The sequence below is a fragment of the Rhodococcus sp. IEGM 1406 genome (assembly GCF_030056745.1).
In the GTDB taxonomy this organism is placed as follows: domain Bacteria; phylum Actinomycetota; class Actinomycetes; order Mycobacteriales; family Mycobacteriaceae; genus Rhodococcus_F; species Rhodococcus_F erythropolis.
On sequence record NZ_JASHKO010000007.1, the window covers coordinates 1 to 56615 of the forward strand.

The 56615-nt window shown below is 62.8% G+C and carries 59 protein-coding genes (1 of these 59 running past the window's edge); 30 read left to right on the forward strand and 29 right to left on the reverse strand.

Annotated elements, in window-relative coordinates:
- The 3 genes from QM596_RS26680 to QM596_RS26690 form a co-directional block, all read right to left on the reverse strand.
- Positions 1-1120, reverse strand: a 1120-nt coding sequence (locus QM596_RS26680) for an Ig-like domain-containing protein (RefSeq protein WP_283310312.1), incomplete at its 3' end; no start/stop codon positions are given.
- Positions 1121-1484: 364 nt separating this feature from the next.
- The gene (gene serS, locus QM596_RS26685) at positions 1485-2738 is read right to left on the reverse strand and encodes a serine--tRNA ligase (protein WP_007736032.1); all 1254 of its coding nucleotides are present in this window, start codon (positions 2736-2738) and stop codon (positions 1485-1487) included.
- Positions 2739-2803: 65 nt separating this feature from the next.
- Complete coding sequence (locus QM596_RS26690; RefSeq protein WP_003945404.1) at positions 2804-3199, reverse strand: ankyrin repeat domain-containing protein; 396 nt, start codon at positions 3197-3199, stop codon at positions 2804-2806.
- A gap of 70 nt (positions 3200-3269) precedes the next feature.
- Between QM596_RS26690 and QM596_RS26695 the strand changes: the two genes are divergently transcribed.
- From QM596_RS26695 to QM596_RS26720, 6 genes are all read left to right on the forward strand, one after another.
- Entirely contained in the window at positions 3270-4376 is a 1107-nt protein-coding gene (locus QM596_RS26695; RefSeq protein WP_019746391.1) for a septum formation family protein, read from the forward strand.
- A gap of 3 nt (positions 4377-4379) precedes the next feature.
- Positions 4380-4730 (forward strand): metallopeptidase family protein, encoded by a 351-nt coding sequence (locus QM596_RS26700; protein ID WP_007736028.1) that lies wholly within the window; start codon positions 4380-4382, stop codon positions 4728-4730.
- A gap of 133 nt (positions 4731-4863) precedes the next feature.
- The gene (locus tag QM596_RS26705) at positions 4864-5163 is read left to right on the forward strand and encodes a PE family protein (RefSeq protein ID WP_029254193.1); all 300 of its coding nucleotides are present in this window, start codon (positions 4864-4866) and stop codon (positions 5161-5163) included.
- 100 nt (positions 5164-5263) lie between these two features.
- A complete protein-coding gene (locus tag QM596_RS26710) occupies positions 5264-6532 on the forward strand; it encodes a PPE domain-containing protein (RefSeq protein WP_283310313.1) in 1269 nt (422 codons plus the stop codon).
- A 65-nt stretch (positions 6533-6597) separates the two neighbouring features.
- Positions 6598-7350 carry an ESX secretion-associated protein EspG gene (locus tag QM596_RS26715; protein WP_283310314.1) on the forward strand — a complete coding sequence of 251 codons (753 nt, stop codon included), beginning with the start codon at positions 6598-6600 and terminating at the stop codon, positions 7348-7350.
- Between the two features lie 40 nt (positions 7351-7390).
- Positions 7391-9493 (forward strand): acyltransferase family protein, encoded by a 2103-nt coding sequence (locus QM596_RS26720; RefSeq protein ID WP_070384789.1) that lies wholly within the window; start codon positions 7391-7393, stop codon positions 9491-9493.
- A 9-nt stretch (positions 9494-9502) separates the two neighbouring features.
- Here QM596_RS26720 and QM596_RS26725 read toward each other — a convergent pair whose 3' ends face one another.
- Genes QM596_RS26725 through QM596_RS26735 form a run of 3 tightly spaced genes read right to left on the reverse strand, consistent with a single transcriptional unit; the run spans position 9503 to position 11752 of the window.
- Entirely contained in the window at positions 9503-10171 is a 669-nt protein-coding gene (locus QM596_RS26725; protein WP_019746386.1) for a histidine phosphatase family protein, read from the reverse strand.
- The gene (pheA, locus tag QM596_RS26730; RefSeq protein WP_020905747.1) at positions 10168-11100 is read right to left on the reverse strand and encodes a prephenate dehydratase; all 933 of its coding nucleotides are present in this window, start codon (positions 11098-11100) and stop codon (positions 10168-10170) included. The genes QM596_RS26725 and pheA overlap by 4 nt, the downstream gene beginning before the upstream one ends.
- A 13-nt stretch (positions 11101-11113) precedes the next feature.
- Positions 11114-11752: a hypothetical protein gene (locus QM596_RS26735; protein WP_021334642.1), complete on the reverse strand. Its 639-nt coding sequence runs from the start codon at positions 11750-11752 to the stop codon at positions 11114-11116.
- Positions 11753-11891: 139 nt separating this feature from the next.
- Between QM596_RS26735 and QM596_RS26740 the strand changes: the two genes are divergently transcribed.
- The 5 genes from QM596_RS26740 (at position 11892) to QM596_RS26760 (ending at position 16040) form a co-directional block, all read left to right on the forward strand.
- Entirely contained in the window at positions 11892-12671 is a 780-nt protein-coding gene (locus tag QM596_RS26740; protein WP_003945406.1) for a DUF2470 domain-containing protein, read from the forward strand.
- 10 nt (positions 12672-12681) lie between these two features.
- Positions 12682-13503, forward strand: coding sequence for a CPBP family intramembrane glutamic endopeptidase (locus tag QM596_RS26745; protein ID WP_020905746.1), 822 nt, complete (start codon positions 12682-12684; stop codon positions 13501-13503).
- 148 nt (positions 13504-13651) lie between these two features.
- Positions 13652-14887 (forward strand): LCP family glycopolymer transferase, encoded by a 1236-nt coding sequence (locus QM596_RS26750; protein WP_020968096.1) that lies wholly within the window; start codon positions 13652-13654, stop codon positions 14885-14887.
- A 99-nt stretch (positions 14888-14986) separates the two neighbouring features.
- Entirely contained in the window at positions 14987-15457 is a 471-nt protein-coding gene (locus tag QM596_RS26755) for a hypothetical protein (RefSeq protein WP_029254187.1), read from the forward strand.
- Positions 15458-15494: 37 nt separating this feature from the next.
- Positions 15495-16040, forward strand: a complete 546-nt coding sequence (locus QM596_RS26760) for a ferritin (RefSeq protein WP_020905744.1) — start codon at positions 15495-15497, stop codon at positions 16038-16040.
- Positions 16041-16051: 11 nt separating this feature from the next.
- Here QM596_RS26760 and QM596_RS26765 read toward each other — a convergent pair whose 3' ends face one another.
- Entirely contained in the window at positions 16052-16993 is a 942-nt protein-coding gene (locus QM596_RS26765; RefSeq protein WP_283310317.1) for a cytochrome c oxidase assembly protein, read from the reverse strand.
- A gap of 126 nt (positions 16994-17119) precedes the next feature.
- On the opposite strand from QM596_RS26765, the gene QM596_RS26770 reads away from it, so the two are divergent.
- Positions 17120-17764 carry a DsbA family protein gene (locus QM596_RS26770; protein WP_021342427.1) on the forward strand — a complete coding sequence of 215 codons (645 nt, stop codon included), beginning with the start codon at positions 17120-17122 and terminating at the stop codon, positions 17762-17764.
- Here QM596_RS26770 and QM596_RS26775 read toward each other — a convergent pair whose 3' ends face one another.
- The 3 genes from QM596_RS26775 to QM596_RS26785 are packed head-to-tail and all read right to left on the reverse strand — an operon-like array spanning position 17765 to position 19726.
- On the reverse strand, positions 17765-18712 hold the full coding sequence (locus QM596_RS26775; protein ID WP_084325528.1) for a M56 family metallopeptidase: 948 nt from the start codon (positions 18710-18712) through the stop codon (positions 17765-17767). It lies immediately after the preceding gene.
- A complete protein-coding gene (locus QM596_RS26780; protein WP_019746375.1) occupies positions 18709-19068 on the reverse strand; it encodes a BlaI/MecI/CopY family transcriptional regulator in 360 nt (119 codons plus the stop codon). Before QM596_RS26780 ends, QM596_RS26775 begins: the two co-directional genes overlap by 4 nt.
- Before the next feature lie 28 nt (positions 19069-19096).
- A complete protein-coding gene (locus tag QM596_RS26785; protein WP_021342425.1) occupies positions 19097-19726 on the reverse strand; it encodes a M23 family metallopeptidase in 630 nt (209 codons plus the stop codon).
- 179 nt (positions 19727-19905) lie between these two features.
- Between QM596_RS26785 and QM596_RS26790 the strand changes: the two genes are divergently transcribed.
- Positions 19906-20832, forward strand: coding sequence for a cation diffusion facilitator family transporter (locus QM596_RS26790; protein ID WP_019746373.1), 927 nt, complete (start codon positions 19906-19908; stop codon positions 20830-20832).
- Positions 20833-20986: 154 nt separating this feature from the next.
- Complete coding sequence (locus QM596_RS26795; protein ID WP_024487904.1) at positions 20987-21532, forward strand: ferritin; 546 nt, start codon at positions 20987-20989, stop codon at positions 21530-21532.
- On the opposite strand, the gene QM596_RS26800 is transcribed toward QM596_RS26795, so the two are convergent.
- From QM596_RS26800 to QM596_RS26815, 4 genes are read right to left on the reverse strand one after another with little or no spacing between them, the layout of a single operon-like run.
- Entirely contained in the window at positions 21529-22347 is an 819-nt protein-coding gene (locus QM596_RS26800; RefSeq protein WP_003944129.1) for an alpha/beta fold hydrolase, read from the reverse strand. The genes QM596_RS26795 and QM596_RS26800 overlap by 4 nt on opposite strands.
- Positions 22348-22400: 53 nt before the next feature.
- Complete coding sequence (locus QM596_RS26805) at positions 22401-23315, reverse strand: DUF5926 family protein (protein ID WP_024487903.1); 915 nt, start codon at positions 23313-23315, stop codon at positions 22401-22403.
- Positions 23316-23326: 11 nt separating this feature from the next.
- The gene (locus QM596_RS26810) at positions 23327-24091 is read right to left on the reverse strand and encodes a glycerophosphodiester phosphodiesterase (protein ID WP_283310319.1); all 765 of its coding nucleotides are present in this window, start codon (positions 24089-24091) and stop codon (positions 23327-23329) included.
- Positions 24088-25047 (reverse strand): DUF4328 domain-containing protein, encoded by a 960-nt coding sequence (locus QM596_RS26815; RefSeq protein WP_283310321.1) that lies wholly within the window; start codon positions 25045-25047, stop codon positions 24088-24090. The genes QM596_RS26810 and QM596_RS26815 overlap by 4 nt, the downstream gene beginning before the upstream one ends.
- Positions 25048-25462: 415 nt before the next feature.
- Between QM596_RS26815 and QM596_RS26820 the strand changes: the two genes are divergently transcribed.
- A complete protein-coding gene (locus tag QM596_RS26820) occupies positions 25463-27244 on the forward strand; it encodes a hypothetical protein (RefSeq protein WP_283310322.1) in 1782 nt (593 codons plus the stop codon).
- Between the two features lie 16 nt (positions 27245-27260).
- Positions 27261-28190, forward strand: coding sequence for an LLM class F420-dependent oxidoreductase (locus tag QM596_RS26825; protein WP_020905735.1), 930 nt, complete (start codon positions 27261-27263; stop codon positions 28188-28190).
- Between the two features lie 15 nt (positions 28191-28205).
- On the opposite strand, the gene QM596_RS26830 is transcribed toward QM596_RS26825, so the two are convergent.
- The 3 genes from QM596_RS26830 to QM596_RS26840 all read right to left on the reverse strand — a co-directional run bounded on the left by QM596_RS26830 (position 28206) and on the right by QM596_RS26840 (position 30744).
- A complete protein-coding gene (locus QM596_RS26830; RefSeq protein ID WP_223304488.1) occupies positions 28206-28802 on the reverse strand; it encodes an Rv1733c family protein in 597 nt (198 codons plus the stop codon).
- 111 nt (positions 28803-28913) lie between these two features.
- Entirely contained in the window at positions 28914-29627 is a 714-nt protein-coding gene (gene msrA / locus QM596_RS26835; RefSeq protein ID WP_020905733.1) for a peptide-methionine (S)-S-oxide reductase MsrA, read from the reverse strand.
- A complete protein-coding gene (locus tag QM596_RS26840; protein ID WP_047272742.1) occupies positions 29566-30744 on the reverse strand; it encodes an acyltransferase family protein in 1179 nt (392 codons plus the stop codon). Before QM596_RS26840 ends, msrA begins: the two co-directional genes overlap by 62 nt.
- A gap of 260 nt (positions 30745-31004) precedes the next feature.
- Here QM596_RS26840 and QM596_RS26845 point away from each other — a divergent pair, with 260 nt between their 5' ends.
- Complete coding sequence (locus tag QM596_RS26845; protein WP_003944189.1) at positions 31005-31628, forward strand: superoxide dismutase; 624 nt, start codon at positions 31005-31007, stop codon at positions 31626-31628.
- Here QM596_RS26845 and QM596_RS26850 read toward each other — a convergent pair.
- The 4 genes from QM596_RS26850 to QM596_RS26865 form a co-directional block, all read right to left on the reverse strand.
- Positions 31625-32974: a YhgE/Pip domain-containing protein gene (locus QM596_RS26850; protein WP_007735988.1), complete on the reverse strand. Its 1350-nt coding sequence runs from the start codon at positions 32972-32974 to the stop codon at positions 31625-31627. The genes QM596_RS26845 and QM596_RS26850 overlap by 4 nt on opposite strands.
- A gap of 43 nt (positions 32975-33017) precedes the next feature.
- Entirely contained in the window at positions 33018-34166 is a 1149-nt protein-coding gene (locus QM596_RS26855; RefSeq protein WP_283310323.1) for an AI-2E family transporter, read from the reverse strand.
- Positions 34156-34728: an HdeD family acid-resistance protein gene (locus tag QM596_RS26860; protein ID WP_019746361.1), complete on the reverse strand. Its 573-nt coding sequence runs from the start codon at positions 34726-34728 to the stop codon at positions 34156-34158. Before QM596_RS26860 ends, QM596_RS26855 begins: the two co-directional genes overlap by 11 nt.
- 156 nt (positions 34729-34884) lie before the next feature.
- Positions 34885-36234, reverse strand: a complete 1350-nt coding sequence (locus QM596_RS26865) for a DUF1254 domain-containing protein (protein ID WP_269577425.1) — start codon at positions 36232-36234, stop codon at positions 34885-34887.
- 165 nt (positions 36235-36399) lie between these two features.
- On the opposite strand from QM596_RS26865, the gene QM596_RS26870 reads away from it, so the two are divergent.
- Complete coding sequence (locus tag QM596_RS26870) at positions 36400-36927, forward strand: hypothetical protein (protein ID WP_019746359.1); 528 nt, start codon at positions 36400-36402, stop codon at positions 36925-36927.
- A 292-nt stretch (positions 36928-37219) separates the two neighbouring features.
- The gene (locus QM596_RS26875) at positions 37220-37933 is read left to right on the forward strand and encodes a TMEM165/GDT1 family protein (RefSeq protein WP_019746358.1); all 714 of its coding nucleotides are present in this window, start codon (positions 37220-37222) and stop codon (positions 37931-37933) included.
- Positions 37934-37936: 3 nt separating this feature from the next.
- Here the strand turns inward: QM596_RS26875 and QM596_RS26880 are convergent, their stop codons facing one another.
- Entirely contained in the window at positions 37937-38956 is a 1020-nt protein-coding gene (locus QM596_RS26880) for an Lrp/AsnC family transcriptional regulator (protein WP_019746357.1), read from the reverse strand.
- A gap of 99 nt (positions 38957-39055) precedes the next feature.
- On the opposite strand from QM596_RS26880, the gene QM596_RS26885 reads away from it, so the two are divergent.
- The 3 genes from QM596_RS26885 to QM596_RS26895 are packed head-to-tail and all read left to right on the forward strand — an operon-like array spanning position 39056 to position 43039.
- Positions 39056-40264 (forward strand): MFS transporter, encoded by a 1209-nt coding sequence (locus QM596_RS26885; RefSeq protein WP_020968083.1) that lies wholly within the window; start codon positions 39056-39058, stop codon positions 40262-40264.
- Positions 40265-40291: 27 nt separating this feature from the next.
- Positions 40292-41554, forward strand: a complete 1263-nt coding sequence (locus QM596_RS26890; protein ID WP_283310324.1) for an amidohydrolase — start codon at positions 40292-40294, stop codon at positions 41552-41554.
- A gap of 33 nt (positions 41555-41587) precedes the next feature.
- Complete coding sequence (locus tag QM596_RS26895) at positions 41588-43039, forward strand: amidase (RefSeq protein WP_283310325.1); 1452 nt, start codon at positions 41588-41590, stop codon at positions 43037-43039.
- 12 nt (positions 43040-43051) lie between these two features.
- Here QM596_RS26895 and QM596_RS26900 read toward each other — a convergent pair whose 3' ends face one another.
- Positions 43052-44065, reverse strand: a complete 1014-nt coding sequence (locus tag QM596_RS26900; RefSeq protein WP_019746353.1) for an ABC transporter substrate-binding protein — start codon at positions 44063-44065, stop codon at positions 43052-43054.
- Positions 44066-44217: 152 nt separating this feature from the next.
- On the opposite strand from QM596_RS26900, the gene QM596_RS26905 reads away from it, so the two are divergent.
- From QM596_RS26905 to QM596_RS26930, 6 genes are all read left to right on the forward strand, one after another.
- Complete coding sequence (locus QM596_RS26905; RefSeq protein ID WP_198538398.1) at positions 44218-45108, forward strand: helix-turn-helix domain-containing protein; 891 nt, start codon at positions 44218-44220, stop codon at positions 45106-45108.
- A gap of 53 nt (positions 45109-45161) precedes the next feature.
- On the forward strand, positions 45162-46133 hold the full coding sequence (locus QM596_RS26910; RefSeq protein WP_283310326.1) for an ABC transporter substrate-binding protein: 972 nt from the start codon (positions 45162-45164) through the stop codon (positions 46131-46133).
- A gap of 54 nt (positions 46134-46187) precedes the next feature.
- Entirely contained in the window at positions 46188-46910 is a 723-nt protein-coding gene (locus QM596_RS26915) for a FadR/GntR family transcriptional regulator (protein ID WP_019746349.1), read from the forward strand.
- On the forward strand, positions 46907-47557 hold the full coding sequence (locus tag QM596_RS26920) for a sterol desaturase family protein (RefSeq protein WP_033235201.1): 651 nt from the start codon (positions 46907-46909) through the stop codon (positions 47555-47557). Before QM596_RS26915 ends, QM596_RS26920 begins: the two co-directional genes overlap by 4 nt.
- Positions 47558-47701: 144 nt before the next feature.
- Positions 47702-47875, forward strand: coding sequence for a hypothetical protein (locus QM596_RS26925; protein ID WP_179300798.1), 174 nt, complete (start codon positions 47702-47704; stop codon positions 47873-47875).
- Between the two features lie 90 nt (positions 47876-47965).
- The gene (locus QM596_RS26930; protein ID WP_283310327.1) at positions 47966-49378 is read left to right on the forward strand and encodes an amidase; all 1413 of its coding nucleotides are present in this window, start codon (positions 47966-47968) and stop codon (positions 49376-49378) included.
- 19 nt (positions 49379-49397) lie between these two features.
- Here the strand turns inward: QM596_RS26930 and QM596_RS26935 are convergent, their stop codons facing one another.
- From QM596_RS26935 to QM596_RS26955, 5 genes are read right to left on the reverse strand one after another with little or no spacing between them, the layout of a single operon-like run.
- Positions 49398-51596 carry an acyl-CoA dehydrogenase family protein gene (locus QM596_RS26935; RefSeq protein WP_283310328.1) on the reverse strand — a complete coding sequence of 733 codons (2199 nt, stop codon included), beginning with the start codon at positions 51594-51596 and terminating at the stop codon, positions 49398-49400.
- 4 nt (positions 51597-51600) lie between these two features.
- Complete coding sequence (locus QM596_RS26940; protein ID WP_007735961.1) at positions 51601-52467, reverse strand: SDR family oxidoreductase; 867 nt, start codon at positions 52465-52467, stop codon at positions 51601-51603.
- Positions 52468-52508: 41 nt separating this feature from the next.
- Positions 52509-53384, reverse strand: coding sequence for a MaoC/PaaZ C-terminal domain-containing protein (locus tag QM596_RS26945; RefSeq protein WP_021342394.1), 876 nt, complete (start codon positions 53382-53384; stop codon positions 52509-52511).
- A gap of 7 nt (positions 53385-53391) precedes the next feature.
- The gene (locus QM596_RS26950; protein ID WP_019746343.1) at positions 53392-53823 is read right to left on the reverse strand and encodes a type II toxin-antitoxin system Rv0910 family toxin; all 432 of its coding nucleotides are present in this window, start codon (positions 53821-53823) and stop codon (positions 53392-53394) included.
- A 42-nt stretch (positions 53824-53865) separates the two neighbouring features.
- Positions 53866-55056: a lipid-transfer protein gene (locus QM596_RS26955; protein ID WP_007735955.1), complete on the reverse strand. Its 1191-nt coding sequence runs from the start codon at positions 55054-55056 to the stop codon at positions 53866-53868.
- Positions 55057-55158: 102 nt separating this feature from the next.
- On the opposite strand from QM596_RS26955, the gene QM596_RS26960 reads away from it, so the two are divergent.
- Positions 55159-55842 (forward strand): TetR/AcrR family transcriptional regulator, encoded by a 684-nt coding sequence (locus tag QM596_RS26960; RefSeq protein ID WP_020905717.1) that lies wholly within the window; start codon positions 55159-55161, stop codon positions 55840-55842.
- Positions 55839-56405: a GNAT family N-acetyltransferase gene (locus tag QM596_RS26965; protein WP_283310329.1), complete on the forward strand. Its 567-nt coding sequence runs from the start codon at positions 55839-55841 to the stop codon at positions 56403-56405. The genes QM596_RS26960 and QM596_RS26965 overlap by 4 nt, the downstream gene beginning before the upstream one ends.
- Here QM596_RS26965 and QM596_RS26970 read toward each other — a convergent pair.
- Positions 56368-56615, reverse strand: partial view of an FAD-dependent monooxygenase gene (locus QM596_RS26970; protein WP_283310330.1) — the end only. Its footprint extends 856 nt past the window's final position; 248 of the gene's 1104 nt are visible here — the last part of the coding sequence; the start codon falls outside the window, past its right edge; the stop codon is at positions 56368-56370. The genes QM596_RS26965 and QM596_RS26970 overlap by 38 nt on opposite strands.

Here is a 56615-nt window from a genome sequence, read left to right on the forward strand (position 1 = left end):
CATCCACCGGAGCCGGATCCGAAACGGTCACCGTCTGAGCCGACGCCGACGAACTGACAAACCCTGCACCAGCGGTGTAGTCAGCCGTAACGCTCTGCGCGCCAGCAGCATCGAACGAATGTGACAGCGTCGCGGTTCCACCGGAAACCGTCACCGGCGAACCGATCGCAGTGCCGTTCGACTTGAACTGCACCGTACCGACAGCGTTGTTCGGAGCCACGGTAGCGGTCAGATCAACCGCGCTGCCCGTGATCGCCGTCGCCGGAACCGACAACGACGTCGTCGTCTCGACATCGACCGGAGCCGAAGCAATGCTGATTGTCGCGAGCGGACCCGCACCGGCATTGAGCGGTGTGGTGTCCTTGTTCTCGCGGGGCGAGCAACGGGTCGGCGCCCACTGTGTACCAAGGAAACTCGCCTTTGCGAGCTGAGTGCTGAAGTTTTCGCTGGCACCGAGGTTGCCGGCCGTACCCGCGGTCCTCACCTTCGGTTGGATCACTCCCGTCGCACCAGCGACCATTGTTACGTCGACTGCGGGAAGCCGGAACCAGGTGTCTCCGTTGCCGTTTGTCGAGCCATCGAGGTTCTTCTTGGACTTCGGTACTCGAATACCTCCCTCCGAGTTGGTACTCGTCGTCGGACTGTTGCCGATCACCTGGTTGTTTCCGGACAGCCGAAGGATCCCGCCGCTACCGTCGACGTTGCCAGAGTCGTTGACCCTGAGAACGTTCGGTGCGACGCTGTCGAGTCCGACCGAGGTGCCCGCGACGACGGCCGCGGAAACGAACGTCGCGTTGGCCGGGATTGCGTAGTCGACCTTGAGACGTGACAGGTTCGTAGTCGTCGCGCCGGAATCCTTGTCCGGATACGACGTTCCGCTCGGCTGAATTCGGTAGGTGAAAGTCTCGCCGGGTTGGACAGAAGCGGGTGCGTCGACCGTGATGAGGTTGTCGGTGACCTTGTGGACGTCTCCGATGATGGAGCCTGCGACACACGCTGTTTTGAAACCGGTGGTCGAGATCGCGGCGGATGCGGGCGTGCCGATCAGCAGCATCCCCGCGACCATGGCGGTTCCGGTTATGGGCACGGCGAATCGCCGCAACTGAGAGATTTGGGGCATGGGCACTTCCTTCGGAAGGGCAAACATGAGCAGTGGATTCGGACAAAACGTGTGCGCGCCGTCACAACATAACGAAAAAACTAGTACGTGTACTACTTTTGGCAAGACACTTGTCCAATTCACCCCGGACTCACCCTCACATCACCTGACGGGGGATGGAAAAGCAGGGTATGGAAGCCCGATTGAACGCAAAACTAACGCCAAAGCGGTCTATCGACAACACTTTTGGTGGTCAACTCGTCAATCGGCGGGAAAAATTTGATATTCCGCCAGTTCAGAAAAAGTTCCAAACCTACCAGTACGAAAGTACGAATCAGGGCCGCGACGGAGTCCGTCGCGGCCCTGATGGTGTTGGTTCAGCGTGTCAGCGAAGCACATCCGTGCCGACAAACGGCACCAATGCCTCGGGCACTCGCACCGAGCCGTCGGCCTGCTGATGGTTCTCGAGAATCGACACGATCCAGCGCGTCGTTGCCAAGGTGCCGTTGAGAGTGGCAGCCGTCTGCGGCTTGCCGTTCTCGTCGCGGTACCGAACTCCGAGGCGGCGGGCCTGGAAAGTCGTGCAGTTGGACGTCGATGTCAGCTCGCGGTAGGTGCCCTGCGTCGGAACCCATGCCTCGCAGTCGAACTTACGCGCAGCCGAAGAACCGAGATCTCCGCCGGCGACGTCGATCACGCGGTACGGAACGTCGATGGCCGCCAACATGTCTCGCTCCCAGCCGAGGAGACGCTGGTGTTCGGCGTCGGCATCCTCGGGACGGCAGTACGTGAACATCTCGACCTTGTCGAACTGATGGACACGGATGATGCCGCGGGTGTCCTTGCCGTAGCTTCCGGCCTCGCGGCGGAAGCACGACGACCAACCGGCGTAGCGCTTCGGGCCTTCGTTCAGTTCGAGGATCTCGCCCGAGTGGTAGCCGGCCATGGGTACCTCGGAAGTTCCGACGAGGTACAGGTCGTCATCCTGCAAGTGGTAGATCTCGTCCGAGTGAGCACCGAGGAAGCCGGTACCCGCCATGATTTCCGGGCGTACGAGCACCGGCGGAATCATCATCGTGAATCCGTTGGCGATCGCCTTCTGCGCCGCCAACTGCAGCAGTCCGAGCTGGAGCATGGCTCCGTAGCCGGTCATGAAGTAGAAGCGCGAACCCGAAACCTTGGCGCCGCGTTCCATGTCGATCAGGCCGAGCGACTCACCCAGCTCGAGGTGATCCTTCGGCTCGAAGTCGAACTTCGGAATCTCACCGACGTGTTCGAGCACGATGTAATCGTCCTCGCCGCCGGCCGGCGCACCTTCTTGTACGACGTTGGAAATCGCGCGGTGTGCGGCGTCGAGCGCGGCCTGCGCCTCGTGCTGCGCGGCCTCGGCTTCCTTGACCTTGGCCGCCAGTTCCTTGGAACCCTCGAGCAGCGCGGGACGCTCCTCCGGAGATGCCTGTCCGACCTTCTTGCCGAAGGCCTTCTGCTCTGCGCGGAGGTTGTCTCCGGTCAGAACGGCAGCGCGTCGGGACGCGTCGGCTTCGAGCAGAGCGTCGACCAGTCCTGGATCTTCTCCACGGGTGCGCTGCGACTCGCGGACGATTTCGGGGTTCTCACGGAGAAACTTGAGGTCAATCACGACTTCGAACTTTACCCACTCACCGCAGCTCGCCGACGGTCACGTCCACGTCGGAGAGGGAGAGATCACGATTCGAGCAGACTCAGGTAGTCCTCGCGTCCGAACATCCGAGCCGCGTCGACGGCCGTCGGGTGTCCGCCTTTCGGGTCGGCTCCCCCGCTCACCAGCGCTTTCACCACCGCATCCTCGCCCTTGAAGACGGCTCCGGCGAGGGGTGTCTGGTTCTTGTCGTTGGGCCGGTTGACGTCGGCGCCGCGCTCGATCAAGGCAACGACGGCGTCAGCGTGACCGTGATACGCCGCCAACATGACGAGCGTGTCGCCACTCTCGTTGGTCAGATTGACGGGAACTCCAGCATCGACATACGACGCCAGCCCGGCCGCGTCGCCGGTTCGTGCCATGTCGAAGAGCCGGCCCGCCAGCTCGACAGCCTCGGGATCGAGTGGGGTGTTTTCGCTCATGACTACAAAATACTCACAGACGCGTTTGTGAGTTTTGTAGTGAAGGTTCGATATCGCCACGGCAACAGGCATGATGGAATCGATGTCCGAAGACAAGATCGAGAAGTCGCCAGATCCGGCAGATCCCCAGGGGACGCCGGCGAAGAAAACTGTCTCAGCGAGTCGCACCCGTCGGGTCCTGGCTGCTGTGGCGGTAGGTGCGGTGGTCGCCGCGATCGCAACGATCGCGATTTCCGGTGGATTGAACAAGGACGACTCGTCCTCGGTCAGTGTCAGTGGTGGCGGTCCAGCAGCGACGGGATCTACTCGCGACGACGCCTTCACCGCGGCTGCGGCCGGCGACTGCCTCAACTGGACGCCTGCGACCGAGTCGGGCGGGGACCGCACGGACATGTCAAAGGTTCAGTGCGGAACTGAACACCGCTTCGAGGTTGCCGGACCACTCGACCTGTCGGTGTTCCCCGGCGCCGAGTTCGGCCCCGGTTCCCGGTACCCGGGCGCCCTTCGATTCGCCGAACTCCGCGACGAGCACTGCACACCCATAGTCATGTCCTACCTCGATTCGAAGTTCGATCCCAAGGGCAAGTTCAGCGTCGGCCTGATGTTCCCGAGCGAATCGGGTTGGGCTTCGGGCGAGCGCGCACTGCGTTGCGGCTTGCAGTTCTCGACCACGACCGGCGAACTACAACCGTTCGTGGGCCGCGTGGCGGACCAGGACCAGTCGAACGTGTGGGACGTCGGCACGTGCATCGGCATCAACCAGAACCTCCCGACCGATCCGGTCGATTGCGCGAAACCGCATGCATACGAGGTTATTTCGGTGATCGACCTCGGCACTCAATTCCCGGGCGCAATGCCGTCTGTCGAAGATCAGGACCGTTACCTCGAGGGCGTCTGCACTCAGGCGTCCAACGAGTACCTTGGTTCCGCAGACGCGCTTCGCGACAAGACACTGACGCTGTTCTGGGACAACATTTCACTGGAAAGCTGGTTGGCCGGTAGCCGCCGAGTCAATTGTTCGATCGGCAAAGAGGTCGAAACCGGCGGGTTTGCCGCGATCACCGGAAGCGCCAAGGGCGAAATCCTGATCAACGGCGCCGCTCCGGTCCCGCCACCCGCTGCACCGGAAGGTCGGTCGCTGCCGACGCCGTTGCCCGGCGCAGCTCCGCCGTCGTAAGCCATGACGGTGACTATGACGCCCGACCGGTTCGAGGAACTGGTCGGCGAGGCGCTCGATCTGATTCCGCCCGAACTTGCCAAGGCCATCGACAACGTCGTGGTGCTTGTCGAAGCACGTGACGAGGAAGAACCGGGGCTGCTCGGTTTGTATCAGGGCGTCGCTCTGACCGAGCGGGATTCTCATTACGGTGGGTACCTGCCGGACACGGTCACTATTTTCCGCGATTCGATACTCGACATCTGTGCATCCGAGGACGAGGTTGTTCACGAGGTTGCCGTGACCGTCATCCACGAGATCGCGCACTACTTCGGCATCGAAGAAGACAGATTGCACGAACTCGGCTGGGGCTGAGGGCAAAGTCGTCCGATTTCGGGGGAACCAAAAGCGGCCGGTATGCATCAAACTATGTGCGGGGGGATTTCTACGGCTGTGTGCACGACCTCCCGGCCACTTATCCGCCCTGGTCAGGAAGGAGTTCGGCACTATGTACGTCGACCCTCAAGCCCTAGTTGCCGCCGCAATGGAACTCGAGTCTGCGGCGACGCGATTGCGCGGAATCGTCTCTACTGCGCAGCCGACGCTACGCGTTCTCCCAGCCGGATCCGAAGAAGTGTCCGGTAGCGCGGCAAATTACTTCAACACCATCTCGGGCAGCCTTGCCTCGTCCACCGATCGGGCAATCGAGGAGCTCACCGCGGCTGCGGCAGCTCTGCGCAAGAATGCAGCTGCCTACGAGCTCGAAGACCAGCTCACCAAGTCCAGCCTGGCAGCCGCACCGATCTGATCGACAGAAATCGAACTCGGTAACTCGGTAACTCGGCAACTCGGCAACTCGGCAACTCGGCAACTCGGCAACACAGTCACACTTCCTGGGGGGAAGAACAATGGTCGGCATCACCGGCGTCATCTGGTATCCACGGGGCGCAGCACCCAACTCTGCAGCACTGGTCGCCGGGGCCGGGCCGGTCCCTCTCGGTGTGGCGGCCGGGGCCTGGTCCACCGTGTCGTCCGGACTGACCGACACCGCTGCGTCCATCTCTCGCGTGATGGCGGACCTTCGCACCGGGTGGTCAGGAGAAGCCGCGGATGCCGCGTTGAGCAAGTTCGCACCGTTCCAGGAATGGGCTGCCGCGGCCGCGCTGCTCGCCGGAGAAACCGCTGGTAAAGCCCAAGTGCAGTCCGGTTCCTACACCGTCGCCACCCTGGCCATGCCGTCCCTGGCGGAGATCGCGGCGGTTCAAGCGGCCAAGGTCGCCGCGTACTCCATCGGCGGGGCCCTGGTCGGCGGGGCCGCTGCCGCCGAGGCTGCCGAAGAAGCACTCAAAATTCGAGCGGCGGTGACGATGGAAACGTACGACGCCGCAACGACGCATCTGGCCGTGCAGCAGAACTTCGATTCACCACCGTCCATCGCGGAACCCACAGCTGGGGCATCCGCTTCGGCCGAAAGCCCAGGCAACGCCGCACGACAGTCCGTCGCGCAAGCGGCATCAACGCTCGCTGACGTAATCGCGGATCCCGTGCGCGCCGCAACCGCTGCTGTCGCATCCGTAGTTTCCAACCCGGTATTTGCCGCCGCTGCCTCACAGGCCGGTGCCATCTCCGGTGGAGCGTCGGCCGCCGTCAGTGCCGCGACCACCGCCGTCACGGGCGCCACCACTGCCGCATCAACTCTCGCGACGGCCGGAGCAGGACTCACCGGACTGGGCGGCGCAGGGCTCGGTGGCGCAGGGCTCGGTGGCGCGAGACTCGGCGCTTCCACACCATCACTGTTCGGCACCCCGTCGGCAAGTCGGGCAACGGCACAGGTCAGCGCAGCTTCCGCGACCACCGGAGCCGGAGCATTCGCGGGCTCGTCGTCGAGCATCAGCACCGGCCGGCACGCTCTTCCGGATCCCTCCACCGGCCAGAGCGCCGCGCGCCAGAACCCCGTGACCTCGCCGGTTCAGGGCACCGTCGATACCGTCAAAGTGGATCCGGCCCGAACCGCGGGCGGATCTGCGCCGATCGCCGGCGGCCGTCATGCGGCCCAATCTGAAGACGACACCGAGCACGACACACCTGATTATCTGAAGCACTTCGAGCACTTCGCCGACGGCCGAACAGTCATCCCGTCCGTGATCGGTGGCGCACTCGAAACTGCAGAGCGTTGATGGTGGACCTCGGCACCTCACCTGATGGGTGGAATTTGCCTGTCGTCGCCCTCTCACAGGACGAAATGGACTATGTACGTGAGCGACTCGGGCTCGATGCGCTTCCGGTGGTTCTCGGTGGCGCGACGGTTCACGCCAGTGCGAGCGCTCACCATACGGCGATGCAGTCCGCGGCAGATTCGCTCTCCGAGCGCGATCTCCTCCCCGGCGGGGAGATCCATCACGAACTCAGCGCCCGCCTACGCGTCCTGACCCACCCCAAATGGGAGTTGGCGCTGCGTCGGCATGTCGGTGGAAGGATTTCACGCCTCTGCGTCGCACAGGGCGAGTTCCTTTGTGTCGAAGCAACTTCAACCGATTCTTCGTTCGCATTGTGCAGCGTCACCGCCGAACCAGCTGCACCCGTTGTCACCGCGCTCGGCAGCGCCGAAGCAATGCCGATTGCCGTGATCAACGCACCTACCGAGATGCTCAGCCTGGCATTCGGCGCCGGCCCGGATGCAGACAGCGTGACCTCGGCCTTGATCAACGCCGGGATACCCGAAGACGACGCGCGCCAACTGGGTAGCGCAATCGTCACATGCACTGCCTTCGCCGAATTGGTTGGAATACCACACAGTTTGGGAGCGGCGACGCTCATGACCGGCGCAGTGACTGTGTACGACACCTTGGCCGGCCGGCTCGTGGGTTCGACTACTCGGGCTGCCGACGGCACCGAGTGGACGTCCATCAGTTCCGGAACACCGCATCGCCTGCGACAAGCCGTGAACGCGCTGGTAACCGAACTCGAGGAATCGACGCCGGAGACTTCCGGGTAACCTCGGGGCGTCCCTTCAACGCCCGGAGCCTTACTTCAGCATGCAGTTCTCGCGTCAACCGTCGTCACCGGGCGAACAAGGCTCGGTCGCCACGATCGACCGGCCGAACGAAGAACGGGCAACAACACCGCACCGACAAGACCTGAACGGACTGCGTGGCCTCGCCATCGGTTTGGTGGTCGTATTCCACGTGTGGTTCGGACGGGTATCGGGCGGGGTGGACGTCTTCCTGGTTCTGTCCGGATACTTCTTCGTCGGCTCACTGGTTCGACGCGCCGAAGCCGGGGGTTCACTCAACCCGGTCCCGGCACTGCGGCGGGTGTTTCTGCGGCTGTTCCCCCTGATCGCGGTGGTCAGCATTTTGACCGCACTGGGGACCGCGTTGCTGCTGCCACGCACACGCTGGGCCGATCTGGGCGATCAACTGATCGCGGTGCTCGGGTTCTTCCAGAACTGGCAGCTCGCCAGCACCGCAAGCGACTACCTGGCCGCCGACGGCTCGGTCACTCCCCTGCAGCACCTGTGGTCGATGGCCGTGCAAGGTCAGTTCTATCTCCTGGCCATCGCACTCGTCTCCGTGATCGCTTATGTGGCTTCACGCGTGAATCCCAACTATTTCCGCCCGTCACTCGCGGCCACCCTTCTGGTTCTGACCGCAGGATCTTTTCTCTACGCACTCGCCAAATCTTCGCGTCACCAAGCCTGGGCGTACTACGACTCCGGCGCCAGGTTGTGGGAATTGGCCCTCGGTGGTCTGCTGGCCGTTCTGATGACCAGCACGCGCAGTCGGCAGATCGCATCCCTGCCGTTCTCGGTCAGAGCGACGATCGGCTGGGCGGGGCTTTCGTCGATCCTGTTGTGCGGCATAGTGCTCGACGGCGCCCAGCAGTTCCCCGGCCCGTGGGCGCTGGTACCGGTGCTGGCCACTCTTGCGTTGATACTGTCCGGAGTCGGCGACGACACACCTTGGACGTCGAAGACGCTCGCCCATCCGGCACTGACGTGGCTCGGCTCGTTCGCATTCGCGCTGTACCTGATTCACTGGCCGATTCTGGTGTTTGCACTCGTGATCACCGGACGCCCCGAAGCCGGCCTGCTCGGCGGGGCACTGATCATCGCCCTCTCCGTCGCGGGGGCGCTTGCACTCCGGCGCCTGGTCGAGGTTCCGGTGGAGCGCGGAGGCCGCTCGCGCCGGTACACCGTCCTGGCATGCGTCGTCACCGCTGCCGCGGTCCTCGCCGCTTCAGTCGCCTGGCAGTCGTACGCGAGCAGCCAGACGACGGGCCAGCGGGCGGTCGACACCCTCGACCTCCCGACCCATCCCGGCGCACTCGCGCTCACCGACGGTGCCGAAGTACCCAAGGCGTCGATGGTTCCCTCGATCTTCGATGCGCCACTGGACCTTCCGGCCAGTACGCTCGACGGCTGTATCGCCGATTTTCTCGAGCGGGACGTCGTCCACTGCACCTATGGCGACGCCGATGCAGACAGAACCATCGCGCTCGCGGGTGGTTCGCACTCCGAGCACTGGCTCACTGCGCTCGACGAACTCGGCAAGAGTCACGGGTTCCGCGTCGACACGTATCTGAAGATGGGCTGTCCGCTCACCGTCGACTCCATGCAGACGTTGTCGGACAACGACTATCCGGATTGCGTCGACTGGTCGCGTGGAGTGCTGACCGAGTTGGCCGACGCCTCACCCGATTTCGTGTTCACGACGGCAACCAGGCCGAGTTCCGACGGCCCTGGTGACGTGACGCCCGAATCGTACGTTCACGTATGGGAGGAACTGGGGCGCGACGGTATCGACGTCCTCGCCATTCGCGATACCCCCTGGCTGCACCACGACGGCGTCGCCTACCGCGCGATCGACTGTCTGGCGACAACCACGTCACCCGATCACTGCGCGATGCCACGGTCCGAAATGCTCAGCGACGTCAATCCGGCGCCGTCGGCAATTGCCGATCTGACCAACGTCCGCCTACTCGATCTCAGCGACGGTGTGTGCGGACCGGAGTTGTGCCGCGTCGTAGAGGGAAATGTGTTGGTGTATCACGATTCCCACCACCTGACAGCCAGCTACGTGAGCACACTGTCGGCTGAACTGGGGCGCCAACTGAGCGTCCAGACCGGTTGGTGGTGAAACCGGCTGTCAGCCCATCACGTCGTCGGCGCCGGGGATGAGTCGGTGCTCGAACGGCGGGTTGACGGCTCCCCAGCGTAGGCATTCCCAGCCGCCATCAGCTGAGGGCAACAGTTCGACGGTCTCGGTGTTGGCCAAGTGGTTGTTGGCTGCGAACAGTCCGGGGACACCGGCAAGCTGGGCGGCGACAAGACGAATCGCAGCACCATGACTCACCACGACGATGTCGCCGCCGTCTCGTGAGCCTTCCAGAAATTCTTCGCGCAGCGCATTGACGACGGGGACGTACCGTTCCAGGACGTCGTATCCCGTTTCACCGCCGGGAATGCGAGCGCCGAGGTTGCCGGTGTGCCAGTGATGGAACGTCTCCATGAACAGTCGGTGCGCGGCCTCGTCGGTGCGATCCTCGAGGTCACCGGCCTGGACCTCGTGCAGTCCGTCCCGCACATCCAGGGATACACCGGCGGCCTGCTCCACAAAACCTGCTGTCTGCCGGGCACGCAAAGCCAAGGACGATACGAGCGCCAGAGGAGGAGCCGAAGCCAGGCCGATGCCCAACGTCTCGGCCTGCGCCAACCCTTCCGGCGTGAGCTTTGCTCCGGGCAGAGCGGTGTCGAGACGTTTGGCGACATTCGCCTCCGTCTGACCGTGCCGAACGAGGATGAGCCTTCCGGTCATCGTTCTCCCCCTCCATGCTTGAGTTCGTCGATCCACCGAATCGCTTCTTCGTCCGAAGGAGGTTGTGGCCCGGTCGAATTCGCTGTCGCCCACGACCCCAGGAAGCGGACTCCGGATTTCCGATGCAGTGCACGCATCGCCTCGGCCACCAGCGAGTCCTCGACGTGTCCGACGCAGTCCACGAAGAACCGGTACGTACCCAATTCCGTTCGCATCGGACGCGATTCGATCCGAGTCAGATCGATACCGCGAGCGGCGAATTCGGAGAGTGCGCGCACCAGGGAGCCTGGAGCGTTGTCGAGGTGAAGCACCAGCGCGGTGCGATCGGCACCGGTCCGTTCGGGAACCGGAGCCGGCTTGGTGACCAGCACGAAGCGTGTACGGGCGCCGCCCACATCGGCGACGTTGTCCGCCAGGCTGTCGAGTCCGAGCATCTGACCGGCCAAAGCCGTGGACACACCGGCGTCGACCGTTCCAGCCTGCACGTCCAGCGCCGCACCGGCGTTGGACGAGGCCAACACCACCTCGGCCTGGGGCAGGTTCTCGGCGATCCATCCGCGGACCTGTGCGCCCGCATGCGGATAGGCCCCGATCGTGCGGACCTGGTCGGCGGTGGTCCCGGCCCGAACCAGGATGGAGAAACTCACGTCCAGATCGGTTTCGGCGACGATCTGCAGGGGCGAACCGAGAGCGAGTGAATCGAGCGTCGGAGCTACGCCGCCTTCCACCGAGTTTTCGAAGGGAACTACGGCCCCGTCCACGGAACCGTCGCGAACCATGTCGAGAGTCGCCGGCGGACTGCCGGCCGGTACTCGCTCGACGGTTTCGCCGAACGCGCCCTCAGCCTCCAACTGGGCGAGAGCTATCTCCGTGAAGGTTCCCGACGGACCGAAATACGCGATTCTTGGCACGCCTAAAAGATTACGCATCGACCCGCGCCGGTCACTGCAAACCCGCGGCACGCAGAGCCGTTTCCACCGCAGGCAGATCCGCGACCTCGATCGTGAGCAGCACCTCGCGCATCGCGGATGCGGCTTCCGGGATCAGCGCGGCGAGTTTTTCGGGCTTCGGATCGACTATCGCGGCGCGCACGTCGTCGCCGCGCAGTGCAGCGACGGTGCCACACAGTAGGGCGATCACCTCGTCGCCGTCGGCTGCGCGGGCTACGAAACCGACGGACTCGTGCGCGAGTACCGCCAGGAAATCAGCCACTTCGGTGGGCGTACGACCGGCGGCGAGTCCGGGGATCCGTCCACCTTCACACAGGCGCAGCGCCGCTTCGGCGGGTGTCAGATCCTCTTCGCCGCCGTCGACGTACACCGCGAGCGGAGCGGGCAGACGTAGCGCGATCGCGTCGTCGATCTGGTCGGTGGTGACGTCGACGTCGAAACGGACGGCCTCGTACGACGCTTCCGTGTCCGCGCGCAGTTCTTCCGGATCGATATCGAGGCGAACGACAACCCGGCCTGCTGCTTCGCCACCGATCAGCGCCGAAGCCGGAACGACCGGGAGAAAGAGTGCTTCGAGAAGTCCGCGCGAGTTTCTCGGGGCGGGCAGCCCGAGTGAAAGAGGAATGGCCACAGACAAACCGTAACCCCGGCGCAGGCGGCGGATTCCACGCGAGTTGCGCAAAAGTCTTGCGATTCACACCGAAGCGCCTTAGGTTAGGGTTACCTCATCATCCGATGGAGTTCGAGAGAACACCCGCCAAGGGGGCAGCATGGCAACGAAGACCAGCACCGGCCCGTCCACCGCCGAACGCGTCCGCAGCGCCTGTGTGCGCGCACAGGACGCAGTTCTCGCCATCGAAGGCAGCGATCCCACCGTCACGTCGGTGCATCACCTGCGTTCGAACGGTGACGTCGTCGTTGCAGTCCCACATGCCTCCGCAGCTGCGGCCCTGGCCTGGAACTCCGGCGGCGGCGGCCTGCCTGCCGTCCTCGAGATCACAGATCACGCACCACTGCGGCTGCGTGAGCCCGTGCGCTCCCTCGTGTGGCTTCGCGGCTCGTTGCACGCCGTGCCCGACTACGAGGCACGCGTTCTCGCCGACGACGTCGCATCCGAACATCCCCACCCGGGGCTCCTCGACATCGGCCACACCTCGGTCCTCCTTCGCCTGAGCCTGGCCTCGGCCGTTGTCGCCGACTCGACGGGGGCAGAGCCCGTCGCCGTGGACGAGTTGCTGAACGCCAGCCCCGATCCCTTCTGGGAAATGGAGACGGCGTGGCTGCAGCATCTCGACGAAGACCACCGCGATCTCGTGGACCTGCTCGTGCGCAAGCTTCCCCCGTACATGCGCACCGGACGCGTTCGCCCACTCGGCATCGACCGCTACGGACTGCGCCTGCGGGTCGAGGATCACACCGGCGACCGCGACGTGTGGATGCCGTTCGCCAACCCCGTCGACGACGCTCCCGCGCTGAGCCGCGCCATCCGAATGCTGGTCGGGTGCCCTTTCCTCAACGGCCTCCGATCAGGCGGCGCATCAAACGGCTAGCGTTGCGCGGGTGAATGCCCGCGAAACCGTCCGCACCTGGTTACGGCCGCCGTCTCCCGTTCGAACGGACCCGGAACTGGATCCCGCCGCCAGACGCGGAATTCGGATCGAGATCACCATCGTTCTGCTGGTCACCTTCGGGCTCAGCGGATTGTCCGGGATCCTTTCGCTCGCCGAATCCTTGGCGACGCCGGTTGCGCTCTCGGATCAGACGGTTGCACTCAACCCGTCGCGGGCCGCCATCGACTGGATCGACCTGGCGCGCCAATTACTGGGCGTCGCAAAGCTTCTCGCGTGGGCAGCGCTGGGACTCTATCTACTGTGGCGTTCGGGGATCGGTCCGCGTGCTGCGGGCCTGACTCCCAAGCCTCGATTCGGGCGCGACATCGCTCCGGGATTCGGCCTCGCCGCTGTGATCGGCCTCCCCGGCCTCCTGTTCTACCTCGTCGCTCAGGCACTGAGCATCAACCTCACCGTCCAGGCCAGCGCGCTCGACGACCACTGGTGGCGGGTTCCGATCCTCGTACTGTCCGCAATCGCGAACTCGGGCGCCGAAGAGGTACTGGTCGTCGCCTACCTGATCACTCGCCTCCGGACACTCGGCTGGAGCGAGAACAAGTCACTGCTCGCGTCCTCGCTCCTGCGCGGTAGTTATCACCTCTACCAAGGGTTCGGCGGCGGTGTGGGAAACGTGATCATGGGGCTCGTGTTCGGTCGATACTGGCAGCGCACCGGCAAGCTGTGGCCGCTGATCATCGCCCACGCGCTCATCGACATGGTGGCGTTCATCGGTTACGCCCTCCTGCGCGATCACGTCTCCTGGCTGCCGTGACCGGTACCGTGAACTGGTGACCGGCGACTCCGAATATCCTCAGCGCCCTCCGCGGCGCCAGCCGCCAGGGCCACCTCCGCGGCGCCAGCCGCCCCCGCGTGGACCGATGCCACCCCGTCAGGGCCCACCCCCGCAGCGGCGCCCACCGATGCCGCCCGAAGGGCCGACGGTCATTCGCCGCGACGGACGTCCACCGCAGCAGAATCCGGCCAATCAGGCCTGGTCACAGGTCCCACCAGAAGCGCCGCAGCAACCCAGGCGTGAGGACTGGGCGCCGACCCAACGCCCGCAGCCGTTCCAGGACGACCCCCGCAGGCAGGGGCCGCCGCGTCAGGATCCGCAACGCCAGGCGAAGTACGCACCCGCGCCGCCGCGCCGAACCCCGCCGAACGCCCCGCCTCGCCCTCCTGAACCCCCGAAGCAGCGACGCCCACGCAAGCGTCGTAGCTGGGGTAAACGTATCGGCATCACGTTGTTGGTCTTGCTGCTCGCGCTGGCCGGCGCGGTCTATTACGTCGACAGTTCGCTCAATCGAATCGACGCGCTGCCCGACTACGCGGGACGCGTCGCCGATACTCCGGGCACGAACTGGCTGATCGTCGGCTCCGACAGTCGTGAGGGACTCACACCCGAGCAGGAGCAAGCGCTTGCGACAGGTGGTGACACCGGCCCCAAGCGCACTGACACGGTCATCTTGGTCCACGTTCCCAAGAGCGGGAAGACGACGATGGTCAGCATCCCTCGCGATTCGTACGTTCCGATTCCCGGCTACGGCTCGGACAAGATCAACGCCGCCTTCGCTTTCGGTGGTGCCCCCTTGCTGGTGCAGACCGTCGAGGAGGCAACCGGACTTCGCATCGACCACTATGCCGAGATCGGATTCAGCGGGTTCGCCGGCATCGTCGACGCCGTCGGTGGCGTCAATGTATGCCTGACGCAGGCGATCGACGATCCGCTGGCTGGGATCAACCTCCCCGCTGGATGCCAGGACTTGAAGGGTTCGGATGCACTCGGGTTCGTGCGGACCCGAGCAACCGCGCTCGCCGACCTCGACCGCATGAACAACCAGCGCCAGTTCATGTCGGCGTTGCTGTCGAAGGCGACGAGTCCGAGTACGTTCCTCAATCCGTTCCGGTTGTGGCCGCTCGTCTCCGATACGGCCAAGTCCCTGCAGGTCGACGAGGGCGATCACATCTGGAATCTGGCCTCACTCGCCTGGGCGCTTCGCGGCGGGATGACCACCACGACGGTTCCGGTCGCCGGTTTCGAGGACGTGGACGGGTCGGGCAACGTGTTGTTGTGGGACAAGGCACGCGCTTCGCAGTTCTTCGACGCCCTGGCCAACGATCAGCAGATTCCGCAGGATCTGATCACCACGGGGTGATCGCCCTGAGTTTCGGTAGTACCCCGGGAGGACAGGCCGAGCGAACAAATCGCTTTCCGGCAGGACGCGGAACGGCCGGCGGAAAAATACCGTGAAGGTATGAACACAGCACACCGCCGATTCCGCACTGCCGCCGTCATCGCCGCCTCGGCCGGAGCGGCTTTACTGGCCACGTCCTGCTCGGGCACCTTCGACAAGTTCGACGAGTCGAAGGCATACAAGAAAACCGAAACCTTCTCTTTTGCACAAGCATCCAGCGGAATCGACACACTGCCGAGTTGGGTTCCCGCCGGCGCGACGGGTATCGACGAGGTCATCCGCACCACCGGCAACGAACGCATCCTGCGAATGACTGCGAACATCACAGAGATAGATCACAACAGCTGCATCGCACGACCCACCGTCGAAACTCGTCCGGCATCGCTGTCCGCACAGTGGTGGCCGACGGGGGTCGAGAAGGGCAGTTCTTTCCAGTGCGGCGACTGGTACGTCGGCGAAAAGGACTCGTTCGTCTACGGATACCGGCCGGAAACTCTCGACTTCATCATCGATCAGCTCGACAACAAGTAGCTCCCTGTCCGTGCCGCCGACCCAGTAATCTGTTGGGATGACACAGGCGAAGAACTCGAGCGAATTCACCACTCTGCTGCGTCAGCAGATCCGTAACGAGTTCACTGCATCGCAGCAGTACATCGCGGTAGCGGTGTACTTCGATGCACACGATCTTCCGCAGATGGCCGCGCGCTTCTACAGCCAGGCCACCGAGGAACGCGGTCACGCGATGATGATGATCCAGTACCTGCTCGACAACGACCTCGACGTGGACGTACCGGGTGTCGACGACGTCGTGACGAAGTTCGACAGTGTCCGGGCTCCGGTCGAATTGGCACTCGAGCAGGAGAAGACGGTCACCGAGCAGATCACGCAGTTGGCGCGCACCGCGCGCGATACCGGCGACTACCTGGGCGAGCAGTTCATGCAGTGGTTCCTCAAGGAGCAGGTCGAGGAAGTTGCAAGCATGACAACACTTCTCACCATCGTCGACCGTGCCGGCGACAACCTCTTCCACCTCGAAACGTTTGTCGCACGCGAGATGAACACACCGGCAGCTGCCGACGCAATGGCGCCGACACCCGCCGGCGGCGGCGTCTGAGGGCCACCGGCCTACCGAGTCTCCGGCCGCTCGGCGGCGCTCAGTGATCTGAGGAAGTTGTTGTATGCCTCCAGATCACTGTCGCCGTCGATCTCGGCGCGGCGGTCCTGGGCGGCATTCATCCGTTTGTCGTCCCGGTTCCAGCGCATCGCGAAGATCACGACCACCACCAGCGCGACGGGCTCACCGTACGACCACGCAAGGGCACCGGCCAACTGCTGGTCCTGCATCACGTCCACGCCCCACTCGGGAGGCGGATTCACGAACGTGGTCAGCAGCGGCTTTGTCGCCATCATGAGAACGACTCCGATGAACACGTGCAGCGGCATCTCCACGAAAAGGTCGAAACACCGGCCGAGATAGCTTTGCCGCACCGGCAGTGGTCCGGTGGCGAGCACGGGCATGATGAAGAGCAGACCGCTGGCGAGAAAGAAGATTTCGAGAAAGACGTGTCCGGCCGGCAATCCCGAGACGGCGTCGAAGATCGGCGACAGGTAGATCCCGTAGTAGCTGAACAGAAAGACCGGGATCGTGAACCCGGGGTGCAACATCCACCGTGCCGGACGGCTGCGCAATGCCGACAGTGCAAGCGCCAGAACATTTCTCCCGGGACCTCGATGCGACGTCGAACGCAGTAGCAACAGTCCTGGCGAGCCCAGCACCCACAGCGGCGGGATCGCCATCGAGAGCGTCAAATGTTGGAACATCCAGACACTGAAGAGTTCGTTCCCGTAACTTTCGACCTTCGAACCGGTCACGGCGATCAACAGCAAGCATCCGGCCAGAAAACACGCAGTTCGATACCAGGGCCATAGCCGTCCCCGCGCACGCACACGGTGCATTGACCACCAATACCAAAGCGCCAGAACAGCTCCCAGCAGAACAATAGGCGACAGGGACGAGAAGTCCCAGGTCAACATCTGTCCGATCGACGGCGGCGCCAGACCGTTCACCTCCTATTCACGGGCGAACCCTCCTTCGAATCCTTTCGGGTACCGTCGACTCTACACCTAAATACTATGTTGGATAGTATTTAAGTATTCGACGGAAGGTCAAGGTACACAGCAGTGTCCAGAAGCATGAAGATATCCGCCGCCCTGATCGCGTTGTTCGCGGTAGCACTGATCACGTTCATCACCGTCGATCCGATCAGGGCGGACAACGAGAGCACCGATCGGGCAGCACAATCCACCGCCGTCCTGACCGACGACGCGTACCGATTGACCTCGGCCGCTGACGACAAAGTGAATCTTGTCGAGTTCCTCGACTTCGAATGTGAGGCCTGCCTCGCGCTGTACCCGACGATGGAGCGAATCAGAGCCGAGTACGAGGATCGAATCACATTCGGCATCAGATACTTTCCGATTCCGAGTCACACCAACAGCACTCTCGCGGCGCAGGTCGTCGAATCCGCATCTCGCCAGGGCAAGTTCGTCGAGATGTATCAACGGATGTACGAGACTCAGTCGCAGTGGGGTGAATCCGCCGAATCGCAGGAGGCACTGTTTCGCTCCTACGCACAAGATCTCGGCCTGGACATGACCCGATTCGAATCCGACCTCAGCAGCCGCGGCGTCCGCGAGCGGGTCGAGCGCGACTTCAACGAGGGCAAACGCCTTGGCGTCCAGGGCACCCCGACGCTGTTCCTCAACGACGTGAAGCTGGCCCAGATGCCGAGCTACGAAGATCTGAAAGCCCAGATCGACTCAGCCTTGGAGCAATGATCAGGTCAGAACAGCGCAGATACCGGCGGAGACGGCCACCGTCACGGCTGCGGCAACGGCCGTCGTGATGGCCGCCGGCACGCACGCCGCAACCGCGCACGTCAGTCGCCGAGGCGACGCCACGTCGCCGTCGACCAGGGAACGCAATCGCACTGCGGTCGCGCCGCCGCGATCGCCCAAACTCCAGTCCGGCTGAGGAAGCGGCGATTTCGACACCACGGCAAGGGCGGAACGCACTGCAGCCGGGCTGGTGACGCGAGCGGCGTGCCGGTCCGCCGACAGTTCCACGATCGCGCCGACGGAAGCAGGTGCCGCCGCGAACAACGGCACTCCCGGCAGAACAGCGGCCAAGACTTCACAGGCACCGACGATTCGGTGATGACCGCCGCTCAGGTGCGCACGCTCATGCGCGAGGACCGCGTCACGCTCGCCCCCGGTAAGAGCGGATGACAAGCCTTGTGTCGCAACAACAAATCCAGGCTTTCCGGCGACACTGTAGGCCATCGGCAGCGGATGATCCAACCACAACACGTCGGACTCCGAGTTGTCGCGGCGCGCGACGATCGAGAGAACATCACGATGGAAATCTCGGACTCTCGCGTGCTCACGTGCCTGTTTGCGGCCGGCCAGCACGATCCGAACAGCGATCAAACCCACCACACCAACGGCTGTGCCGGTGATCAGTTCACCCACCCATGAACTCGTGCCGTGCGCGAAGGCGCTGAAACACCGAGCGATACCGTCGACCAGCCCCTCGACCGGCGCGTGGCTCGGCCACACCAGAACCAAGACCGCGGAGAGAGCGAGATAGAGAGCCGACGCCATACTGCCGAGCCACGCCGCGAGCAGCACCGTCGGTGACAACGTCGAGGAAACGGCCCGTAACGCTCTCGGAACCAAAAATCCGACGAATACCGCACCGAGAAGCATCGGCAAGGCCAGTGTCATTGCGCACCTTCCCCGGAAAGTCCTCGGCGCAGGGCCTCGTTCTCAGCGTCCGTCATGGTCTTCGCGAAGTGCAACAGCACGGCAGCGGAATCGGAACTGCTGTCCAACAATTCGCGCAGTGCCCTGGATGTGGCCTCTTCACGGCTGCGACTCGGCCGATAGAAGTAGGCGCGACTCTTCTTCTCACGACTCACCCAGCCCTTGTCGTAGAGATGAGTCACGACGGTCAGGATGGTGGTGTACGCGAGTTGTCGACGCTCACCCAGGATCTCGACCAGATCCTTGACCGAGAGCGCGTCGTCGGACTGCCAGAGCACATCCATGACCTCGGCTTCGAGTCCGCCCAGCCCCTGCATTGCTCCTCCATCGCGTCGTGACAGAACTTCAACCGCTCGCGGCCTTCTCCCCGAACGACACGCCCCGGGAATTCAGATACGCGAGCGGATCAGTCTTCTGCCCGTCAGATTGCCACACCTCGTAGTGCAGGTGCGGTCCCGTCGATTGTCCACGATTGCCGACGGTCGCGATCAGTTCACCCGCCCGCACCTTCTGACCGGCAACCACGAGCGCCTCGTTGATGTGCCCGTAGACGCCGACGGTCCCGTCGTCCTGCTGGATGCGGACCCAGAGCCCGAATCCCGCGGCGGGGCCGGATTCGATCACAACACCGTCGGTCGCCGAGACGATGGGCGTACCGATCGAGTTTGCGATGTCGAGACCGTAATGGGTTGTTCCCCAGCGTGGACCGAAGTTGGACGTCATCGTCCCGCTGACGGGGGCCATCACCCGCGGCTTTTCTGCCTCGTACGCCAACGCCGCCCGTTCGGCTTCGAGTTGTCTCGTCTTACCGAGTTGTTCGGCTATCCCGGCAAGATCCGTCGTCCGAACAAGGTCGAGTATCTCCGGCACCGACACCAGCGCTGGACCTTCCGCTGCAACTGGAAGCGGCGATGCGTGCCCGATGGAAGTGCCGGACGCCAGGATTGCACCCGTCGCCACGGAAACCGCGGCCATGCGCCCGCCGGGTCTGGTCGGCTCGGATTTTCGATGTCTTCCCACTTCTCGGTCCTCGCGTCGATGACAAATGAAGGTCTACGCCGCCACCTTACAACTATGTTGCATAGTTTTTAAGACATGCACTATTGCGCATATATGCATATGTGTCTAGGCTGACGTCGACGAAAGGACCTTCGATGTCACACGGACACGGGCACGGAATCTCTCCCGCCGAGGCTGCGACCAGCAACAGCGGCAAGCATGTCAACAAACTGTGGATCGCCGCCGGCCTCGGGTTGGTGACGTTCGTGCTGCAGGTGACGGTCGGCTTCTTCACCTCGTCACTGGCGCTGCTTTCGGACTCGGCGCACGTGTTCACCGACATCTTCGGCATCTTCATGGCGCTCGCCGCGATCCTCGTCGCACAGCGCGCAGCACGGCGCCCGGATCGCACTTTCGGCATGTACCGCACGGAAGTGTTTGCGGCACTGGCCAATGCGATCCTGCTCTTCGCAGTCGCCGGGTGGGTGCTCTACGAGGCTGCCAGCCGATTCTCGGATCCGCCCGAGGTTCCGGGCCTCCCCGTCGCGATAGTCGCCGTCGTCGGTTTGGCGATGAACGTCATCGCCTTCCTGATGCTCCGCAGCGGCGCGAAGGAAAGCATCAACATCCGCGGCGCCTACCTCGAAGTCATGGCGGACATGATCGGGTCCATCGGCGTCCTCGTCAGCGGCTTGGTCACGCTCGCTTTCGGTTGGCGCTACGCCGACCCCGTCATCGGCGTCGCCATCGGCCTTTTCGTCTTGCCGCGCGCCTTCAACCTGGGCCGCCATGCCGTCCGCATCTTGCTCCAGCAGGCTCCCGATCGCATCGACGTCACCTCGATACTCGAGAAGATCAACACACTCCCGGGTGTCGTCGACGCGCACGATCTGCACGTCTGGACACTCACCTCGGGGATGGAAGTTGCTTCCGTTCACGTCACCGCGGCCAGTGACGCCGATCCCACTACGGTGCTCGCGGCCACCCAAACCTTGCTGGCCGAGGTATTCGAACTGGAGCACGCCACCGTGCAGGTGGAACTCCAGGGAAGTGACGGTAAATGCACGGAACTCGCCTGGTGAAAAGGACATTCCTAAATGAAACATTCGCTTTCGGGCCAATGGATAACCGCACCGAATTCGAAAAGAAATTAGGTCTTCTTTAGTTTGGGAACGCTTACCACAATAAGGTCAGACTGGGATGACAGGGCCTCTGACCTGCACTATCTTGGAATTCATGACTTCTGGGGAGACTCACATGACCAAATTCCACGCACTACTCCGAGACCAGATTCGCAACGAGTTCAACGCTTCGCATCAGTACATCGCGACAGCGGTTTACTTCGACAATGCGGACCTGCCACAGCTGGCAAAGCACTTCTACAAGCAGGCTGTGGAAGAGCGTAACCACGCCATGATGATCGTTCAGTATTTCCTCGATCGCGACATCAACGTCGAACTCACCGGCGTCGACGCCGCGAAGGCCGACTTCAAGGATGCCCGTGAGCCCATCGCTCTCGCGCTGACGCAGGAGAAGACGGTCACCGAGCAGATCGTCCAGCTCGCGAGCACTGCCCGCGAAGAAGGCGACTACCTCGGCGAGCAGTTCATGCAGTGGTTCCTCAAGGAGCAGGTCGAGGAAGTTGCCAGCATGACAACACTTCTCACCATCGCGGACCGCGCAGGCGCCAACCTGTTCGACCTCGAAGACTTCGTGTCCCGCGAGATGAGCACCGTCGGTGACACCACCGGTGCGCCGAACGCAGCAGGCGGAACCATCTAGCCTGCAGCACTCACGGATTTTGCCCTCGAGCCGAACGGTTCGCTTCCTGCCAGCAGGATCGAACTGATCAGCTCGGGGGCATCTGTCATCGGTACGTGCCCGAGTCCGGGCAAAACCATCAACTTCGCCTGCGGGAACGGCTTTTTCACGCGCTGCGCTTGGTACACGGGCAGAATGAGATCGCGTCGACCCCACGCAACCGTCACCGGCACAGTGGGATCCACGATGGGCGGCAACACGAAGTCCATCTCGAGACCGAGATCGACGAGTTCGTTGGACACGAGCGAACGGCAGTCGGCCAACGCCGCCGCATAACCGACATGACTCGGATGAGCGAAGAACGCGGCGAGCGCCGGATAGCGAATCAGCTTGTACCGCAATGCACGTGGCAGACCATCGCCCATGAGCTTGGCCGTGCCGCGCAGTGCACGGAACGTGTTGATCGCCCGCACCTGATCGAGGTGATTGACAAAGAACCCGGCCGGCGAAAGAGCTGTCGCCGACGCGACGTCTCCGCGCGCTGCCAGCGAGAGTGCAATCCATCCGCCGAGTGAGTTTCCGGCGACGTGGGCACGCTCCCCCGCCGGAGTCACTTCCTTGACGAACTCACTGACGTCGTCGATCAGCTGTCCCATGACGTCCGGACCGAGTTCGGGTAGCAGGGACTCTCCGTGACCTGGCAGGTCGACCGTGACCACACGGCGATACGGCGTCAGCTGGTCCAAAAGCGAATCCCACGCCTGCCGTCGATGGACGATGCCATGGACGAGCACAAGCGTGGGACCGCTACCGGAGATGTCGTGCGACAAAGTCATGCCGCCAACATTAACCGTAACTTTGCGTAACGCCTATAGTTCTGGCGAAAAAATCAGCGCAGCGTGACCTGGCGTCCGCGCAGGCCGTCGCGCGAGCGCAGCTCGGCCGAGTTCAGCGGAGCATCGACAGCCAGAGCCTCGGCAAGACGCTCACCGAGCTCGACGGTTGCCGCTACCCACTCGTTTGCATGCTTTTCGCGGTCGAGGTCGAAGACGGGGACCAACAGGCCGTGGGTGCGGAACGAGCCTGCGTAGCGCGAGCCCTCACCCAGGTGCAGTCCACCGGTCGCGTGCACGCGCGCCAACGCGAGCATCAGGTCGTCTTCGCTCTCGGGGCGAACCCAACGCAGGTGCGCCTTCTCGCCGGCGTCGACCCACCACGCGGCAACGAGGCCGTCGCCTTCGAGGCGTGCAGAGGGCATGATCGCCGAGTTGGCGTGCTGCACGGTGGCGGCAACCTCAGGATCGGTTTCGACGCCTTCCGGAATCCACCAGTTGAAGTTCTGGTGCACGGTGATGTCGAGCAGAGCCGAGGGATCGACAACCTCGGTGACGGCGGGTGTCTCGGAATCGGGGTTCGCGGCAGAAAGCGCGTCGCCGGGGGCCGCGTCCTTGATCCAGTTCACCGAAGCGGCGAGGTCTGCGCCGAGGTCGGCAGAGTGCGCTTGAACCTGGACACCGACAAATCCGGTGGCCGTCTCGCCCTCGTCGCGGACGAGGGCGGCAACAGCGCCGGGGAGGACCGTCGCCAACGTGACGGGACGGTCGGAGCCGATGACCGGCAACGGAGCCGTGGCGGACGGAACGAATTCGCGCAGCGCGACCAGATCGCACTCGGCGGCAAGGCCCTCGAACGGGCGGTTCACTGCGCCGGCAGCGGCTTCACGCTCTGCTTGGCGTGCCGCCAGCTTCTCTGCGCGTGCGCTGCCCTGCTTCGGTCCACTGTTTCTTTTGCTCTTCTTGGCCACGAGGGCAAAATCTACACGCTGCCCAGCCATTGCTTCGTGCGCCCGGGATGGTTGGTGGCCACCCAACTGACCCCGAGCTCACGACACAGGTCCACATCCGCCTTGTCGTCGACGGTCCAGCAGTACGTCGCGCGACCCGCAGCGGCAGCCCGATCGACCAGATCGGGATGTTCGCGCAGCGCCTTGATCGACGGCCCGATCGCCGTGGCGCCGACAGCCGTCGACGCACCACCGCCGAGGTATCGCGACGCGTCACCGAGCAGGACCGTCGGCAGCAACGGTGCCGAACGACGCACTCGCCAGACCGCAGTAGCCGAGAAAGACATGACCACCGCGCGAGAGTGATCGGCCGACGGCGGCGACGCGATCCCGAAGCGGTGCAGTTCCGCGAGAAGTTTTGCTTCGACCAGGCCGCCGAATCGCACTGGGTGCTTGGTTTCGATGAACAGCTTCACCGGGCGCACGAAATCAAGGGCGAGGGTGATGAGGTCGGAGAGAGTCAGCAGTTCGGCCGGTTCGCTCGTCGACCCGTAGTCCAGAGCGTTCAGCGAATCGAGCGTCATCTCGCTGACGATCCCCGTGCCGCTGGAGGTGCGGTCGACCTTGCGGTCGTGAACGCAGACCAGGTGCCCGTCGCGGGTGAGCCGGACGTCGCATTCGAGCCCGTCGGCACCCTCCTCGAGGGCCAGTTCGTAGGCGGCGAGGGTGTGCTCCGGCCGCGCAGCCGACGCACCTCGGTGCGCAACGACGAGTGGACCTCGACGATCTGGGCTCACAGGGCAGCGGTCTCCTTCTCGTCCAACACCGTCTTCTCTTCCAACACCGAGCGCGGCACTGGCACCCATCGAGTTTCCGATTCGGGTTCGCCGCGCCAACCCCTGCGCTCGATCCGTCGGATCACGACGAGCGTCAACGCCGCGGTGACGGCTGCGACCAATGCGATGAACGCGTTCAGCAGAACCCCGTCGGCCATTGCCTGAATCCCCGGGCGTGATCGCCAGTACGCGTTGACCACCAGCAGCAGAGCGCTGAATCCCCAGAAGCCCCACCAGATCTTCACCAGCAGAGTTCCGCGCGGATCGCGGCGGACCAACTCGAAGAGATAAACCGCCGGCATCACGAGGTTGAGGATCGGCACAGCGCAGCCGACGACAACTTCCGACGCTGTGCGCGGATCGGATTCCCCGGCACCTGCGAAGTGTTCACGACGCCGACGAAGTAGCCAGCACACACCGGCGACAGCCGCGAAGACCGAGATCAGCAGTCCACCCAACTGAGTGAAGTACACGGCGGCGTCGGAGACCGTGAGAAGCCACTGCGGGATCAGCGTGGCGCGGTTACGCACCAGGATCGCGTATCTGCCCAGTTCGGCGAACACAGCGAGTCCGTAGAGAATCGTCGCGAGTGTCAGCAACGGCCCGACTCGGTCGGCCATCCGGTCCGCTCGCGAGGGCGGCACCGGTGAGGTGTCGACGATGTCCTGGAGTCCCCACTGCGGGACGGCGTCGTAGCGCGGGGTGGTGAGGCTACGACGCACTGGTGCGTCCCCCACGCCGCGTGGGTCGGACGGTGAGCGCGCGATCCAGCGGAAGCCTCGACGGTTGGGTGGTTGGTAGATCTCGGTGCGGGTGGGGATCAGCAGGACGCCGCTGCAGCGCGGGCACCACTGCGTTGGGCCGCCGACGACAGGCCAGCGTGCGGCGCACCGGGCGCAGACCTGAACGACACTCACAACTTCGATTCTGTCACGCCGTATCGGTAACGGCAGCAAATGGATTCACTCCCGATTTGTGATCGAACCTCCACCCCGTTCACCTGCATTGTTCGAATAATGTGACCTCCGCCACTTAAAAACTCGAGTTATCCACAGTTTCCACAGGTTCATCCACAGTTCTGGATGAATGAATCGGGCTTTATCCACAGGTCACGGGCAAGACCCTGAGAATTTGCTGACAGGTGTTAGCGAACGATGCACAGGCTCGAGGATGAATTTGACACCGCAGGTCAGTGAACTTTTGGGCGTCGGCGTCATTTATCCCGGCAAAGTTCACAATCCATTCAGAAATTGCTCCCGAAAAGACAGAAAAGACCGTTATCCCTTTTTTGCGGGAAGTCGGTTTTTGACACACCTGGAAGCATGACCGTCGATGACTTCTCCACAGCCCGAGCCAACTCTGACGTTCACCCCGAAACGGGTCGCGCAGCTCGCGTTCGTGTTGATCGGATGTCAGCTCGTCATTCGCGCCTGGGTTGCCGCGAGCAATTACTTCTACTGGGACGACCTCATCCTGATGGGCCGCGGAGGACGCTTCCCTCTCTTCTCGAGCGAACTCCTGCTCTACGACCACGACGGTCACTTCATGCCCGCGGCCTTCTTCTTCACCGGGTTGATCACCCGCATCGCGCCGTACAACTGGGCGCTGTCGGCAACGCTGCTCGTCATCGGCCAGGCCGCGGCGTCGTTGGCGCTTCTGCGCACTCTTCGGTTGGTCCTTGGTTGGCGACCGGCGCTGTTGATTCCGCTGATCCTGTATCTCTTCGTCCCGCTGACCCTTCCGTCGTTCTCGTGGTGGGCGGCCGCACTCAACGCCTTGCCGCTTCAGATCGCACTTGCCTGGGCATGCGGCGACGCGATCAAGCTGTACCGCACCGGACATGTGCGCTACGTGTTCTCGGGCACCGCGGTTTTTGTCGTCTCTCTGCTGTTCTTCGAGAAGGCAGTGCTCGCTCCGTTCGTGGCACTCGCTTTTCTGGTGCTGTACTTGCGCACACAAGGTGAAGGAACGCCGATACGAAATGCGGTCACGAAGTGCCGACGCCTGTGGACGGCCTGCGCCGCCGTGCTCGCGATCTGGATTCCGGTGTATCTGACAACTGTCGAATCTCCGATCACCGGCAACGGCCGTTCCATGTCCACCGAACTGCTGCATCACGGCACGTCTTTGGGGATGCTTCCCACCCTTCTCGGCGGCCCCTGGCGCTGGGAGCGGTGGATCCCCAGCCCCGCCTGGGCCGATCCGCCGACGGTCTTGGTGGCCGCGGCCTGGGCCGCGCTGCTGACGACGGTCGTGATGACCGTGGGTGCCCGACGCGGCGCTGCCTGGATCTGGGCCGCCGCGGCGCTGTACTTCCTGGCCTCTGTCGTGGCGATGACCGCTACCCGATCCGACGCCGACACCACGTACGAGTTGGCGCAGACCTTGCGTTACTTCACGGATTCGGCGACGGTGTTCGCCCTCGCCGCCGCTCTGATTCTCGCTGCACCTCGGCGGCGTCCGGCCCGGATACCCGTCGCAGTCGCCGCCGGCCTGTCGGCGCTCTTCGTGGTCAGTTCGCTCGTCTCGACCGTCACGTTCGTCGACATCTGGCGCGAGAACCCGACTCGCGACTACCTCGCCAACGCACGAATATCGTTGTCACAGAATCAGGATGCTTCACTGCTCGAGCAACCCGTCGCGATCCAAGTGCTCCTTCCCGTCGCCTTTCCGAACAATTTGGCAAGCAATGTTCTCGCGCCACTGCCTGATCGCCCCGAATTTTCTTCCAGCACTCCGATTCTGCGCACCATCGACGACAGCGGACGGATTGTCGACGCCGAAGTGACCTGGACGAGAAGGATTCCCGAAGGAGCGGCACCGAACTGCGGCACCCGTGCCGAAGGCCCGACCGAACTCCCCCTCGACGGCCCCCTGGCCGGCTGGGAATGGACGGTGCAGCTCAATTACCTCGCGAGCACCGACGGAACGATCGATGTCGCGTTGGAGTCCGGTGACGCAGTATCGGTACCCGTGACGCAGGGTTTGCACTCGGCATTCGTGCGCCTGGTCGGCCACGGAAACAGTGTGAAGATCACGCCGACAACGCCGGGACTGACGCTGTGTTTCGGCGCCGGACAAGTCGGTGCCGTCGTCCCGACCTCCACAAAATAGTGGCAGAGTGGAAGTCATGGAGCTGCGTATATTCACCGAACCCCAGCAGGGCGCTACCTACGAACAACTACTGACTGTTGCCCAGACCGCCGAAAAACTCGGCTACGGCGCATTTTTCCGCTCGGACCACTATCTCGCCATGAATTCCGACGGCCTTCCCGGACCCACCGACGCGTGGATCACGCTCGCCGGAATCGCCCGCGAAACATCCACCATCCGCCTCGGCACTCTGGTGACGTCGGCTACGTTCCGTCACGCCGGACCGCTGGCCATCTCGGTCGCACAGGTCGATCAGATGAGTGGTGGCCGCGTAGACCTCGGCATCGGTGCCGGCTGGTACGAGGAAGAGCACCAGGCGTACGGCATCCCGTTCCCGGCGCTCAAGGATCGCTTCGAACTGCTCGAGGAAACTCTCGACGTAGTGACCGGCCTGTGGCGTACGCCGGTCGGCGACACGTTCGACTACGACGGTAAGCACGTGCAGATCAAGAACTCTCCCGCGCTTCCCAAACCGCACCAGGTCGACGGTCCGCCGATCCTGATCGGTGGCACGGGCAAGAAGAAGACTCCGGCGCTCGCCGCTCGGTTCGCGAACGAGTTCAACATCCCGTTCAAGTCCCTCGCGGAAACGAAGGACATCTTTGCGCGGGTTCGTCAGGCTTGCATCGACATCGAGCGCGATCCGAACGAATTGGTGTACTCCAACGCTCTCGTCCTGTGCTGCGGCCGCGACGAGGCGGAGATCAAGAAGCGCGCCGAAGCGATCGGACGCGACGTGGACGAGCTACGTGAGAACGGTCTGGCCGGAACACCTTCGGAGCTGGTCGACAAGATCGGCACTTTCGCCGAGGCCGGTTCACAGCGCGTGTATCTGCAGACTCTCGATCTGGCCGATCTGGATCATCTCGAACTCGTCGCAAGCGAGGTCATGCCCCAACTGCAGTAAAGAATGGGCCGGGATCTACAGCGCGTTCGCGTCGAGGAACGCGCGTAGGTCTCGGTCCCACTGGGCCGAGCGGGAACGGTCGAGAAAGACGCGCACCAGCATGAAAGCGATGACCAGCAGCGACATCACGCTGAACCAGGTGAAAACCCCGGTCACCACGGCTGCGACGTCGGCAGCGCTCTGAGTGATCGGAGCTACGGTCTTGTCGCCCTGATCATTGACGTAGATGGGGACCTCGGTGCCGGCGGGCGTCGCCGAGTCGACAGTGACATCACCCGTGTGAACCTGGCCGTTCCAGTTCCACTGCGCGCTGGCCATTTCGGTGGTAGGCGCAATGTAATCGGCTGTCGAGGCGGTGGTCTGCGTCGAATCTGCAGTCGTCGTCGCCGAAATACTGTGTAATTCGGCGGATTGTTTGGCGATCAGTGCGTTCTGGCTCGAAGCAGTCGCAGCCCCTGCCCATACCGCGAGAGGCAGCAGAAGAATCGCGAAAATGATCAGACCGAAGGACATGAACCCTTCGATCCGATCACTGCGGCGAACCATCGGATCGTGGCCTACATGAATGGTGCGTCGGAGCAGCGACGCAGTTCCTCGCGTACTACCTGACATTGTGAGCTCAGTTCTCTCGACGACACACTCTTACATCGAGATTCCCTTTGTTTCGATCTAGTTGCAAGTGTTAACGAGCTGAATCACATGTGTCCTCCAACACCTGTCCAGTTATTCGCTCGGCGGAAGGATGTCCGTCTGCGCCGGAACCTGATCCTGACGGAGCAATCCGACCGGGCAACTGACGCCCGTGGCATGCACCGGGCAGTAACCGCCGGGATTCTTCGCCAGATACTGCTGGTGGTAATCCTCCGCGTAGAAGAAGTCGCGCAGCGGGCCGATTTCGGTGGTGATCGCTCCATATCCGGCTTCGGCAAGCCGTTCACCGAAAGCGACGGCCGACGCATGAGCGATTTCTTCCTGCTCCGCGGACGTCGTGAAGATCGCCGAACGGTACTGCGAGCCCTGGTCGTTACCCTGACGCATCCCCTGCGTCGGATCGTGGTTCTCCCAGAAGTGCGCCAGGATCTGCTCGTAGGAGATCACTGCGGGATCGAAGACCACCAGCACGACTTCGGTGTGACCCGTACGTCCGGAGCACGTCTCTTCGTACGTCGGGTTGGGCGTGAAGCCGCCCGCATAACCCGCAGCGGTCGTGTACACGCCGGGAAGCTGCCAGAACTCCTTCTCGGCGCCCCAGAAACAACCCATCCCTACGACGACCGTCTGCAGTTCGGCCGGAAACGGCGGCGTCAGCGGATGCCCGTTGACGTAGTGCGCGGTCGGAACCGGCATTTTCTGCTCTCGGCCCGGGAGTGCGTCCTCAGGCGCGATCAGCGTGGATTTTGCGGACGCTCGTCCCAGAATGTCGTCGTACCAGCTCATGCTTCGATGCTACGCGCGAGCGACTGTTTCGCCACGCCGTGATCGCCCGGGCGCCGGGCAGCTCCACCCACCGGTAGCCGATTTCTGCTACCGCGGCCGTGGCCAGAAGGAAGAGCGCAAACGCCAGGGTCGGTCCGACGTACAAAACAGTGTTCTCGACGACGCGGTACAGGATCAGGGTGTGCACGAGATAGATGACGTAACTACGCGTCGAGAGCCACTTCACGACCGGCCAGCGCGTCGGGACGCCGTCGTAGCGGCCGATGAGAACTACCGCTGCGGCGACTACCGAAATGGTCCACAGATAGTGCTCACCGGCCCAGTAGACGCGGAACTGGGTCGCCACGATGATGACGTGCATCTGGACGAGGACGGCCGCGATCAGCCAGCGGCCGGGAGCGAGCTTCGCCCACGCGAGGTACATGATCTGGCCGAGGAAGACGGCCGGCAGCGTCGCGGCGATCTTGGACAGCATCGGCACGGTGTACGGCAGCGGCGCGTAGACGTTGTAGAGCAGCACCAGCGAGCACAGCGCACCACCGGCGAGCGGCATGACGATCGGTCGCAGCCGCAGTATCGGGCGAGCCGCGACACATGCGAGATAAAAGAGGAATTGAACGGTGAGTGTCCAGGTCACTCCCAGAACTGCTACCTCGGGCTTGAGAAAGAATCCGCCGAGAAAAAAGCTCATCAACGCTTCGGTATCGGAAATACCTTCCTGACCGCTGAACATTCCGTTGATTCCGAGGCGGACCAGAAGAATGGCAATCGCGGTCGCCACCCAGAATGCGGGCAGCAGTCGACTGAATCGGTTGGTCAAGAACTTTCCGGGTCCGTCGCGAATCGCGGATCGCGTCACCAGAGCGCCGGTAAGCATCATGAATACTGCGACGCCGACAAAAGAGAGGTGCTGGTTGAGTTCGGCAGGCTCGATCAAAACGCCGTAGACGACGTCGATCACCCACCAACCCGAGCCGAGATCGTCGATGACGTAGAAAGAGATGTGGGAGTAGATCACGGCGGCAACCGCCAGGGCTCGCAGCAGGTCAGCGCCCGGAAGATTCACCCGAGGCGCGGCCGCCTCTGGTGATTCCGGGAGGAAAACTGGTGCGGGCATCGCGCAAGTTTAAGGTTCCGTTCACCTTTACGACGAATTTGCGCATATTAGCTTACCCTTAGATCAGGGCAAGTTCGGTTTCCCAAACTTTATTCTTTGGTGATTACTACCTGAGCCGGACTGTTGCGGACGGTGTACGAATGTTATTGGGTGGAAACCCGAAGAATGATTTGCACATACGCGAGTGACGTCACGCCGTGACCGGTGATCGACGCACTCTAAAGCACCAGGGCTCACCAGCCCGCAAAGAAGGGACCCTCGTGTCTGTTTACACGCTGCCGGAACTCCCCTACGACTACGCAGCCCTCGAGCCGCACATCTCGGGCAAGATCATGGAGCTGCATCACGACAAGCACCACGCGGCTTACGTCGCCGGTGCCAACGCTGCACTCGAGAAGCTGGCCGAGGCTCGTGAGAACGACACCATCGCAGCGCAGGCCAACCTGCTCGAGAAGAACCTGGCGTTCCACCTCGGTGGCCACACCAACCACACCGTTTTCTGGAACAACCTCAGCGCTGACGGTGGCGACAAGCCCGAAGGTGAACTCGCCGCAGCGATCGACGACAACTTCGGTTCGTTCGATCTCTTCCGCGCTCACTTCTCCGCGAACGCCAACGCCATCCAGGGCTCCGGCTGGTCCATCCTCGCGTGGGACTCGATCGGACAGCGTCTGATCATCGTCCAGCTCTACGATCAGCAGGGCAACATCTCCATCGGCCTCACGCCGCTGCTGCTCCTCGACATGTGGGAGCACGCTTTCTACCTCGACTACCAGAACGTCAAGGGCGACTACGTCAAGGCATTCTGGAACATCGTCAACTGGAACGACGTTTCGGCTCGCTTCGACCGTGCACGTACCCAGACCGCAGGTCTGATCGTCTAGTCACGCTCTTCTTTCGAACGGCGGCGCCTCACCAGGGGCGCCGCCGTTCGTGTCAGCAGAGCACCACCGAGCAGGACCGTCGTGGCTCCGAAGACCAATGCCAGTGTGCGAGTTCCGGAGTCACCGCTGCTCGCGGTGGTCTGATTCACGGCCACCGGATCCGACAGCACCGAGGTCAGCTGAACCTGCTGCGGGGTGGTCATCGCGGGAATACCGGATTTTGCGCCGTCGAGGCCCGTGACCAGTGACTTGGCGATTCCTTGCAGCGTCGTGAATCCCTGGGTGATCTGATCGGTCACGTCACCGAGCATCTGCGGCGCCTGATCAGCGATGGGAATGAGGCCGTCGTTCAATTGTCCGGCAGCACTGCTCAGTTGATCGCTCGCGCCTTGCAGCTGCCCGACAGCGGTGCGGACTAGATCACCGAGCTCCGTATCGGGCCCGACCGAGCCACCCAACAGCGCCGGAACGGTGCCCAGTTGCGCATTCAGCGCACCGAGATCCGAACTCACACCGGCCAGTTGCGCTGTCACGTCAGGCGGGATCGGAAGGCCGTTCAGCGCAGTCTGCAGCGCGTCGATTCGTGTCTTCAGTTCCGCGGTCGAGGTCGACGCCTCCCCAAGCGTCAGGCCCAGTGAGTCCGCGCGCGTGGCCAGCTCTTCCGCCGACCCCGACGCCTGATCGACAACACCGGACACCTGATCCGCGACGCTCATCAGCTCCAACGCCCCGGACCGTGCGGTCTCGAGGTACGGCAGCAGAGTGCCTGCGCCTGCTTTCACCTGATCGATGGACTTTCCGGCCTCGTTGGTTCCGGCGACCAGAATCTGTGCGGTGGTGAGGTTTTGATCGATCGAGCGTCTGGCGGCCGACGTCTGAGCCAGCAGGCCCTTGATGCCGTCCGCGCCGACCTGCGCCGATACGGCCCGAGTCAACTCGGCCGACTTCTCCGAATCCGAGCCCTTCACCTCGAGATCGACGCTCGCCTGCCGTGGATCCATGCCGAACATCGACGCGACGGTTTCGCTGAAGTCCTCCGGCACGGTCAACGTCGCGAAGTAGTTCCCGCCGGGGTTGTCGACCACCTGGAAGTCGAAGTCTTCGTTCTTGCCCAACGTGTCCACCAGCGTGTCGCCGGCCCGAAGTTCCTTGCCGTCGAGCGTGGTTCCCGCGTCGGCGTTCACGATCGCGACGGTGTTCGAGGTGTCGGCACCGCCCGCGAAGATCACGAACCCGATCCCCGCCACCGCAGCCGCGACGATCGCGGCCACACCACCGACTGCCAGCCGTCGACCGAGTCGTGACGGCCGGCGATGGGAGTTTTCTGTGGTGTTCTCGGCGCTCATGGGCGAGACGATAAAGCAACAACTTGTAGAAACACTGAGAGCCCTAGCCTGCGGGCGTGGCCGGCTTCTCAGACTCCTCTGGTTCCTCCTTCGGCATGTCCCGAGGGCCACTGATCAGGATGTCGGCCCAGCGCGTGGCTGGGTCGATATCGAGCAGGACGGCCTTCACCAACAACGAGAGCGGGATCGCCAACAGCGCTCCGAGCGCCCCGAGAACCCACGACCAGAAGACAAGTGAGAGGAACGTCATCGTCACCGACAGTCCGACGGCGTCGCCGACGAACTTGGGTTGGATGATGGACTGGATCACGAAGTTGATGACGGAGTAGACGACGATCACCCACAGCATCAGCCACGGCCCGCCCTGCAACAGTCCCAGGAGCGCCGGTGGAATCACGCCGATGACGAACCCGATGTTGGGGATGTAGTTGGTGATGAAGGACAGCAACGCCCACAGGACGGGCAGCTGAATGCCCATGAGCCACAGCGCGCCACCGTCGAGTACCGCCACGATGAGACCGAAGACCGTCGAGACCACCAGGTATTTGCGAGTTCCGGCGGCAAAGGTGGAGAGCGCGTAGGAGATTTCGGGACGTTGCTCGGACAACACATGCAACCGCGAGCGGATGCTCATGCCGTCGAAGGCCATGAACAGCAACAACGCGAGAATGAACACCAGATCCGACAGGATGCCGAGCAGGCCCTCCAGTCCGCTTTCGAGGACGCCCACAACCTTCGTGAGATCGACACTGCTGAGCGTGCTTTGGATCTGTTCGGTGCTCACTCCGAAGTCGGCCAACTTGTCGCGGCCCTCGTTGAGGAGGTTGGTCATCTCCTCGGAGTACTGCGGCAGGATCGTCGCCAACTGAGCCGTCGACACGATCAACGACGCCGCCAACCCGAGCAGAATCAGGTACACGGTGACCAGTGAGCCCAACATCCCGACCCACTTGGGCCACCCTCGGCGCTGTGACCAATCCTGAATGGGCTGAACGGCAATCGTCAGCACCAGGGCCAGGAATACCGGTCCGAGGATGCCGCCGAACACCTTCATTCCGCCGACGGCGACCACGGTGGCCGCGAGACCGAGCAGGACGATCAGACCGCGCGGGATCGACCAGTTCTCGCTACCGGAAAGCGTGGGGATCGGAGCGGGAGCCGCGGCGGCCGGCTTGCCCTTCCTAGAGAACACCGGCTTCCTTTGCCCGGCTTCTGATCTGGAATGCGCCCACGATCATGAAGAGGCCGAACAAGATTGCGTACCAACCCAACAGCCAGATGAGGCTGATGATGCCTTCGCCTGGTGCGATCAGAAGGATGATGCCGAAGATGACCGCGAGCACCGATGCGGCGAGCAGCCATCCCCAACTGGATCCTGGCAGCGCTTTCATCTTGAAGGCGCCGACAATTCCGAAGATTCCGAACATGATGGCGTAGAAGGCAATTATGTACAGAAGTACCAGCGCCGTGATGCCTGGCCAGACCAGCGCGACGATACCGGCTCCCACCGAAACGACGCCGGTGAACACCCACCATCCCCACGAACTCAGGTGTTCGCGGTCCCGGATGGCTCGAACGAGCGTGATCAAGCCGTCGACAATGGAGTAGATACCGAACAGGAAAACCAAGGCCACCACGGTAATTCCCGGCCACACGAGCGCGATGATTCCGAAGATCACGCCGAAGATTCCGCGGATCAGGATCATCCACCAGATCTCTTTGCCGTACTGCACGAACGGATTCTGCGTGACCATCAGTAGCCTCCGAAGCAAGCGGGTGTCTCTGACCGATTCAACAGCTTTTCAAACAGGGCAATACCGACAGATCGTATGGCTATCGTGACCTTTCCGCCCATCGAAACGCGCGGCTGATACCGAGTTGTGCTCTTCGGGTGCGAAGCGAGGGGACTTTCAGCCCGCTTCCCGAATACTTGCTTCCCGAATACCGGGCGCAGTCCACGATCCCGAAAGCACTGCAGCCTTCGGCCAGTACAGGCGCAGAAAGACGTTGAATTCACCGGACGGAGCCGGCAGCCAGTTCCGCTCCTTCTCGCCACCAGGCGACTCGTGCTGGAGATAGATGTCCAGCGAGCCGTCGTCGGCGAACACCAGATCACTTCGATCGCCGATGGCATATCGATCGATCGGGTTGTCCACGAAGTACTGTCGCTCGTTCATCATCGTGAGCGACCAAAATCCCTCGACCGGCGGGAGCTCGTCCTTCTCGAAATGAAGTACGTACTTCTTCTCACCGGTCAGAGGCTTACCGTCGACGTCGGTGGTGGCGTGCGGGTACACGGCATCTGCGTCGAGGTTGGCCCCGAAACCGAGCCAGACGATCAGAGCCCGCTGAGCGTAATGAGTCCCGTAATGCCCCAAGCCGCGGTGCATCGTCCAGCCGTTCTTCGGATTGCCTTCCGCCTCCTTGGCGATCTCGCTCAGCACGTCCATTCCGGTCCGCGCAGCCCGGTCGAGGGCATCACGCACCTCTTGCGGGCGCGACTTCCAGGGCAGCGACGAGCCGATTCCGATGTCGGACAGCTGTTTCATCATCTCGGTATCCTCCGGACGCGGAGGATTGTCGTCGAGAAGTGCGTCGAGCGTGGTGAAAAAGGCCTCGCCGTCCATTGCTGCCACCTGGTCCACCGGCGGTGTGCGCGTGTCGACAGCGGAGTTCACCGGAACTTCTCCGGGCGTGTAGTCCTGCGGGTCACCCGTCCATTCCGACAGTGGTGTGAGTCGCGTCCGGTCCTGCAGGCTGTGCACTTCGGCCAGGTCCGTTCCCCCTGACGTCGCGTAGCGGGCGACTATCCAATTCATCGCCGTCGGCGACCGCAGCAGCGTCAAACCCTTGGGCACGTTGCCTTTCCAATTCGGTCCGGCCACCAGGTACGGCCCCCCGGTGCGTCCTACCGTCCGAGATCCCGGCACCGTGAAGACGTCGCTCCACGCGTCGAGGATGGGGACCAACCAGTACCGGGTGCCGAAGTCCGGCAGCGAGAGCACCTGCGGTTCCGTCGAGACGTCCAGCCACCCCGACGAGTAGAGAGTGTCCGCGTTCGGCGAGACGACATCGGTGAAGCTCGCGTCGGGCGTCGTACGCGCATAAGCGAACTGGTTGAGCGGGGCTTTCATCGCCACCGGGGTCGGCGTCGCCGTCATGACGTCACGCGATACCGCCGCAATCAACAGGGGATACCCGAAGATCCACGCCTGCGTTGCCAGGTCTTCTAGCCGAGAACGGTTCTTCGACAGAGTCATGCCTGCGCATACCACCGCTCTCACCAGCGCAAACCTGGCTGGCACTCTCCCGGTCTTGTGTGCCAGTACCGAATAGGTGCATATTTCGATTACCCAACGAGGTGTGCCGGACCGACGCATGCGCGTCAGACCGAGATTTGCCCCAGCACCGAGGGAGGAACAGAAATGAACAGAAACGAAGCAATAGGCATTTCTCCGTTCCAAGCCGCTGGGTCTTTGCAGGGTTTCGTCATTTCCGGCCGTTGGCCGGACACCACCCAGGAGTGGGCGCAGCTTCTCGCCCTGGCTGTCCGAGTGGCCTCGATGCCGGGATTGTTGCCGACGACGACGGTCTTCGGAGTGCGTGAGGACGTTCCCGAGGATCCGCAACCCGGCACCGTCGGTCTGGTGGTTGCCGAAGGTCCGGTGCTCGGCGATTTTGCACTGACACCCGGCCGTTTCTCCGACCATCAGCCGCCGGCACTGATCATGCTGCACCCGCCGTCGGAAACTACCCCCAGCCTGCCGGAATGCGAGGGAAGCGCGTCGGGGTGCGTACTACTGCCAGGACTTCCCTACCTGGGCTTGGAGCATCGTGCGGCCTGGGTGGAGGCAGAGCCGGACGGCACGGTCGTCTCCATGATCAGCCGCGTCGGCATCGATTTGATCAGCGATCCCGACACCGCTGTTTTGGCCATGCTCCTCGCTTCGTGACGGCCGCGGTAAGCGATAAGTTCGGACTTCCAAACTTGCTGTGCGCTTTGCCAATTCGAGCCGACCGCGCTAACGTGGGTAGCAACGAAGGGGAGTAGCCCCCAATCGCCTGTGTCGACATACTGGTTCGACGCGTTCCGCCTGGTGCGGATCGCGAAGCACCCGGCCTGGCGAACCGAAGGTCCTGTGGCCTCGGTGGGCGAGACCTTCGGCCGGACAAGCGCACTATGCGCCTGCCCAGGCCGGAGGCTCGCATTTTTCCTCCGACCTACACCGACCGGAGGAGTGAACCTTGCTTGCCGCAATACTTTTGAGTTTCGGCGTCATTTTCGTCGCGGAACTCGGCGACAAGTCGCAACTGATGGCAATGACGTTTGCCTTGCGATATCGCTGGTGGGTCGTCCTCGGCGGAATCACCGTCGCCACCACCCTTGTTCACCTTGTCTCGGTCGCCGTCGGCCACTACCTGGGCGTCGCACTCCCCACCGCGGCAATCTCCATCGTCGGCGGTATCGCGTTCCTGATCTTCGGCCTCTGGACCCTGCGCGGTGACGATCTCACCGACGACGAGCAGAACAAGGCCGGTCGCGTCACGCGATCCGCCTTCATCGCCGTCGCGTCGGCCTTCTTCCTGGCAGAACTCGGCGACAAGACCATGCTCGCCACCATCACCCTTGCGACCGACAACGACTGGATCGGCGTCTGGATCGGGTCGACGGTAGGCATGGTGGCGGCCGACGCTCTCGCCATCATCGTCGGCTCGGTACTGGGCAAGCACCTCCCGGACGGATTCATCAAGATCGGCGCCGCGGTGCTGTTCTTCGTCTTCGGTGTCTGGCTGCTGCTCGAGGGCATCTTCCCCGACTCGTCGGCCGGCATCATCGGCGGTGGCGTTGTCCTGGCAGTGTCCGTACTGGGTGCGCTGGCTCGGATGATCTGGAAGCGCTCCCGTGCGACCGACTCCGATACACACCTCGTCGACGACAATCGGACGCCGATCGACTGACGCTCAACGAATAACGTCGCCGGCGCCCCAAATCGCGACCGGGACATGACCTTCCGCCACTCCGCTCGGTCCGAGTAGCTGCCCGAACCGCTTCATCGGGTACAGCGAGACACGTCGATCGAGGATCCGCACACTACCGATTCGGCGGAGTCGATCCTCGACGACAAGACTCTGCGCGAGGCTGCTCAGCCACACGCTGATCAACATGTTCGCTGTTCCGGTAGTCGCCACCAACAATCTGATCTCCGGCCAACTCGACACAAGATTGCCGAGTTCGTCGGTGGAACCGTCCACAGCGACATCGAAGATCACTTCGAACGGTGAACCGACAGCCTGTTGCGAGACATCGCAGCGGAAAATCAACTGTCGCGATGCAGTCAACTGGGCCAAGCGCCGTCGAATCGCAGTCTCGTTCGTTCCACAAATCGCGGCGAGACGCGCATAGCTGGCACGTCCGTCACGGCCGAGCGCCTCCAACAGGGCACCGTCGGACTCACGGAACACTGTCGGATCTGCCGGCGCCGCAGCGGTTGCCAGCTGAGCGCGACCTGCTTGCCCCAGAGCGCCCGGCTCCCAACTGAAGCCGTCCCGGTACACCTTCACCCCGACCCGGCTTCTGATCGACAAGATTCCAGGATCGGCAGCAAGGTGCTCACACACCAAGGCGTCCAAACTCTTCTGGTCGGCGGCCACAACTCCGACGAAGTACTCGTACTCACCTTCCGTCCTGGCCAACAGATAAGCGCAGGCCAGCTCACGTAACCGCTCCCCCACGTCGGCAACCGCATCCTGAGTCGTCCTGATCAGGAGATAGCCGAATATGTGGGTTCGACCGATTGCGACCGCGTTGACCCACGAATGACCGTTCGAGACGAGGCGACGCCACCGGCGGGCGATCGTCGTCGAATCCATGTCGAGTACCGACGACAACTGTGTCCACGACGCGCGGGGGTTGAGTTGGAGTGCATTGATGATCTCCAGATCAGATTCCGCGATCACAAATGCGTCGGATTCCGGCTTCATCTGCCAAGTATTGCTGGATTACTGCATTCTGACCGGTGATCTCTGCCTGTTTGCCAAAGATATGTGAGTCACTTCACAGGTTCACCACTTGGAGGCCCAGTGCTTCGCTCCACCAAAGTCACGGTCGCGCTGCTGTTCGTCGCCTACGCGATCGACTACATAGACCGGCTGGCGATCAACCTCGCCCTCCCTTTGCTCGGTGAGGAGTTCGATCTCGACTACTCCCAGCGTGGATTGATCATCTCCACGTTCTTCATTGCATACACACTGGCCCAACTGCCTGGTGGACTGCTCGCCGATCGATACGGCGCAGTCCGGATGGCTCTGATCGGGTTGGTGGCGTGGAGTGTCTTCACCGGCCTCACCGCCCTTGCGTGGTCGTTCGGGACGCTTCTGGTTGTTCGCTTTCTCTTCGGTCTCGCACAGGGCGTGTTTCCGGCAGCCGCAGTAAAGCTGGTTGCCGAACGCAGCATCCCGGAGCAACGTGCCACCGCAACCGGATGGATGAACAGTTCCAACGCCGTCGGTACGCTTCTCGCCATTGTCGTTGCGGCAGCGCTTCTCCCGTTGATCGGCTGGCGTGGGATGTTTCTGGCCGTCGCGGCGCTCGGCGTACTCTCGCTCGTCAGCATCAAGTTGTGGCTCCCGCCCGCACTTCCGGCGGAGATCGACCACGGTCCGGATTCCTCCTGGGACAACATGCGCACCGTACTTCGCTCCCGCGCGATGTGGCTCTTCGCCTTGATGTTCTTCGGCTACGACTTCGTGATCTGGGGGATGTCGTCCTGGGTTCCGTCCTACCTCCATGACGAACGTGGAATCGCCCTCTCGAGTGCGAGCCTCCTTCTCATCCCGGCAACCGTGGTGGCCGCCGTGACCACCGTCATCGGCGGCCGAATCTCGGATCGACTGGCAGGCAACAGCCGCATCGTCGTAGTGCCGTCCATGCTCGCGTGCATCGTGATGCTCGTTTCAGTTCCTTTCGCCTCCAACACGGCCTTGTTCGTCGTTCTCGTCACCCTCGGATCTGCCGCTGCCTCTTTCGCTTTCATGCCGTGTTTTGCACTCCCTCTTCGTAGCCTGCCTTCTTCGGTCGTCGGAGCCGCCTCGTCGATGATCATTTTCGGCGGCATGGTCGCCGGGATTGTCGCGCCGCTGGTGTTCGGATTCATCGTGGACCATCTCTCCTGGTCAGCGGCGTTCGTATCGCTCGCGCTCGGGCCCGTCGTGGCGATCATCGCGGTAATGGCAGCGCCGCAGACCCGAGAAAAGATGCTGAACCTGGTGCAACTGAAAACCGCCAACTGATCATCACCAACCGAAAGAAGATCGACCATGAACCAACTGCTTTCGAATCTTGAATTCGGAGACCCGTCGCGGTTGCGAACCGTCGAGCCGCACTGGTTCGATCTGTACCGGGACCTGCACGCACACCCCGAGTTGTCCGGCAACGAAACTCGCACTGCCGCACTTGTTGCCGAAGAACTTCGGCGGATCGGCGGCTGGGACGTCACGATCGGAGTCGGCGGCACGGGTGTCGTCGGTGTTCTCCAAGGGAGCAGCGGGCCGGTAGTCCTGCTACGCGCCGACATGGACGCGTTGCCGGTCGCAGAAGACACCGGGTTGTCATACGCCTCCAAGACGGATGGCGTCATGCATGCGTGCGGCCACGACGTCCACGTCACCGCGCTACTTGCCACGTGCGCAGCACTTTCCGCGGATCCGACGTCGATCACCGGCACTGTTGTCGCGGTCTTCCAGCCTGCCGAGGAGACCGGGTCCGGCGCTCGTGCGATGGTCGACGACGGAATCTTCGACCGTTTCCCGCGACCGGACCTCTGCCTGGGACAACACGTGGGTCCGACTCCGGCTGGGATGCTGGTCAGCAAACCCGACATCTTGATGGCAGCATCCGACACGATTCGAGTGGTTTTTCACGGCCGTGGTGGACATGCGTCCTCGCCGTACGCGTGCATCGACCCCTTGTTGATGGCAGCATCTTTCGCGCTGCGCATTCAAAGTCTGGTCGCTCATGAAGCGGCAACCCCGACGGCACCCGTGCTCACGGTGGGGGCATTGCACGCCGGCACAGCTGCGAACATCATTGCCGACGACGCCGAACTACTACTCAGTCTGCGAACTTTCAGTGCATCGTCGCGAGAACACATGCTCGAATCTGTGGGCCGGATCGCTCGCGCAGAAGCGGACGGAGCAGGCGCCGCCGAAGCGCCGGACGTTCATGCGTACAACGGCTTTCCGGCCACGGTCAACACTCCGGACGCAACGTCCACGGTGATGTCCGACCTACGCCGGGCAGGATTGGGAATGCACACCCTGCCGCAACCGCTTTCAGGCAGCGAGGACTTCGGAGTCTTCGGCACTGCTGCCCAATGCCCCTCCGTATTCTGGCATTTCGGCGGGACGGCGCTTCGGAGTTTCGACGAAAGAGCTCTCGCCGCACTCGCCGAGGGACGGATTCCTCCCGGCACACCCTCGAATCACTCACCGCGCTTCGCGCCGGATCCGGCCGCGGCACTACCCGAAGGTGTCACGGCTATGACTGCGGCCGCACTGGGCGCCCTTGCGCGAAGCGCGTGATTCCTACACATACTTCTCCAGGGAGATAACGCCATGTCAGACGACCTGCATTACCTCAGCGCCACCGAAGCTATTGCACACTTTCGCACGCGAGAATTGTCTCCGGTCGAGCTGCTACAAGCAGTCGTCGACCGAACCCAGAAGTTCGAACCTCACATCAATGCCTTCACCGAAGAGATGTTCGAGGAGGCACTCATCGGCGCTCGGGAAGCTGAGAGCCGATATCTCGGCCACGGACCCGATCCGCGGCCGCTGGAGGGAATTCCGTTAGCTGCCAAGGAAAAACACGCTATTGCCGGAAAGTCTCTGACCGAAGGTTCGCTGGCGGCACGCGGAAACATCGCCCGCGAGAACGCACCGGTGATCGATCGAGTTCTGGCAGCAGGCGGCTTGATTCACGCACGCACCACGACGCCGGAGTTCTGTGTTGCGGCGTTCACGCACTCTCCACTGTGGGGCGTGACTCGCAATCCCTGGAACCTCGATTACAGTCCCGGCGGTTCATCCGGAGGCGCGGGCGCCGCCCTCGCTGCCGGAACTACCACTCTGGCAACAGCATCCGATATCGGCGGGTCGACGCGGGGCCCGGCAGGCTTCACCGGCACCGTCGGGCTCAAAGCGTCGTACGGCCGCATTCCCGGGGTCGCCCCGCTGTCCATGGATTCCTACCGTGGCGACGGTCCGATGGCCCGAACTGTCGACGACGCAATTCTTTTGGCCAACGTTCTGATCGGGCCGGATCCGCGTGACCATTCTTCCCTGAGGCCGGCGATCATGCTGCCACACGAGTACCCGTCGGTCGAGGGAATGCGCATTGCCCTGTGCCTGCGGCTCGGCGACTTCCCGATCGAGCCTGACATCGAGGCGAACACCCGGGCTCTCGCACAGTCGTTGGTCGATGCCGGCGCGATCGTCGAGGAGATCGAGTTGCCGTGGACTCGTGATTCGATGGCAGCAGCGGTGAAAGTCCATTTCGGAACGATCATGGGTGCATCCGTCGCGGAAGTTGCTCGCGTCCACGGTGATCTTCTTGCCGACTACACGCTCGACAACGTCGCGATCACGTCGAAGGGCGCTGCAGAAATGTCATTTCTGGACGGCCTTCGCAAAGAAACCCAGATGCAACGAGAGCTCGCCGAGGCGATGGCTCCATTCGATGCGCTGATCTGCCCGACTTCGGGCACCATCGCCTTCCCGGCAGGCGAGTCTTTGCTCGACGGCCTCACGGTTGCGGGCCAGCACGTGAACACCACCGCCGAAGCACTTCTCACGTTGCCGTTCAACGTCGCCAATCGGTGCCCCGTACTGGCGGTGCCCAGTGGACACGCACACAACGGCGTTCCCACGGGCGTCCAGATCGTCGGCCATACGTACGACGAACCGACCGTGTTCCGGATCGGCAAAGCACTGGAGAAGATCCGCCCGTGGGCATACACCGACCAGCATCAACCGAGGCTGGACGTGGTGGCGCCGGCTTCCTCTTGATCGCTGAGGAGATCAGAGCTTGGCTCTGATCTCCTCAGCAATCGGCTGGAACTGCTCGAGGAACGTCAGGGCCCAACCGAACGACGCGACGCCCTCGTAGTCGAACGAGTACACCTGATCGTTCTTGACGGCGCGCAGACGCTGGAAGATGGTGTCGTTCGCCAACTTCTCGTTGATGGGGCCCTTGCCACTGTTGGTGATGATGACGTCGGCTTCGTCGAGTAGCTCCAACTGCTCCTTCGGGAACCACTCGTTGCTGCCGGCAGGAATTGCGAGTGAGCGGTCGTTGAACTGGAACCCTGCCTCGCTGATGACCGTCGTCTGATACTTGGTCGGCGAATACAGCGAGAAACCACTCTCCTCGAAGTACGTGGTGTAGACGACCTTCACCTTGCTCAACACGTCAGCGTTGTCGCTGCGGAACTTCGCGATCCGCGCCTCGTACCGGTCTGCCAACTCTTGAACCTTCGCACTCTGGTTGAGTGCGTCCGCGACCCCGAGGGCGCGCTCCTTCCACGCGTACTGGCCGTCTTCGGCAAAAACTGCGGTCGGTGCAATCGACCGGATCTGCTCGTAAAGATCCGGGTTGTTCTCCGAAAGGAGGTTGGTCATCACGATCAAGTCGGGAGACAAAGCCGCTATCGCCTCGGCGTTGGGCTCGTACCAGCGTCCCACCTTCGGAAGAGACCGCAGGGCAGACGCATACGGTTCCGGGACACCGTCGGCGTTCTCGTAGTCCACCGGCAATCCGACGGGCGTGAATCCGGCGTCGAACATCGCGGGGCCCGTGTAGTAATCGGCGCTGACCACTCGCTGCGGGTTGGTGGGAACCTCCACCTGCCCCAGGGCCGTGTTGATGGTGCGCATCGAGCCCTCGGCCGATTCACTGGAGCTGGTTCCACAGGCCGTGAGCAATCCGATCCCCGCCAAGGCACCGGCCCCGAGGAAACCGCGTCGGGTAAGCGCTGCGGTGATGCGAGCGAACTCGGCATCGGTGTCAGCGGTAGGCAAGAGAAGTGATGTCATGGGTTTCCTGACGGTATCCGAATTAGGGCTACCTAAAATTACTCTCACCTGCACTGTTACGGTGAAGCGTCACGGCCAAGCACTGTTTCGATCGAGCCATCGATACGCGCACCCCCTCGGTCGACGGCCGGAAGCCGGTACGTTCTTGGTTCGTGACGCCTTCGCGACAGGACTTCCCCGGCATCATGTTGTGGGGAGCGCCGACCCTGGAACCGTCGACGTGGAACGAGCCGGTGTCCACCCCGAACCGGATCGTCGCGGAGCCGTGGTCCGTCAGCACCATCCGGTTCAAGAGCACGGCAACGGGCGTCTGGGATTTCCATACCCACCGCGAACATGAACTGCTGTGGTCGGCAGGTGGGACCGTCACCCTCGAAGCGTCCGAACACCTCTGGATGGTTCCGCCGATGCTCGGCATCTGGATTCCTGCCGGCACTGCGCACCGTGTCCGCTCCGACGACGGTGCCGTCATCTTCGCGACGTACCTGACGCCGGATCGAATCGACACCGATTGGGACTCGATAGTCGGCATACCCATGACCGGTGCACTTCGGGAGGTGTTGTTACACAACGAGAACAACGCCATGCCCGACCTGAAGCGACTACGGCTACAGCAGGTGGCAATCGACCTCATCCATCCCGTTCAGGCCGCGAGTCTCGACATTCCGTTGCCGAGAACGCCTGACCTTCTTTCGATTGCCCAGCAGATCATCGCCGATCCGGCGGACGACCGCACCACTTCCGACTGGGCTCGCACCATCGGCGTGAGTGGCCGGACCTTGATGCGCCGCTTCCAGGCCGACACCGGCACGACGCTCACTCAATGGCGAATTCTGGTGCGCGTCCGCGTTGCATTGATCGAGATTGCCGCAGGCAAACCTGTCGTCGCCGTGGCCCGCGGCCTCGGGTATGCCAACCCTGGAACGTTCATCGACCTGTTCAGGCAGGTCATCGGCCACACCCCCGCCGCGTACTTCCGCTCGTTCTCACCTGTCATGAAACCGCATCAGAATGGCACCAAACCCGCACGGGTGACACGTTAGCGTTGTTAGGCAAGGCAAACCATGTTGCCCGAACACGTTGGAGAACACCACAAATGCACCACCGCCGCCGTTTTGCCAGGTCTATCGCGCTCGCGGTCGGCGCGATCCTGATCGGCGCGCTCGCCTCGTGCAGCTCGTCCGACGACCAGCCCTCGCCTTCGGCCGAGACCATCGACTACAGCTTCGCGGGGTACTCCGCCCAGATACCTGCCGACCCGCAGCGAGTGGTTGTCATCGACTCCCGGACGTCCCTCGAGTTCGCACTTCTCGCCGATTACCCGATCGTCGCCCTCGATTACGACGAGTCGAGCCATCTCGCATCCAAGGTCCCGGCCGATGCGGGGCATCTGGGCGGCAATCTCAGTAAGGAGGACGTGCTGAGCTACAACCCGGACCTGATCCTCATCTCCGTCGGCTGGTACGAGAGCTACAAGTCACAGAACCTCACTTTCGAGGACATCGCACCGGTTCTGGTGATCCAGGACGGCAGCTCGCCCGACAAGGAGACCGAATCACTCGGCGGGCCTCTGGGATTCATGGGCGAGCAACTGGCACTACTGGGCAAGACCGACGCCGCCTCGGCAGCACAGGCGCGGTACGAAGACGCTCTCGCCACTGCCCGCGACGACGTCGGTTCCGTCGCGCAGACCAAGACGATCGCCTTCGTATCGCTGATCGAGGACAAGTTCTTCGTGTTCAACACCCCGAACAACCTGACCGTCGACGTAGCGTCGTCACTCGGTTACACGATCTTGTCCAACGACGCGATCACCGCCGCCCAGTCGGCCGCGATCGGCGGCTACAGCGCCGAATTCGGTTGGGAGAATGCGGATGTGCTCGCCGACGCCGATGTCGTCGTCGCCCAGAATCTCGACTCCTGGCCGGGCAACCCCGCGTGGGATCGTGTTCCAGCCGTGGCCGCCGGCAATGTTGCACCGCTCGACTACGACGACAAGGTGGGATTCGCACTCACCTACACGGACTTCCTGAACAAGTTGGCGGACACCACTCGCAACCTGCAGTGACGCTAACTGGTCATACCACTTGACCTCTCACCAGTTAGCGTTTACGGTCGGTACATGTTCCAACCCGTTGCACGTACCTCCGCTTCCGGCGCAGTGTTCGACCAGATTTCAGTGAAAGTGCTGGCCGGAGAGTTGGCCGCGGGTGAGGCGCTACCCAGCGAGCGCAAGCTCGCCGAGGCATTCGGTGTCTCGCGGCCCGCAGTCCGCGAGGCAATTCAGAAGCTCGCCCAGGCCGGGCTCGTCGAGGTCCGCCAGGGCGAGTCCACGTCCGTGCGAGATTTCCGGCGCCAGGCCGGACCCGAACTTCTCCCCCAGTTGTTGGTTCGAGACGGCGTCCCCGACCTGACCGTGGTGCGCAGCGTCCTGGAAACTCGCGAGTTGATGGGACCGCAGATCGCGGTGCTGGCCGCCCGTCGCATCTCCGCGGAATCTGCCCGAGAACTCGACACGGCCGTGGATCAACTAGGCGCCACCGAAGATCCGGTAGAGCTGCAAGACCGCGCTCTGGCGTTCTGGGACGTCGTCGTCGACAGCGCGGATTCCATTGCCTTCCGTTTGATCTTCAACAGCCTGCGCGCTGCATACGAACCGGCCATGACTGCACTTGCCTCCGTCATGGTCGCCGAAGTCGGCCAGACTGACCTGTATCGAAAACTGGCCTCCGCCATCACTTCACACGACGAGTCAACTGCCGAGGCGTCAGCCGCACAGCTCCTTCACACCGGTACGACGGCAATCGGCGATGCTCTCACCTTCCTGGAAGGACTGAAACCATGAGCAAGCCCATCACTCTCGCCGATGCCGCACGAACGTTCCGCAAGTCACCGACGCCGTGGATGATCGGCACCATGTTGGTGGCTGCAGCGTCGACGCGCATCGCGCTGGGCGACTGGCAGATCACCGACGCACTTGTTCCGCTCGTGATGCTTACCGCATTCCCCTTCGTGGAGTGGATCATTCACGTCTTCGTTCTCCATTGGAAGCCGCGGACCATTGCCGGCGTCACCCTCGATTCACGCCTGGCGCGCAGCCATCGGGAGCACCATTTCGCCCCGCGAACCGTCTCACTCATCTTCATTCCGTGGCAGACGCTCCTGATCGTGATTCCCGTCCTGACCGCTGTCGCACTCCTGGCGTTTCCCCGCGTCGAACTCGGCCTGACCTTCCTGACCTGTATTTCCGTACTCGGTCTCGGTTACGAGTGGACTCATTTCCTCATCCACAGTGACTACAAGCCGAAAACTGCTCTCTACCGGTCGGTTTGGCGCAACCATCGCAACCATCACTTCAAGAACGAGCACTACTGGTTCACCGTCACCACCGCGGGAACGGCCGATCGCGTACTGGGCACGTACCCCGATCCCAAATCCGTCGAGACATCCCCGACGGCCAAGAACCTGCACGGCACCGCGTCGAAGCTGTGAAGAAACGCCGATTCCTGGCCCCCAGCTGGCAATGAACTTGAACTTGACTGTGTATCAGCGATTTTCGTTGAAACCCACTCGAACCGTGCTTAGTGTCGATGGAGTCAGAAGTTCGAAAAACGCTGTAACCGAAGGACACAACACATGTTCAACGATGTATTCAACAACGTCATCCACCCGATGGTCACGAACTTCCAGCAGTTGGGTCCCCAGCAGTTCATTCCCCAGCAGTTCATCCCTCAGCAGTTCATCCCTCAGGGCCTGTTCCAGCAGGCACCGCAGGCAGCAGAGCAGGCTGTGACGATCTTCGGTAGCTGATACCGCAATCCACAGATAGCGCCACTCAGGGGTCGTCCGTCCAATATGCTGGACGGACGACCTGAGTGCCTCCGCCTGACAAGGATCCCCATGAGCCCCAACACCCCCGTCCACGCATTCACCGATGATGCCCTGGGCGATCTCGACGCCACCGGCGTCGCCGCCCGGATCGAATCAGGCGAGGTGACCGCACGGGAAGTCATGGAGGCGTCGATCGCGCGCGCCGAGGCAGTGCAGGGGCAATTGAACGGTCTGGCCTGCACAGACTTCGATCGCGCCCTTGCCAGGAGCAACCGGCCGGCCGCGGGCATCTTCGCCGGCGTCCCCACCGCGATCAAGGACAACACCGACAGCGCCGGCCTTCCCACCCAGCAGGGCAGCACCGCCTTCACCGCAGTCCCCGCCAAGGCTGACAGCGATTTCGCGAAGCAGTTCCTCTCCACCGGGGCCATTTCGATCGGCAAGACCCGACTGCCCGAGTTCGGATTCAGTGCGTCCACCGAGTACATGACCGAAGAACCCGTCCACAACCCGTGGAACCCGGTTTACTCGTCCGGCGCTTCCTCGGGTGGCGCTGCCGCACTGGTTGCTGCCGGTGTCCTCCCGATCGCGCACGCCAACGACGGTGGTGGATCGATTCGCATTCCCGCCGCTGCCTGCGGACTGGTCGGACTCAAACCCACTCGCGGCCGTACCATCGCCGATCCGGCCGACAAGTCGATGCCGATCCGGCTGATCGCTCAGGGCGCCGTCACCCGCACGGTTCGCGACACTGCACGATGGATGTCAGCGGCCGAAAGTTACTACCGCAATCCACGACTCGCACCGGTTCGCCTGATCGAAGGACCCAGCTCAACCCGCCTGCGCGTCGGCGTGATCACCGATTCCGTGACGGTCACCAAGACCGACGACGAGACACGCAAGTCCGTCGAAGCTACGGCTGAACTCCTTGCAAGCCTTGGCCATCACGTCGAGGACGCGGCATTGCCCGTCGGACCGGAATTCATCGACGACTTCAGCATCTACTGGGGCTTTTTGTCGTTTGCCATCTCCACCGGTGGCAAACAGATGCTCGGGCCTGACTTCGACAAGTCAGCGACCGACAACCTCACGAAGGGCCTCTACACGCTGTACCGGAAGAACCTGGTGAAGACGCCGCGCGTGCTCTACCGCCTGCGACGCCTCCAGCAGCAGTACAGCGCCATGTTCTTGAAGTACGACGTCGTGCTCTCGCCAGCTCTGGGGCACACCACCCCCGAGCTCGGATACCTTTCTCCCGCTCAGCCTTTCGAGGAGCTTTTCGACAAGTTGATTGCGTACACGTCGTTCACACCGCTCAACAACATCTCCGGTGGTCCCGCGATTTCGCTACCGATGCACCAGACCAGCAACGGTTTGCCGTTGGCTTCGCATTTCTCCGCCGATCTCGGCGACGAGCGCACACTCCTCGAATTGGCCTTCGAACTGGAAGAGGCTCAGCCCTGGAGAAGAATCCAGGACTGAGCCTCACCGGTAAATACCCTCAGTCTCGCGGCAATCCGAGCATGCGCTCACCGATCACGTTGAGCTGCACCTCGGTTGTGCCGCCGTAAATGGTGGTGGCGCGGCCCGAAATGAGCTGCTCCATCGCCTTGTCGCTTGGCTGACCTGGGATGCTGACCGCTCCGGCAGCACCCAGTTCGGCGACGACGAACTCGGCGATCGACTGGCTGATCTTCATCGCCAACAGCTTGCCGACGCTCGACGTCGTACTCACGTCGATTCCCGAAAGTTGCTTGAGCACAACGCGGGAGCCGATGAGGTCGATCGCCTGGCTCTCGGCCACCAGCTCACCGACGCGATAGCGTCCGATCGGGCTCAGGTCTGCTGACTTCGCGAACTTCAGTAGATCGGAGTCCGAGGCGTACGCCTCCATCTTCTGGCTCAGTGCGACGCGCTCGCCGGCCAGCGTCGTACGCGCGACGTTCCAGCCGTCGTTGACCTCGCCGACCACGTTCTCGTCGGGGATGAAAACGTCGTCGAGGAACACCTCGTTGAACAACGCCGAACCCGTCATCTCACGCAGCGGGCGGACGGTGATGCCCGGTGTCGACATGTCCAGGACGAAGTACGTGATGCCCTGATGCTTCGGCTTGGTGGCGTCCGTACGGGCGATCAGCATTGCCCAGTCGGAGAACTGCGCAACCGTGGTCCAGATCTTCTGACCGGTGATCTTCCAACCGCCGTCAACCTTTTCGGCCTTCGTCGACAATGATGCGAGGTCGGAACCAGCACCGGGCTCACTGAAAAGCTGGCACCACACCAGCTCACCCTGCAGGGTCGGTACTGCCAGTTCCTGCTTCTGCTTGTCCGAACCATGCGCTACGACGGCCTGCACGGCCCAGGTGCCCATCAGGAGCTGCGGCATCGAGATACCGGCAGCCTTGATCTCCTGGGAGATGACGATCTGCTCGAGCGGAGCGGCGCTGCGCCCGTACGGCTTCGGCAGGTGAGGCTGAACCCAGCCGCCGTCGCCGAGCGCGATCAGCTGGTCGTCCTCGTCGAGCTCGACCAACTTGGCAAGCTCGGCCGCGATGCCGCCGCGGATCTCCTCTGCCTCGGGCGGCAGTTCGAGAACCGAAGCCCGGCTGACACCGTCAAGTGCCTGCTGCGCAACACGGTTGGCACGATCCTCGCGGGTACCGAGAATGCCGCGGATCGAGAGCGCGCGCCGGTAGTACAGGTGGGCGTCGTGCTCCCACGTGAATCCGATGCCGCCGTGGACCTGCACACAATCCTGCGCTACCTGTACTGCGGCGTCCGGCACGATGACTGCGGCGATATCGGCGGCAAAATCTGCCGTGTCGTCGCCCTTGTCCAATGCGCTTGCCGCATCCCACACAACGGCGCGTGCCTGCTCGAGCGCAATGCCCATCTGCGCACACTTGTGCTTGACGCCCTGGAACTGGCCGATGGGTCGCCCGAACTGCACGCGTGTCTTGGCGTACTCCGACGCAGTGGAAACACACCAGGACATGACGCCGACGTCTTCGGCACCGAGAACGACTGCGGCAATGGACCGTACCCGCGCCTCGGTGAGACCGTCGAGTATCCGTTCGGCGCTGATCTGAACATTGTCAGCTTCGATCCGCGCACTGCCGCGCAGCACGTCGATGCTGTCCTGCACGGTGATCGCGACTGCGCTGCTCTCGAGCACCGCGTAGCGGACACCCTCGGGCAACTGGATCGGGACCAGCAGCACGTCGGCATGTTCACCACCGAGCACACCGTCGAGTGCGCCCGTGATCTTGTATCCGCCGTCCGACGACTCGGCCGCCAACGGAGCACCCAAGGCGACTGCTGCCGTACGACTTCCGTCGATCAGACCGGGCAGGAACTCGGGTCCCGCCTTGGAATCGGCGCCGCCGAGAACGGCGCTTGCCAATACCGTCGGAACAAACGGGCCGGGAGAGACAGTGCGGCCCAATGCTTCCAGTGCCACCGCCAAGGTCAGCAGACCGGCGCCGTGACCACCCTGTTCTTCCGGAACCGCGAGCCCGAGAAGGTCTTGCCCGACCAAAGCCGTCCAGAACTCGGGGAACTTGTCCTCGGTCCGTGACTCCACCGCCGCGCGAACCTGCTCGGTAGTGATGGTGCGCTCGGCGAATGACCGCACCGAATCTGCGAGTGCCGTGTGCTCCTCACTCAGCCCGAGGCCGAGTTCGTATGCGTTGCGTGCCATGCGCTTACAGACGTTCTGCGAGGTCGGCGGTGGTCCAGGGACCCTCGCTCTCGATGGTGTTCACACCGTGCCAGCCGGCGAGTTCCGTGATGGCCCCACCCTGAACGGCATACACCTTGCCGGTCAGCTTGCAATCCGCTGCCGCAAGATAGGCCACCAGCGGGGAGATGTTGGACGGCGCAAACGCGTCGAACTCACCCTCGGGGACCTCGGCGGCGAACAACGCGCCCATACCGGGTGTCGCCAGCGTCAGCCGAGTACGCGCGATCGGCGCAATAGCGTTGACACGTACGCCGTATCGATCGAGCTCGTCAGCGGCCACCAGAGTCAGGGCTGCGATGCCCGCCTTGGCGGCGCCGTAGTTGCCCTGGCCCGCGTTGGGCATGAAGGTACCCGAAGCCGAAGCGGTGTTGATGACCGAAGCGTTGACGGTCTCGCCTGCCTTGCTCTGGTCCTTCCAGTACGCGGCAGCGTGGTGCAGCGTCGCCGCGTGACCCTTGAGGTGCACGGCAATGACTGCGTCCCACTGGCTCTCGTCCATACCGGCGATGAAGGCGTCACGAAGAATGCCGGCGTTGTTGACCAGTACGTCGAGTCGGCCGAACTCGCTGACGGCCTGCTTGACAAGGCCCTCGGCGCCGTCCCAGGTGGCGATGTTGTCGGTGTTGGCAACAGCCTTGCCGCCTGCAGCGACGATCTCGTCGACTACCTGCTGCGCGGGGCCGGCATCTGCACCGGAACCGTCGTTTGCTCCGCCGAGATCGTTGACCACGACGCTCGCACCCTCACGAGCGAAGAGCAGCGCATGCTCACGGCCGATGCCGCGTCCTGCTCCGGTGATGATCGCTACGCGACCGTCGAGACTTCCCATCAGTTCAGATTCCCATCAGTTCAGTTGTCGGACATGAAGACTCATTTGTCGGCGATGACCGCCAGGCCGTCCTTGATCACGAGGTCGCCGACCGCGCTGGTTTCGTACGAGTACGACGTGGCTCCGTCTGCCGAACCCGACTTGTGGAACACCGTCTCGATGTCCTGTGTCGGGAGTACGGGTTTCGCGAATCGCACTGCGAGACGGCGCAACCGCTCGGTCTCGCCGCCTGCCAGTTCGGTCAGGGCTCCCCACGACGTGAACGCCATCGTGCACAGTCCATGGTTGATGATTCCGGGGAGACCGGACATCCGAGCGATCTCCTCGTCGAGGTGAATCGGCATCGGATCGCCGGAAGCCGGTGAGTACCGGAATGTCTGGTCCTCGTCGATGTGCTGGTTCACCACCGCTGCGGGACTACCAGCGCGAAGAGCGTCGTCGAATCGGTGTTCGGGAGCCTTCTCGCCAAGTCCGGGGCCCGCGTCGACCTTGCGGAAGAAGGCCGTCATCCACTGCTCGTTGACCAATTCACCCTTGTCGGTTTTGGTTTCGACGTAGATGACGACGGTGGATCCGTTGTCCCGGCCCTCGAATCCGATGGGCTTGGCACGAGCGACAAGGTGGTCACCGGGGTAGATCGGACGGTGGAACAGGAAGTCCTGCTCACCGTGAACGAGCTTCATCAGCAGTTCGACCGGCGCCACCGACAGCGCAGCGGGTGCCATCGACATGAAGACGGGTACCACCGCGAAGACCGGTGGAGCGATCTCGCCCTTCAGGTGTCGCTCGATGGGATCGTTGGTGGCAGCGGCATATTCAGCGATGCGCTCGGCTGTCACCTCGAAGTGCTCCGGATCGGTCCATACGTCCAGCCCGGACGTATCGAATTCGACCGCGTTGGTCTTCGGTGTCGTCATTGAGCCGTTACCCGACCAGCTCGGCGAACTTGGCCAGCGAGGCCTCGAGGTCAGCCTTGGCGTTCTTGGCTACTGCCTTGCCGATCGGCCCGACGATCATGGTGCCCTTGAAGCTGGCGTCGACGGTTGCCTTCGAACCGGCACCGTCGGCCTCGACCGAGAGAACGAATTCGACGGTGACGCCGGCCATTCCGGTACCGGCAATCTTGACCATCTTCGGAACCTCGACCTCTTCGACGGTCCACTCGATCTTGTTTGCCATACCCATCACGGAGACGACCTCGGTGAACTTGGCGCCCAACGCAACCTGGGTGGGGAGTTCACTCTTCCAGCCCTGGTGAATGGTGAGCCACTCTTCCCAGCGAGACAGGTCGGAGAGCGCATCCCAGGTCTTCTCGGGGGATGCGGGCAGTACAGCGGAGACGGAAACGGAAGCCATGATGAAACTCCTAGTGGGTAGCTAGCGGGTTGTGGGTGTGATTCAGCGTGCGTAGGGCTTGTATGCGGTCACGACAACTGCGCCGCCGAGTCCGATGTTGTGCTGGAGAGCGACCTTCGCACCGTCGACCTGACGCTTGTCGGCGGTTCCGCGGAGCTGCCAGGTGAGTTCGGCGCACTGGGCAAGGCCGGTTGCGCCGAGGGGGTGCCCCTTGGAGATGAGGCCGCCGGACGGGTTGACCACCCAGCGTCCGCCGTAGGTGGTGTCGTCGGCGTCGACGAGCTTGCCGCCGTCACCTTCGGCGCACAGTCCGAGTGCCTCGTAGGTCAGCAACTCGTTGGTGGAGAAGCAGTCGTGGAGTTCGATGACGTCGACGTCATCGGCGGTGATCCCGGCCTGCGCGTATACCTTCTCAGCGGCCTTACGAGTCATGTCGGCGCCGACGAGGCTGATGGCGCTCTTGTCCTCGAAGGTGCTGTTCATGTCGGTGACCATGGCCTGCCCGACGATCTCGATCGCCTGAGCGGCAAGCCCGTGCTTCTCGACGAATGCTTCACTGGCGATGATCGCCGCGCCGGATCCGTCCGAGGTAGGCGAGCACTGGAGCTTGGTGAGCGGCCCGTGGATCTGGCGTGCTTCGAGGATCTGCTCGAGGGTGTACTCGTCCTGGAACTGCGCGTACGGGTTGTTCAGTGAGTGCTTGTGGTTCTTGACGGCGATCTTCGCGAACTGCTCTGCAGTGGTTCCGAAGCGTTCCATGTGCTCGACGCCGGCCGCGCCGAACATGTACGGAGCGGGCGGCATCGCGAACTCCTGCAGCTCGGCGAGAGCGAGGAGGTGCCGCATGAGTGGCTGTTCGCGGTCGTCGTAGGTGGATCCGAGGGACCCGGACTGCATCTTCTCGAAGCCCAGCGCCAGTGCGCAGTCGGCCTGACCACTCTTGACTGCCTGCGTGGCGAGGTAGAGCGCGGTCGATCCCGTCGAACAGTTGTTGTTGACGTTGACGATGGGGATGCCCGTCAGACCCAGCTCGTAGACAGCCCGCTGACCTGCGGTGGACTCGCCGTAGACGTAGCCGACGTATGCCTGCTCGACCTCGGTGTAGTCGATACCCGCGTCTTCGAGCGCCTTGGTACCCGACTCGCGTGCCATGTCGGGGTAGTCCCACTCGCGGGCTCCCGGCTTCTCGAACTTCGTCATGCCGACGCCGACGACAAAAACCCTGTTACTCATTGCCACTCCTGAAGAGAACGGTATCTGTGTGTGACACGCTGTCCCACCAAAGTATGTGAGACATCTTGTCCAGTCAATGGCGGGGTGAGTATCGTTCGATTTATGACAAAAACAGCCGAGTCGGCGCAGCCCGACGGGCGCAGCACTCGCTGGAACGATCACAAGGAGCAGCGCAAAGCGCGGATCCTCGACGCAGCACTCGATGCAGTCAACGAAGGTGGCGCCGACGTCGGCGTCCAGCAGATCGCCGAGCGCGCCGACGTCCCCCGTTCCGTTGTCTACCGGATCTTCAAGGATCGAGCCGACCTCGACGAGCAGCTGCGAGTTCGCATCCTCGAGATGATGATGACCGACCTGACACCCACCCTCACGCCGCAGGGTACGGTCGGCGAGGCTATCTCACGGGCAGTCGAGACCTACCTCCAGTGGATTGTGAAATACCCACGACTGCACCACTTTTTAGGCAAGGGCTCGCCGAGCACGCGGGCCACCGGTTCGAAAGTGGTGACCGGAACCAAGACGGCCATCGCCGTGCAATTGGGGAACCTGTTGGGTGCGATCCTCGCCAGCCGCGGCAAATCGTCGAAGATGGCGGAGCCCTTGGCTTTCGGCGTTATCGGATTGGTCGACGTCAGCGTCAACCGTTGGCTCAGCCAGCCGGGTTCCGATGTGACCAGTGCGGAATTGGCCGAGTTCCTCGGGCGCTCCATCTGGCAGGTTCTGGACGGTAATCTTCGGAGCATCGGCGTCGACATAACTCTGTCGACTCCGATCGCCGACCTGTGACAGTTGCCGAACTACCCTGGGCACTCGACGGACGTGGACTTCAACTGATCCGGGTTCCATCACTCGCCCTACACGCACTGGGTGAAGACAACGCCACTCTCGCAATGGAACTCGAACCCAACCTCCTGACCCCGTATCTCCTCGGCGAAGAATGCCAGGGCTTGTGGCGCTACCGGAGCACGCAGATAACCGGGAACCCACTCGACAGCGCGTGGATCACCCGCATCGCCGTCGATGCCCGCACCTCGAAGCCGGTGGGGCTGGCCGGATTCCACGGTCGCCCCGACGCGCGCGGGATGGTGGAGATCGGATATCGCATCGACCCGGCATTCCGGCGCCATGGCTACGCACGAACTGCCCTCGAGATACTTCTCGACGTCGCGAGTCGCCAATCCGAAGTGCACATCGTTCGAGCGACCATCAGCCCGGACAACATCGCATCGCGAAATCTGATCAGCCAGTACGGTTTCAGCGAAGTCGGTGAGCAGTGGGACGAAGAAGACGGTCTGGAGACCATCTTCGAAGTCAGCGCCTCTCGATCGGCTTCGGCCGCCAACGGTTGATCACACCGAAGACCGACAAGGCAAGAATGTCGGGAGTCAACCGCACCGCAACATCACGCACTGCCGCCAACGGGCGACTCGCCGGCATCACCACGGTCGACATGTGTCGCGAAATCAATTGAACAACTTGAACTTTGCGCCGCCGAGCCTTCGTGTAGCCTGCAAGGTCGTGCACATAAGCGGCGAGAGTAACGGCGTCCTCGATGGCCA

Bases quoted from the DNA above. Each gene is read 5' to 3' on its own strand.
- QM596_RS26800 (WP_003944129.1), bottom strand. From the start codon at position 22,347: ATGACTTTGTCGCACGACATCTCCGGTAGCGGTCCCACGCTTGTGCTC.
- QM596_RS26785 (WP_021342425.1), bottom strand. From the start codon at position 19,726: ATGGCCGCGGTTTCCGTGGCGACGGGTGCAATCCTGGCGTCCGGCACT.
- QM596_RS26740 (WP_003945406.1), top strand. From the start codon at position 11,892: ATGGCAACGAAGACCAGCACCGGCCCGTCCACCGCCGAACGCGTCCGC.
- QM596_RS26910 (WP_283310326.1), top strand. From the start codon at position 45,162: ATGCACCACCGCCGCCGTTTTGCCAGGTCTATCGCGCTCGCGGTCGGC.
- QM596_RS26820 (WP_283310322.1), top strand. From the start codon at position 25,463: ATGACTTCTCCACAGCCCGAGCCAACTCTGACGTTCACCCCGAAACGG.
- QM596_RS26880 (WP_019746357.1), bottom strand. From the start codon at position 38,956: ATGAAGCCGGAATCCGACGCATTTGTGATCGCGGAATCTGATCTGGAG.
- QM596_RS26925 (WP_179300798.1), top strand. From the start codon at position 47,702: ATGTTCAACGATGTATTCAACAACGTCATCCACCCGATGGTCACGAAC.
- QM596_RS26950 (WP_019746343.1), bottom strand. From the start codon at position 53,823: ATGGCTTCCGTTTCCGTCTCCGCTGTACTGCCCGCATCCCCCGAGAAG.
- msrA (WP_020905733.1), bottom strand. From the start codon at position 29,627: ATGAGCTGGTACGACGACATTCTGGGACGAGCGTCCGCAAAATCCACG.
- QM596_RS26725 (WP_019746386.1), bottom strand. From the start codon at position 10,171: ATGACCGGAAGGCTCATCCTCGTTCGGCACGGTCAGACGGAGGCGAAT.
- QM596_RS26955 (WP_007735955.1), bottom strand. From the start codon at position 55,056: ATGAGTAACAGGGTTTTTGTCGTCGGCGTCGGCATGACGAAGTTCGAG.
- QM596_RS26840 (WP_047272742.1), bottom strand. From the start codon at position 30,744: ATGCCCGCACCAGTTTTCCTCCCGGAATCACCAGAGGCGGCCGCGCCT.
- QM596_RS26750 (WP_020968096.1), top strand. From the start codon at position 13,652: ATGCCGCCCGAAGGGCCGACGGTCATTCGCCGCGACGGACGTCCACCG.
- QM596_RS26865 (WP_269577425.1), bottom strand. From the start codon at position 36,234: ATGACTCTGTCGAAGAACCGTTCTCGGCTAGAAGACCTGGCAACGCAG.
- QM596_RS26795 (WP_024487904.1), top strand. From the start codon at position 20,987: ATGACTTCTGGGGAGACTCACATGACCAAATTCCACGCACTACTCCGA.
- QM596_RS26860 (WP_019746361.1), bottom strand. From the start codon at position 34,728: ATGGTCACGCAGAATCCGTTCGTGCAGTACGGCAAAGAGATCTGGTGG.
- QM596_RS26830 (WP_223304488.1), bottom strand. From the start codon at position 28,802: ATGTCAGGTAGTACGCGAGGAACTGCGTCGCTGCTCCGACGCACCATT.
- QM596_RS26895 (WP_283310325.1), top strand. From the start codon at position 41,588: ATGTCAGACGACCTGCATTACCTCAGCGCCACCGAAGCTATTGCACAC.
- pheA (WP_020905747.1), bottom strand. From the start codon at position 11,100: ATGCGTAATCTTTTAGGCGTGCCAAGAATCGCGTATTTCGGTCCGTCG.
- QM596_RS26870 (WP_019746359.1), top strand. From the start codon at position 36,400: ATGAACAGAAACGAAGCAATAGGCATTTCTCCGTTCCAAGCCGCTGGG.
- QM596_RS26780 (WP_019746375.1), bottom strand. From the start codon at position 19,068: ATGCAGGGGCTGGGCGGACTCGAAGCCGAGGTCATGGATGTGCTCTGG.
- QM596_RS26775 (WP_084325528.1), bottom strand. From the start codon at position 18,712: ATGACACTGGCCTTGCCGATGCTTCTCGGTGCGGTATTCGTCGGATTT.
- QM596_RS26755 (WP_029254187.1), top strand. From the start codon at position 14,987: ATGAACACAGCACACCGCCGATTCCGCACTGCCGCCGTCATCGCCGCC.
- QM596_RS26960 (WP_020905717.1), top strand. From the start codon at position 55,159: ATGACAAAAACAGCCGAGTCGGCGCAGCCCGACGGGCGCAGCACTCGC.
- QM596_RS26760 (WP_020905744.1), top strand. From the start codon at position 15,495: ATGACACAGGCGAAGAACTCGAGCGAATTCACCACTCTGCTGCGTCAG.
- QM596_RS26720 (WP_070384789.1), top strand. From the start codon at position 7,391: ATGCAGTTCTCGCGTCAACCGTCGTCACCGGGCGAACAAGGCTCGGTC.
- QM596_RS26695 (WP_019746391.1), top strand. From the start codon at position 3,270: ATGATGGAATCGATGTCCGAAGACAAGATCGAGAAGTCGCCAGATCCG.
- QM596_RS26930 (WP_283310327.1), top strand. From the start codon at position 47,966: ATGAGCCCCAACACCCCCGTCCACGCATTCACCGATGATGCCCTGGGC.
- QM596_RS26890 (WP_283310324.1), top strand. From the start codon at position 40,292: ATGAACCAACTGCTTTCGAATCTTGAATTCGGAGACCCGTCGCGGTTG.
- QM596_RS26915 (WP_019746349.1), top strand. From the start codon at position 46,188: ATGTTCCAACCCGTTGCACGTACCTCCGCTTCCGGCGCAGTGTTCGAC.
- QM596_RS26935 (WP_283310328.1), bottom strand. From the start codon at position 51,596: ATGGCACGCAACGCATACGAACTCGGCCTCGGGCTGAGTGAGGAGCAC.
- QM596_RS26940 (WP_007735961.1), bottom strand. From the start codon at position 52,467: ATGGGAAGTCTCGACGGTCGCGTAGCGATCATCACCGGAGCAGGACGC.
- QM596_RS26770 (WP_021342427.1), top strand. From the start codon at position 17,120: ATGAAGATATCCGCCGCCCTGATCGCGTTGTTCGCGGTAGCACTGATC.
- QM596_RS26705 (WP_029254193.1), top strand. From the start codon at position 4,864: ATGTACGTCGACCCTCAAGCCCTAGTTGCCGCCGCAATGGAACTCGAG.
- QM596_RS26790 (WP_019746373.1), top strand. From the start codon at position 19,906: ATGTCACACGGACACGGGCACGGAATCTCTCCCGCCGAGGCTGCGACC.
- QM596_RS26900 (WP_019746353.1), bottom strand. From the start codon at position 44,065: ATGACATCACTTCTCTTGCCTACCGCTGACACCGATGCCGAGTTCGCT.
- QM596_RS26715 (WP_283310314.1), top strand. From the start codon at position 6,598: ATGGACTATGTACGTGAGCGACTCGGGCTCGATGCGCTTCCGGTGGTT.
- QM596_RS26850 (WP_007735988.1), bottom strand. From the start codon at position 32,974: ATGAGCGCCGAGAACACCACAGAAAACTCCCATCGCCGGCCGTCACGA.
- QM596_RS26700 (WP_007736028.1), top strand. From the start codon at position 4,380: ATGACGGTGACTATGACGCCCGACCGGTTCGAGGAACTGGTCGGCGAG.
- QM596_RS26710 (WP_283310313.1), top strand. From the start codon at position 5,264: ATGGTCGGCATCACCGGCGTCATCTGGTATCCACGGGGCGCAGCACCC.
- QM596_RS26825 (WP_020905735.1), top strand. From the start codon at position 27,261: ATGGAGCTGCGTATATTCACCGAACCCCAGCAGGGCGCTACCTACGAA.
- QM596_RS26920 (WP_033235201.1), top strand. From the start codon at position 46,907: ATGAGCAAGCCCATCACTCTCGCCGATGCCGCACGAACGTTCCGCAAG.
- QM596_RS26690 (WP_003945404.1), bottom strand. From the start codon at position 3,199: ATGAGCGAAAACACCCCACTCGATCCCGAGGCTGTCGAGCTGGCGGGC.
- QM596_RS26945 (WP_021342394.1), bottom strand. From the start codon at position 53,384: ATGACGACACCGAAGACCAACGCGGTCGAATTCGATACGTCCGGGCTG.